Here is a 47,856-nt window from a genome sequence, read left to right on the forward strand (position 1 = left end):
CTACGCCGTCACCAACCCCGACAAGCTCGCCCGCATCACCGAAGAGGAGTGAGCGTCACGACGCCTGGACGGCGGCGGCCTCGACGGCGGGCCGCACGTGCACCTCGCTGCCCGCCTCGACCGCCAGCCTCCCGGCGGCCTCCCGGGTCAGCTGCGCCCAGGAGACGTCCTCCGCGTCCGCGCCGCGCACCCGGAACTCGACGCGGACCTCGAAGCCGAGCCGCACCACGCGGGTGACCACGGCGGGCGTCGTCCCGGGGCCGGGCTCCGCCGCGACCTCCACGTCGTGGGGCCGCAGCAGCCGGCCGCCGATCTCGGTGACCGGCCCGAGGAAGCGCATCACGAACGGGCTGACCGGGTTGTCGTAGATCTCGCCGGGCGTGCCGACCTGCTGGACGGCGCCGTCGGCCAGCACCACGATCGAGTCGGCGACCTCGATCGCCTCCTCCTGGTCGTGGGTGACGAACACGGTGGTGACGTGCACCTCGTCGTGCAGGCGGCGCAGCCAGGCGCGCAGCTCCTTGCGGACCTGCGCGTCGAGCGCGCCGAACGGCTCGTCCAGCAGCAGCACTTCGGGGTCGACGGCGAGCGCCCTGGCCAGGGCCATGCGCTGCCGCTGCCCGCCCGACAGCTGCGCGGGGTACCGCTCGGCGAACCGGTCGAGGTGGACGAGCTCCAGCAGTTCCCCGACCCGCCGCCGGATCTCCTCCTTGGACCGCTTGCGGATCTTCAGGCCGAAGGCGACGTTGTCGAACACCGTCAGGTGCTTGAACGCGGCGTAGTGCTGGAAGACGAACCCGACGCCGCGGCGCTGCGGCGGCGTCGAGGTCGCGTCCCGGCCGGAGATCAGCACCCGTCCCGAGTCGGGCGTCTCCAGGCCGGCGATGACGCGCAGCAGGGTCGACTTGCCGCCGCCGCTCGGGCCGAGCAGCGCGGTGAGCGAGCCGGACGCGATGTCCACCGAGACGTCGCGCAGCACCGGCGCCTCCCCGAACGACTTGTTCACATCGCGGATCTCGATCGCCATCAGGTGCCGTCCTTGGGTCGCAGTAGCCGGGTCGCCAGCAGGCTGGCGACCGCGATCGCCGCCAGCGCGAGCGCGGCGGAGTACGAGGCGTGCACGTCGAAGTTCTCGAAGCGCTCCTCGACGAACAGGGTGAGGGTCTGGGTCTCGTCGACGGTCCGGCCGGAGACGACGGCGACGGCGCCGTACTCGCCCAGCGCGCGGGCCAGGGAGAGGACGATGCCGTAGCCGAGGGCGGCGCGGATGCCGGGCAGGGTGATGCGGCGGAACGTCTGCCAGCCGCCGGCGCCGAGGGTCCGCGCGGCCTGCTCCTGCTCGTCCCCCAGCTCCTCCAGGACGGGCACGATAGCCCGCACCACCAGGGGGAGGCAGACGAACACCGTCGCCAGCACCATCCCCGGGGTGGAGAAGACGACCTGCACGCCGCGGCCCTCCAGCCAGCCGCCAACCGGCGCGAAGCTCCCGTACACGAGGACCAGCGCGAGCCCGACCACGACCGGCGACACCGACATCGGCAGGTCGATCAGCGCGCCGAGCAGCCGCCGGCCGGGGAACCGGTGCCGGACGAGCAGCAGCGCGGACAGGATCCCGAACAGCGTGTTGAGCACGACGGCCCAGCCCGCGACGATGACCGTGACCTTGAACGCGTGCAGCGCGGAGCGGGTGGTGAGGGCGTCCGCGAACGGGCCGATCCCGTCCTGGAACGTCCGCCAGCCGATGAGCCCCACCGGGATGATCAGCAGGAAGGCCAGGTAGGCCAGCGCCGCCAGGCGCAGCGCGTGCTTAGCCATGGCGGGCCCCCCAGCGGCGGACGAGGTCGATCGCCAGCAGGAACACCAGCGAGAGCACCAGCAGCGCGGTCGAGACGGCGGCCGCGGCGGCGGTGTTGTCGCTCTCGATCTGGCCGAAGATGTGCACGGCCGCGACCTGCGTCTTGAACGGGACGTTCCCGGAGATCAGCACCGTCGACCCGAACTCGGAGACGGCGCGGGTGAAGGCCAGCGCCGTCCCGGTCAGCATCGCCGGGACCAGGTTCGGCAGGATGATCCGCCGGAAGACCGTCCAATTGCCGGCGCCGAGCGAAGCGGCGGCCTGCTCCATCTCCCGGTCCAGCTCCAGCAGCACCGGCTGGACGGTCCGCACCACGAACGGCAGCGTCACGAACAGCAGCGCCACGACCACGCCGGCCCGGGTGTAGGCGAGCGAGACGCCGAGCGGGCTGTCGGTCCCGTACAGGGTCAGCAGGACGAGGCCCGCCACGATCGTCGGCAGCGCGAACGGCAGGTCGATCAGCAGGTCGACCAGGCTCTTGCCCGGGAAGCGGTCCCGGACGAGCACCCAGGCGATCAGCGTGCCCATGACCAGGTTGATCAGCGCCACCACCAGCGAGGCGAGGACGGTCAGCTTCAGCGCGGCCCACGCGTCCGGGGTGGTGATCGCGTCCCAGAACGCGGCGGGGCCCTGCGCGGTCCCCTTCCACAGGACCGCGCCGAGCGGGATCAGCACCACCGCGCTCAGGAAGATCGTCGCCGTCCCCACGCCGACCGCCGTGCCGCCCCACGCGGGCGGGGCGGGACGGCGGCGGGGCGCAGGGGCCGGGGCGTCCCTCGTCTTCTCGATCGTCGCCAAGGGGGCCTAGCCCTCCACCGAGACGCCGATGCTCTTCTCCACGTCGGCCATGACGCTGCCCGCCGGGTCGAAGAACTCCTTCTTGACCTTGGGCCAGCCGCCCAGGTCGGCGATGGTGAAGAGCCCGGACGGGGCAGGGAACCTCTCCGCGCCGGGGACGCCGTCCACCACCGGCCGGTACCCGTTCTCGACGAAGACCTCCTGCGCCTTCTTGCTGCGGAGGAACTTCAGGAACGCCTGGGCCTCCTTCTGGTTCCGGCTCTTCTTCGTCACCGCGACCGGGTTCTCGATCAGGATCGTCGAGTCGGGCACGGTGTAGTCGAGCGGCTGGTCGTTCTGCCGCGCGAAGATCGCCTCGTTCTCGTAGGCGACGAGGACGTCGCCCTTGCCGCCGGAGAAGGTCTGCAGCGCCTTGCGGGCGCTGGAGTCCTGCACGGGGACGTTCTTGAAGAGCGAGTGCAGGTAGGCGGTGCCGGCCGCCTTGTCGGCGCCCTTGCCCGACTTGGCGCCGTAGGCCGCCATGATGTTCCACATCGCCCCGCCGGAGGTGAACGGGTTCGGGGTGATGACCTGAACGCCCGGCTTGAGCAGGTCGTCCCAGGTCTTGACGTTCTTCGGGTTGCCCTTCCGGGTGGCGAGGACGACCACCGAGTCGGTGACCATGCCCTTCTCCGGCCCGGCGTTCCAGCCCGGGTCGACCAGGCCGGCGTCCACGAGCCGCGTCATGTCGGGCTCCAGGGAGAACGCGACGATGTCGGCCTTCAGGCCGTTCGCCACCGCCCGGCTCTGCTCGCCGGACGCGCCGAACGACTTGCTGAACGCGACGTTCTTCCCCTCCGGCGTCTTCTGGTACTCCTTGATGATCGCCTCGTACGCGGCCTGGGGCGTCGAGTAGGCCACCAGCGAGAGCCGGACCTTCCCGCCGCCGGAGCCCGACCCCCCGCAGGCCGCGGCCCCCAGGGCGACGGCGGCCAGCCCCAGCACCACCCCGGTCTTACGCACGCGCATGTTCTCTCCAGTTTTCCTACATGTTCGGTCGAAATAGAATGTTACAGACGGCCGCGGGGCGTCAAGGCCCCGGGGCCCCGTCACGAGCCGCCCGGGCCGTCCGTGCGCCACCGGGTGAACCTGCGCTCCAGCAGGACGAGGAGGTAGTTGAAAACCAGCCCGAGCGCGGAGATCGCGAGGATCCCCGCGTACATGTCGGTGATCGCGAAGTTCTGCTGCGCGGAGCCGATCAGGAAGCCGAGGCCCTCCTTGGCCCCGACCATCTCCGCCACGATCACGACCAGCACGGAGATCCCGCCGGCCAGCCGGATGCCGGTGAAGACCGACGGCACCGCGGCGGGCAGGACCACCTTCTGGAAGACGCGCACGGCGGGCAGCCCCAGCGACCGCGCGGACTTGACCAGCGTCGCGTCCACCGTGCGGACCGCGCTGATCGTGTTCAGCAGGATCGGCCACGCGCACGCGTACAGGACGATCGCGATCTTCGAGGTCTCGCCGATGCCGAGGACCAGGATGAAGACCGGCAGCAGCGCGATCGCGGCGGTGTTGCGGAACAGCTCCAGCAGCGGGTTCAGCAGCTCCGCGACCGGCCGGTACCAGCCGATCAGCAGGCCGAGCGGCACCGCGAGGGCGATCGCCAGCCCGAACCCCGACAGGGCGCGGACCAGGCTGGCCTCGGTGTCGCTCCACAGCCGGCCGCTCTTCGCCAGCTCCCACAGGGCCGGAAGGACCTCCGACACCGGCGGCAGGAAGACCGGGTCGACGAGCCGCGCGCGGGGGGCCAGCTCCCAGACGGCGAAGAGCACGGCGATCGCGATCGTCCGGCGGAACGCGGCGGCGGCGAGCGCGGCGGCGCGGCGGCGCCTCGCCGGCGGCGCCGCGGTCCCGGTGCCGCTCGCGGCGGTCCCGGCGGGCGCGGGCGCCTCCACGGTGCTAGCCACGGGCGACCGCCTCCTCCCGCGGCGCCGGGGCGGCCGGGCGCCGCGCCGCCCGCACCTCGTCCTTCAGCAGCGACCAGACCCGGTGCCGGTGGGCCGCGAACTCGGGGCTGGAGCGCAGGTCCTCCCGCTCGTCGCGGGGGCCGAGGTCGATGCCGACGACCTCCTTCACCCGGCCGGGCCGCGAGGTCAGCACGGCTACCCGCTGGCCGAGGTAGACGGCCTCGTCGATGCCGTGGGTGATGAACACCACGGTCTTGCCGGTCTTCGCCCAGATGCGCAGCAGCTCGTCCTGCAGGCCGTCCCGGGTCTGCGCGTCGAGCGCGGCGAACGGCTCGTCCATGAGCAGCACGCCGGGGTCGTAGGCGAGGCTGCGGGCGATCGCGACGCGCTGCTTCATGCCGCCGGACAGCTCGTGCGGGTACCGGTCCTCGAAACCGGACAGGCCGACCAGGTCCAGGTGGTGCCGGGCGACCTCGGTGCGCTCGCGGCGCCGCAGCCCCTTGGCCTCCAGCCCGAACTCGACGTTGCGCAGCGCCGTCCGCCACGGGAGCAGCGCGTACTGCTGGAAGACGACGGCCCGGTCGAGGGCCGGCCCGGTCACCTCCGCGCCGTCGACCGCGACGCGGCCGGCGGTGGGCCGGGCCAGCCCGCCGATCAGGTCGAGCAGGGTCGACTTGCCGCAGCCGGACGGCCCCACCACGACGAGGAACTCGCCCTCGGCGACGTCCAGATCGACGCCGCCGAGCGCGGTGAAGGCGCCGCCGCCCCGGACCGGGAACGTCTTGGCGACACCCGTGAGACTGATCTTCGCGGTCTCGCCGGTGGGCGCCGTCATCGCGGGCCGCCTCCGTTCGCGCACGGGTTGAACTCGTTCGTGTACAGGTCCCGGGGCCGGACCTTGACCTCCCGGATCTGGCCGGCGTCCTTCAGCCATCCGCTCCAGGTCGCGAACTCCCGGTCGGTCATCAGACCGCCCCGGCCGGCGACGCCCCACGACTTCCAGTACTTCAGCGCGTCTGGGCTCTCGTTCCGGCCGCGCGCCGCGAGGATCTTCATCTGCCGGGCGACGACCTCTTCGCGCGGCGCGGTCCGCGACCACTCGATGGCCTTGGCGACGCCGGCGGTGAAGGCCCGCACGGTGTCCGGGTTCCGCTCGATGAAGTCGTCGCGGAAGACGTAGGAGCCGGCGGTGAAGGCGCCGAGGAAGTCGTAGTCGCGGAACACGCGGCGGACCCCGCCGGCGGCGATCGCCTTGTCCTGGAAGATCCCGGTGAGCGCGGCGACGTCGATCTGCCCCTGCCGCAGCGACTGCTCCAGGGAGACCGGCGGGACGGCGAGGGCCTCGACCTTCGCGACGTCGCCGGCGCTGAGCCCGTTGCGCCGCAGGTAGAGGTCCAGGACGGCCTGCGAGTGGCCGCCGAGCGTGTTCATGCCGATCTTCTTGCCGACGAGGTCCCGCGGCCCCCTGATCGGGCTGCCCTCCAGGACGAAGAAGCCGGTGTAGTTCTTCGCGTCGGTGCCGTAGTAGCCGATGACGGACGTCAGCGGCGCGCCCGACTCCTGCAGCTTGACCGAGGCGCCGTTGAAGGCCCCGCCGAACGCGACCTGGCCGGTGGCGGCGCTCTGCACGTCCTGCGGGCCGCTGGCGGTGTTGCCCACCCACTCCAGCCGGACGCCGCCGAGGTAGCCGAGGTCCTCGGCGAGCTCCGGCAGCGTCACCTGGCCCGTCCAGCCCTGGTAGCGCAGCGTGCCGGTCCGCTCGGCCCCGCCGCCCGCCGCGCGGCCGCAGGCCGCGGCCAGCGGCACCGCCGCGGCCGAGACCGCGGCCGCGGCCAGGAACCGCCGTCTCGTCGGTGCGCCGGCGTCCGGCGCGCCGGCGGTTCGTCCGGTCGTTCGTCTGGTCATGCCCTTCGCGCTCAACACGATCTCCCTGGGTCGGTGGTCTGGATGCCGGGTCGGGTCACGGGCGACAGAGGGCGCTGGCCTGGCGCCGGAGGTCGACGTGCAGGCGCGCGGCGAGCGGCTGGGAGGAGGACACGCGGTGGACTATGCCGCGCTTTTCCTACTAAGTCAATCGGAATAGTTGCCTTTTGGTCGCATGCGTGGTTCGCTACGACTCGGCGCGGCTCCTCCGCGCCCGCTGAGAACCCCCGTCCCTCCCCCGAGAGAGGCAGACCCATGCCCGAGTTCGACATCCGCAAGATCGGCGGCCGCATCGGCGCCGAGGTCGTCGGCGTCGACGTGCGCAACCTGAGCGGCGCCGTCTTCCGCGAGATCCAGGACGCGCTGCTGGATCACAAGGTCCTCGGCTTCCGCGGCCAGGACCTCACCGACGACGACCAGATCGCCTTCGCCGCCCGGTTCGGCGAGCTGACCGGCGCGCACCCCACCGTCCCGGCGGCCGACGGCCACCGGGAGATCCTGCCGGTCGACGGCGAGTCCGGGCGCGCGAACCACTGGCACACCGACGTCACCTTCGTGCGGACGCCGCCGAAGATCAGCACCCTGCGCAGCCTCGTCATCCCGCCCTACGGCGGGAACACGCTGGTCGCCAACACCGGCGCCGCCTACCGGGACCTCCCCGCCGAGCTGCGCGCGCTGGCCGACCGGCTCTTCGCCGTGCACACCAACGACTACGATTACGTGCAGCCGCCGGCCAGCGGCGCCGACCCGGCGAAGGCGGCCGAGCACCGCAAGGCGTTCGTGTCGCGGACGTGGAAGACCGCGCACCCGGTCGTCCGCGTGCACCCCGAATCGGGCGAGCACAACCTGTTCATCGGCGGGTTCGCGCAGAGCATCGTGGGGCTGCCGCCGCGGGAGGGCCGCACCCTCCTGGACCTCTTCCAGCGGTACGTGACCCGGCCGGAGAACATCCTGCGCTGGACGTGGGCCCCGGGCGACCTCATCGTGTTCGACAACCGGATCACCCAGCACTACGCGTCCGACGACTACGGCGACCTGCCGCGGCTCCTGCACCGCGTCACCGTCGCCGGCGACGTCCCGGTGGGCGTGGACGGGCGGGAGAGCTACCTCGTCGAGGGCGACGACGCCTCGCACTACACCCCGTCCGCGGCCTGAGCCCGGACCGCCGCAGGCCAGGGCCCGGGGACGGGGTGACCCCGGGCCCTCCCCGGGTCAGCGCTCGGGCAGCGCGCACATGGCGTCCAGGCCCAGGACGTGGTTGAGGCGGCCGAACGCGAGCCAGGAGCCGATGCACATGCTCAGCTCGACGATCTCGCGCTGGGTGTAGTGCGCGGTCATGCGGTCCCAGAACTCGTCGTCCAGGCCGTGGTGGTCGAGGGCGTAGCGCTCGGCGTACTCGGCGGCGAGGCGGGTCCGGTCGTCGAACCGGTCGGTGGTGCGCCATTCGGCGACCGCGCCGGCGAACTCCTCCTCGACCTTCTCGCCGTCGCGGTCCGTCCGCCAGTCCAGGCAGAACAGGCACCCGTTGATCTGGGCGATGCGGAGGCGCGCGGCCTCGAACTCGCGGAGGCCGAGGGTGGTGTGCGCGTAGACGGCGAGCGACAGGTTGGACGCGGCCGGGCCGATGCCGGGGACCATCTCGCCCCACGCGTACTGGATCGGGTCCTTGCCGTCGGGGATGTCGAGGTTCACCGGGCCCTCCTCCCGAGCCTGCCCACGGCGGGGCGCAGCGGGACGTCGAGCGCGTCGTAGAGGCCGGGTTCGGCGTCCACGAGCCAGTCGATGGCGCCGACCAGGCGCCCGACCGCGGTCGCGTTGCCGCCCGCCGCGCGGTTGCCGTGCTCGTCGGTGGCCTCGACCGTGACCTCGATGCGCGGGTCGCCCTCGATGATGACGCGGTGGGCGCCGTCGCCGTCCGGCGGCATGGGCCAGTCGGGCGCGCAGGACGGGTGGATGCGCGTGACGTGCTCGACCACGATGCGCGGCTCGCCCTCGACGATGCCCTGCACCTCGAACCGCACGGCGCCCTGGGTGCCCTTCTCGAATTCGCCCATGGACGCGGTGGTGACGGTGTCGTCCAGCGGGCGGCGCGCCACGGTCTCGCGGACCTCGTCCAGCTCGACGCCGAGCGCCCGCGCCATCAGCCGGACCTGCCCGCCCCACACCATGGCCGGGACGGTCGCCGCGAGCATCGGCGGCTCGTAGTCCATGGGCTGGCCCATGCCGACCAGGTAGCGGACGGCGTCGGGCTGGTCGTAGGCGGAGTAGTCGAAGATCTCCTGGCAGCGGACGGCGTCGACGACACTGCCCAGCCCGCTGATCATCAGCGGCAGGACGTCGTTGCCCCAGCCCGGGTCGACGCCGGAGACGAACAGCGAGCCGCCGCCCTCGGCGATCGCGTCCAGCACCGCCTCCCGCATCTCCGGCGGGGCGTTGCGCGGGTCGTAGAGCGCGTAGAGCGCGGGTGTGACGACCACGGCTCCGGCGCGGACGGCCGCCAGGATGTCGGCGAGCGCCTCGTCGGGGCGGACGTCGCCGGACGCCGCGTACACCACGGCCCGCGGGCCGGCGGCGAGGGCGGCGCCGATGTCGGTGGTCGCCGCGACGCCGAGGTCGCGGCCGAGGCCGGCGAGATCGCCCGCATCCCGTCCGGCCTTGCCCTCGTCGTGGACGATCACGCCGGTCAGTTCCAGGCCCGGATGGGCGTCGACGGCACGGAGGGCGAGCCGGCCCACGTTGCCCGTGCCCCAGACGATCGCGGAGATCATGCGCGGAATGTAACAAAGCCCGCCGCGCTTGCCAAGCAAGCACTTGGTTAACAGCCCGTGACCTGGCAACACGCATGCGTGACCGACCGAAAGTTACTTTTGCGTAGATAGTGACTTCGCTCACTCGCCGATATAGAACCTGTTCCAATCTCAGCGAGAGTGAGGGAGGTCACATGACCGACTCCGCCATGCCCATGGGGAGACCCGGCGACCTGTCACGCCGCGGCTTCCTAGTTGGAACCGGTTCCATTCTGGGTCTGGGCCTGCTCGGCGGCACCGCCGCGTCCACCGCCTCGGCCGCCGGGCCGATCGGCGACGGCGCGCACGTCCCCGTCCTGATCATCGGCACCGGGTACGGCGGCTCCGTGGCCGCTCTGCGGCTCGCCCAGGCCGGCGTCGACGTCCACATGGTCGAGATGGGCCAGGCATGGGACACCCCCGGCTCGGACGGCAAGATCTTCGCCAACACCCGCACCCCCGACTACCGGTCCTACTGGCTGCGGACCAGGACCAAGCAGCCGATCAGCAACTTCCTCGGCTTCCCGCTCGACAAGGACGTCCCCCGCTACACCGGGATCCTGGACGCCGAGGACTTCGCCGGCATCACCGTCTACCAGGGACGCGGCGTCGGCGGCGGGTCGCTCGTCAACGGCGGCATGGCGGTCACCCCGAAGCGGTCGCGGTTCAGCGCCATCCTGCCGACGGTGGACGCCGACGAGATGTACGGCGTGTACTACCCGCGCGCCAACGCCGGCCTCGGCGTCAACGAGATCGACCGGGCGTGGTTCGACTCGACCGACTGCTACCAGTACGCGCGGGTCGGGCGGAAGCAGGCCCAGCGCTCCGGATTCGAGTGGGTGTACGTCCCGAACGTGTACGACTTCGACTACATGGAGCAGGAGGCGGCGAACGCGGTGCCGAGGTCGGCGCTCGCGGCCGAGATCCTCTACGGCAACAACTACGGCAAGAAGTCGCTGCAGAAGACCTACCTGGCGCAGGCCAAGGCCACCGGCAGGGTCTCCATCTCACCCCTGCACAGGGTGACGTCGGTGTCGCCCGCGTCCGGCGGCGGCTACACGGTCGCGATGGAGACGCTCGACACCTCCGGCGACGTGACCGGGACCAAGGCCGTGCGGGCCGACCGGGTGTTCTTCGCGGCGGGCAGCGTCGGCACCAGCAAGCTGCTGGTCAAGCTGAAGGCGACCGGCGCGCTGCCGAACCTGAACGGCGAGGTCGGCAAGGGCTGGGGCGACAACGGCAACGTGATGTGCGGCCGCGCCAACCACATCTGGGACCCGACGGGCAGCCTCCAGTCCGCGATCCCGACCGGCGGCATCGACAACTGGGACGCCGGCGGAGCGTTCGCCGAGGTCGCGCCGCTGCCCACCGGGATCGAGACCTGGGCCTCGTTCTACCTGTCGATCACCAACACCCCGCACCGGGCCGAGTTCTCCTGGAACGCGGCAACGGGGCAGGTCGACCTGAACTGGCAGCGGTCCTGGAAGCAGGCCGGCATCGACATGGCCAAGTCGATCTTCGACAAGATCAACAAGAAGGAGGGCACGATCTACCGGACCGACCTCTTCGGCGTCTACAAGATCTGGGGCGACCACCTCACCTACCACCCGCTCGGCGGCGCCGTCCTCGACCGGGCCACCGACAACTACGGCCGGCTGCGCGGCTACTCCGGCCTGTACGCCATCGACGGCTCGCTGATCCCCGGCAACACCAGCGTCAACCCGTTCGTCACCATCACCGCGCTCGCCGAGCGCAACATCGAGAAGATCATCGCCACCGACCTGTAGCGGCTCCGGCCCGCAGGGGCGCGCCGACGGGATCCGGCCACGGGCGCGTGTGGCCGGACTTACTCCGGGTCACCTCCGGGTGTCACCTCCGGGGGGTCGTCTCCGCGCCGTCTCCGCGCCGTCTCCGCGCCGTCTCCGCGCCGTCTCCGCGTCCGTCTTCTCCGCGTCATTTCCCGGGGCAGGGCTCGAAGAGGCGCCGCGTCCCCGTCCCGGCCGCGTAGGCGGCGGGATCGCTGAACCGGCACCCGTAGTCGGCGCCCGCCACGATCCGCGGGTTCGTCGTCACGTCACCGGCCGGGCGCCTGCCCGTGTCGATCCAGCGCACGAGGTCGTCCCAGGCCGTCCCCGCCTCGGCCGCGGAGAACTCGCAGTGCTGCGTCGTCCGGATGGCCCGCTGGACGAGCAGCCGCGACCGGTGCTGCCGCGCCACCTCGGAGGCGTAGATCTGCTCCATCGAGAACGGGACGAACATGTCCCCCAGCCCGTGCAGGCTGAGCACCGGCACGTGCGGGCGCCCGTTGATGCGCGGCACCTGCGACAGCCGGTTCGACAGCCGCGCCGGCAGGTTCGCGACCCGCACCCGCTGCACGGTCCTGTTGACGTCCACCGGCTTGTCGGGCCGGTACCGGGTGAACAGGTTCGTCGACAGCTGACCCGGATCCTCCGCGAGCGTCGCGCCGGGGACGGGCGGCGTGGCCAGCGTGAACGGGAAGTCCTTCCAGAACGCGAACGACTGCACCGCCCCGGGGCGCGCCCCGCCCGTCCGGTTGATGACGATCGACCGGAACTGCTTCCCGCGCGCGTTCACGGTGTCCGGCCCGCCGGGGCGCAGCGCGGTCAGCCCGAGCGCCGCCTCGATCTTCGGGACGGTCACGGTGGCGTACTGGTCCGTCACCGGGTACTCCCGGACGCCGGCCAGGTCCTGCGCCACCACGTTGTAGTCGAGGAAGAAGTCGAACAGCTCGTCGTCGCCGAGCACCCCGCACATCGGCAGCGCGCCGTCGTAGTAGCCGGGGAACTGCTCCAGCGAGCGCCCGATGATGTGCCCGCCCATCGACACGCCGACGATGACGCGCTGCTTGGGCCGCCCCACCTTGCGGGCGAACAGTTCGGCGAGGTCGCGCGTGCTCAGCACCCCGGCGCGGACGTCGTACCCGTTGTCGTAGTACGACGACGCCGCCCACGCGTACCCCTGGTCGAGCAGCCGCTGCCGGAGCCCGAACGGCGGCGGCCCGACCGTCAGCACGGTCCCCTGGCCGGCGTAGCCGTGCGCGTAGAGCGCGAGCTTCCCGTTCCAGTGCGGCGGCACCTCGATGTCGTACGCCGCGTGCCGGTGGACGCCCTGCAGGACGCGCGACGGCGCCCCGTGCACCTGGACGGGCGCGAGCGGCGGGTTGTCGATCGTGTAACCGGGTAGCGGCTGGTCGTCGGGGGTGCCCTTGGCCGCGGCCGGACCCGCTGGGACCAGCGCGGCGAGAACGGTCGCGGCAAGGGCGGTGAGGGCTCGGATGCGCATGGTGCCCCTCTGGCAGACGCCTGCATTAAATACCTTCGCATTACATACCGTCCAGTCGGTTTGTGTAATAGGGAGGCCGGATCCGGTCTCGTCCGGAGGCGGCGCCCGGTTGCGTCCGGCGACCCCGGGTAGGTGCGGGTCCGGACGGATCGGTCGGGGGAGATCGTGGATTCGGATGAGCATTCTCGGTATGACCGTCGCGGTGGCGGCCGCGGGCTTCATCGGGCTCGGCTTCGTCGCGCAGCAGCACGCCGCGTTCCGGGAACCGCTGGAGGAGATCCTGCATCCGCGGCTGCTGCTGGACCTGCTGCGCAGCCGGCTCTGGCTGACCGGGATCGCCTCGATGATCACCGGTCAGATCATCTTCGCGTTCGCGCTGAACACCGCCGACGTCGCCGAGGTCACCCCGGTGCTCACGGTCAACCTCATCTTCGCGCTGTTCGCCGCGCACGTGATCTACCGGGAGCGGCTCGGCCGCAACGAGTGGCTGGGGTCGCTGCTGCTGACCTGCGGCGTCGCGCTGTTCCTCGCGATCGGGGTGCCGCACGGCGGCGCCCTGCCCGGCGCGCACTCGCCGCGCTGGCTCGCGGGCGGGGCCGTGATCGCCCTGGTCGCCCTGTGCGCGTTCGGCGGCCTGCACCGGGACCTGCGCGTCCGCGCGATGCTGCTGGCGTGCGGCGCCGGGCTGCTGTACGGGCTCCAGGACACCCTGACCCGCAGCGTGCTGCTGCTCTCCGACGACGGCTTCACCCGCGCCCTGGTGACCTGGCAGCCGTACGGCCTGGTGGCCATCGGGGCGCTCGGGCTGCTGTTCGCGCAGAGCGCGTTCGACGCGGCGCCGCTGCGGATCTCGCTGCCCGCCACCACCGCGGCCGAGCCGCTCACCGGCATCGCGCTCAGCATCGTGATCTTCGGGGAGCGGGTGCGGCTGGAGGTGTCCGACCTCGCCCTGGAGGCGCTCGGGCTCGCCGCGATGGTCGCGGGCATCGTCGTCCTCGGCCGGTCCCCGTACCTCGGCAAACCCGGCGAACGCGCGGCCGTGCCGCCTGACGGGGTGGAGTGCCGGTGATCCCGATCGTCCTCGCGCTGCTCGCCGGCGCCGCGAACGCCCTGGCGTCGGTGCTGCAGCGGCGGGCGGCCAAGGCGGCGCCCGAGTCGGACGCCTTCAAGCCCGCGCTCATCCTGGACCTGCTGCGCAGCCCGATGTGGATCGGCGGCATCGGCGCGCTCATCGCCGCGTTCGTGCTGCAGGCGACGGCGCTGTCCATCGCGGGGCTGTCGCTCGTCCAGCCGCTGCTGGCGGTCGAGCTGCCCTTCACCATGATCCTCATCGCGTGGCTGCCGCCGCGCGGGCTGGCCCGGGTGCCGTGGACCGCCGTCGTCCTGCTCAGCGCCGGGCTGGCCGCCCTGCTGTTCGCGCTGTCGCCCGACGAGAGCTACCACCGGCCGACCACCGCCGCATGGGCGATCGCGACAGCCGCCACGGTCGGCTGCGTCGCCGGGCTCAGCGCGCTGGCGTGGATGATCCGCGGGCCGGTCCGCGCCGTCCTGCTGGGCGTCACCACGTCGATCGGGTTCGCGCTGACGGCCGCGTACATGAACACCGCCACGCGCGACTTCGAGCGCGGCATCGGCGCCGTCCTGGCGTCCTGGCAGCTCTACGCCATGGCGCTGGCCGGTCTCGCCAGCCTGTTCCTGCTGCAGAACGCGCTGCAGAGCGGCAGCCTCGTCGCCGTGCAGCCCGCGCTGACCATCTCCGACCCCGTCGCCAGCATCATCCTCGGCGTCTACCTGTTCGGCGAGGACGTCCGCGGCGGGCCGTGGACGGTCGTGGAGGCCGCGGGCCTGGCGCTGATACTCCTCGGCAGCATCGGCATCGCCCGGTCCCCGCTGCTGCACGAGGAGCACGACGTCAGCCGAGCGCCGACCGGATGACCCGCTCGGCGGGGACGGCGTCGAACAGCGCGCCCGCCCTGCGGGCCCCCGCCTCCCGCACCGCCTCGTCCTTCAGCCGGTCGAGGGCCTCCACCAGCTCGCCCGGCGTCCTGGCGTAGCTGCTCAGGCCGGCGCGGGCCATCTCCGCGGCGCCGTCCCGGCCGTGCCCGGGGATCGGCCGGTAGGAGATCACCGGCAGCCCGCACGCGAACGCCTCCCGGCAGGTCAGCCCCGCCGCGTTGTCGATCAGCGCGTAGGCGCCCGCCATCAGCTCGGCCATGTCGTCCCGCCAGCCCAGCGCCGGCCCGTAGACGCGCTCGCGGAGCCGCTCGTTCCGGCCGCACAGCACCACCGGCACGTACCGGCCGGACGCCGCGACGCCCTGCGCGGTCTCCACGACCCGGCCGACGCCCCAGGAGCCCGCCGAGATCAGCACGACCTTGTCGTCCGGCCGCGCGCCCGCCGCCTCGCGGAGCCGGTCGCCCGCGGCGCGCTTCCGGCGGAACTCGGGGCGCACCACGGGCGCGTGCCCGCCCGCCGGGCGCCCCGTCCGCTCCATGACCGTCCGCGCCGACCGCTCGTCCGGGCACAGGTAGCGGTCGTTGCCCGCGTGCAGCCACATCCGGTGGACGGCGAAGTCGGTCACCAGCACCAGCGACGGCACGGTGAGCCGCCCCGAGTCCCGGAGCCGCCCGGCCGCCTGCGCGGCCACGTGGAACGTCGACACGACCGCGTCAGGCGGCAGCTCCCGGATGCGGGCGTCCAGCCGCCGCGCGATCAGCGCCGTCAGCGGCGACGCCGGCAGCGGGCGGTGCGGCACGAAGAACGCCCGGTAGATCCCCTCGTACAGCCACGGCGCGGACCGGACCATCCCCGAGTACATGCGCCGCAGCCCGCGCCCCAGCTTCAGCGGAACCAGGTCGAGAACGTCCAAAACGGACGTCTCCACTTTCTGGATCTCCATCCTGCGGGCCAGCTCCGCGGCGACCGCGTCATGCCCGGCCCCCATGCCCGCCGTCAGAATTAAGAGTCGTTTGCCCATTGATTGAGCTCCCCCCGGTGAAACTGTCTTCATGTCCCGCCGCGTGCCCGCCGCCCTGACCGCCGCCGTCCTGGCGCATGCGCTGCCCGCGGCGACGTGGCTCGCCCCGGTCCGCCGCCTGACCCCCCGCCTCGCCGGCCGCGGCGGCCCCCGCCACGTGGCGCTCACCCTCGACGACGGCCCCGACCCCCGCTCCACGCCCCTCTTCCTGGACGAACTGGCCCGCCTCGGCTGCCACGCGACGTTCTTCATCCTCGGCGCGATGCTCAGCCGTGCCCCTTCGCTCGGCCGCCGCATCGTCGCCGGAGGCCACGAGATCGCCGTGCACGGCTGGCACCACGACAACACCCTCACGACCCGCCCCGGCCGGGCCGCCGCGGAGATCCGGGACACCGTGCACCTCATCGAGGACGTGTGCGGCGTGCGCCCGTCCTGGTACCGGCCCCCGTACGGCGCCCTGAGCACCGAGGCGCTGCTGGCGGCCCGGCGCAACGGCCTGCATCCCGTCCTGTGGACAGCCTGGGGCAGGGACTGGACGGCGGCGTCCACCCCGGAATCCGTCCTGCGGACCCTCGCGCCGGACCTGGAAGGCGGCGCGACGCTCCTCCTGCACGACAGCGACGTCACCGCGGCACCCGGCGCCTGGAAGTCGGCCCTCGGCGCCCTCCCCGAGGTCGTGACCCGCTGCCGTGCCGCCGCGCTGACCATCGGCCCCCTGCGCGACCACGGTGTGCACCCGTAACGACCGCTGTCACACGGCACTACTCCCCCGCCAGACGCCCTCTATGTGGAGCCACCAGCCGTTTCTGGACAGGCCCGACGTAGATCCCACCCCAAAAAGTGACCTGGCCCGGACGCGCCGCATGCCCTCAGGAAACCCGCCTCAATGAGACTGTGAAGACCGGCACACCGAGGAGAAACGCCATGGATTACAGACTGGAACTGGTCACGGTACCCGTCTCCGACATCGATCGCGCCAAGGCGTTCTACACCGAGAAGGCGGGCTTCAACGCCGACCACGACCACCGGGTGAGCGACGAGGTCCGGTTCGTCCAGCTCACCCCGCCGGGCTCGCCCTGCTCGATCGCCATCGGCTCGGGCCTCGGCGCGGAGATGGCGCCGGGCGCCGTCCAGGGCCTGCAACTGGTCGTCGCCGACGCGGAGGCGGCCCGCGCCGACCTGGCCTCCCGCGGCGTAGAGGTCAGCGACGTCCACGACTTCCCCTGGGGCCGCTTCGTCTTCTTCAAGGACCCGGACGGCAACGGCTGGAACATCCAGGAGGTCCGCCGCGAAGGCTGACCGGCGGCAGCGCGACGTCCATGGCCGGCCGTCACCGGAATGGAGTGCCGCGCGGCAGACGTTGCATGCGAGATGAGCCCGGGGGAAGAACGCCTGCTCGCCGACCGCGCCGGCACGCTGAAACTCATCGCGTCGCTGATCGGCGACTGGGACGGCGTCGTCGAGGCGTCGTCGCAGACCGGGGTGGACGACGAGCACGACCCGGAGGGCGCCACGATCGCCTTCGAGCGCGCCCGGATCGAGGCGTCCCTGAGCCGCGCCCGCGCGCGTCTCGCCGACATCGACGACGCGCTGCGCCGCCTCCGCGAAGGCGCCTACGGCACCTGCGAGCAATGCGGCGGCCCGATCGGCGCGGAACGCCTGGCCGCCCGCCCGGCGACCCGCACCTGCATAACCTGCGCCACCCCCTGACCGGGCGGTGGTCGCCGGGGCGGGCCGCCTCCCCGGGTCAGAGCCTCTGCTTGAGCAGATACTTGCCCTGCTCGGCCCCCTTGCGGCTCTCGCCCTGGGCGCGCCGGAAGAAGTCGGCCAGCTCGACGTCGCCGTCGCGCTCGGCGTCCTCGATGTAGGTGTCCAGCCTGAGCGCGTGTGAACCTCGCCCGGAGCGGCAACACTTAGCCCTTGCGCTAACTATCATCGGCGGGCAATACTTAGCCGCATGGCACAGTATTCGGCGGAGTTGGACGGGGTGTTCGTCGCGCTCGCCGATCCGACGCGGCGGGCGGTGGTGCGGCGGCTCGGGGCCGGGCCCGCGAGCGTCGGGGACCTCGCGCGCGAGTTCCCCATGACGCTGCCCTCGTTCATGAAGCATGTGCGGACGCTCGAAGCGAACGGGCTGATCCGCACGGCCAAGGCGGGGCGGGTGCGCACGTGCACGCTCAACCGGGAGCGGCTCGTCCTGCTGGACGAGTGGCTCGCGGAGCAGCGGCGCATCTGGGAGGAGCGCACCGACCGCCTCGAACGGTTCGTCACCGGTTTGGAGGAGCGATGAACCCCGACCTCGACCTCGCGCTGGAGCGGGTCATCCGCGCACCGCGCGCGGTGGTGTGGAGCGCGTGGGCCGATCCCGCCCGGCTCGAGCAGTGGTGGGTGCCGGCTCCCAGCCGGTGCAGGGTGGAGCGGTTCGAGCTGAGGCCGGGCGGGGCGTTCGTCACGCGGTTGAGCGACGGCGGCCCGTTCGCGCCCCACCTCGACGCCTGCTTCCTCGACGTCGAGGAGCAGCGGCGGATCGTGTTCACCAACGCGATCGACAGCACGTGGCGTCCCGCGCGGCCCGCCCCGGTCGCGATGACGGCGACGATCACGCTGGACGACCACCCCGACGGGACGGCGTACCGGATGCTCGTCCGGCACGGCGACCCGGACGCCCGCGCGCGGCACGACAAGCTCGGCTTCGCCGACGGGTGGGGGACGGTCACAGGGCAACTCGCCGAACTCGTGGAAGGAACGGCGCCATGAAGGTCACCATCACGCAGTTCGTCACACTCGACGGGGTCAGCCAGGGGCCCGGGTCACCGGACGAGGACACCAGCGACGGGTTCGCCCATGGCGGATGGCTCGTCCCGCACATGGACGGCACGTTCGTCCAGCGCGCCTCCGACTGGCTCGACCTCGCCGGCGGGCTGCTGCTGGGGCGGCGCACCTACGAGGCGTTCGCGCGGGACTGGCCGCGGGTCACCGACCCGGCCGACCCGTTCGCCGAGCGGATGAACACGCTGCCGAAGTACGTCGTGTCGAACACGCTCCGCGAGGGGACGTGGCAGCCGGCGACGGTGCTCAAGGGAGTCGAGGCGGTCGCCGAGCTCAAGGCGCGGCCGGGACGGGAGCTGCAGGTTCACGGCAGCGCCCGGCTGGGCGACGCCCTTCTGGGCGCGGGGCTGGTCGACGCGCTCCGGCTCGTCGTCGCGCCCACGGTGCTCAGGACCGGGCGACGCCTGCTGAACGGCCAGGGAGCCCCGTCCGGCCTCCGCCTCGTCCGGCATGAGGCGACGAAGAACGGCCTGCTGCTCCTCGAGTACGAAACCGCCGGCCCCGCACGCCGAGCCGGATACACGGGCACCGCCGCCTTCGTCTGACTTCAGGCGTCGGGGGTGAGGTGTTTGGTCATGTAGACGCTGTGGGGGTCTGGGCGGTAGTCGGCGAAGGGGGCGCAGTAGGTGAAGCCGAACTTCTTATAGAGGTTGCGGGCCGGGAGGAAGAAGTCGTCGGAGCCGGTTTCCAGGCTGAGGCGCGTGAAGTCCATGCGCCTGGCCTCGGTGATGATGTGGTCCAGGAGCCTGGAGGCGATGCCGCTGCGTTTGCGGGCCGGGGCCGTGCGCATCGACTTCAGCTCGGCGTGGGAGGGGTCGAGCCTTTTCAGGGCGCCGCAGCCCACGACGGCTCCGTCGTCCAGCACCGACCAGAACGTCACGTCGGGCTTGCGGAGGTCGTCGAGGTCGAGAGCGTGCTTGCTCTCCAGCGGCGTGATGGACCGCATCTGGCGGATGTGCTCCGCCAGGAACTCCGCGATCTGCGGTCCGGACAGGTCGTCGACGACGATTCTCATTCGTCCACCCATCGGCGTCGTGTGGGACCGGGTGAGACTTTATCGTTCCAGGGCGCGGACGGGCGCTCCGGCCGGGTCCGCGGTCTCCTCCTTGGGCGCCGCGCTGGTGCGGGCGTGGGTGGCGTACAGCGTGAGCCCGACGAACAGCGGACCGCCGACAAGGTTGCCGATCACCGTGGGGATCTCGTTCCAGAGGAAGTAGTCCGCGATCGAGAAGTCACCGCCGAGCATCAGCCCGGACGGGAACAGGAACATGTTCACCACCGAGTGCTCGAAGCCCATGTAGAAGAAGACGAGGATGGGCATCCACATCGCGATCACCTTGCCGGAGACGGACTTCGACATCATCGCCGCGACGACGCCCGTGGAGACCATCCAGTTGCAGAGCACGCCGCGGATGAAGAGCGTCAGCATCCCGGCGGCGCCGTGGTCGGCGTACCCGACCGTCCGGGACGCGCCGATCGAGCCGATCTTCTCGCCGACGTCGTTCGGGTCGACGGTGAAGGCGTAGGTGAGGATCGTCGCCATCATGAGGGCGACCGTGAGGGCGCCGGCGAAGTTGCCGGCGAAGACCAGCCCCCAGTTGCGCAGCACCGAGCGCCACCCCACGCCCGGCCGCCGGTCGAGCAGCGCCAGCGGGACGAGGGTGAAGACCCCGGTCAGGAGATCGAACCCCATCAGGTAGAGCAGGCAGAACCCGACCGGGAAGAGCAGCGCCCCGACGATCGGCTGGCCCGTCTGCACCGAGACCGTGACGGCGAACGCGGCCGCAAGCGCCAGGATCGCACCGGCCATGTAGGCGCGGATCACGGTGTCGCGGGCCGACATGAGGACCTTGGCCTGACCGGCGTCGACCATCTTGCGGACGAGTTCCGGCGGTGACACGTAGGACATGCGATGACTCCTTCGCGGAAACGCGGTGATCGGCTGTCCGGCCAAGTGTGGGCAGCGCGGATTACCCGCCCGTGACAGAGGGGGAAGCTCCCTGTCACGGACGGCTCACCCGGTGGCGCGCGGCCGCGTCATCACGACGTCACACGGGCGTAACACACCGGACGCGGCGGCCAGGCGCATGTATAGCCGCCGTGAAGAGTTGATGTCGGGCGCCCGCCGGGGCCGTCCTGCCGGTAAGGCTTGTGGCGTCCGCCTAGCTGAAGGAGCCCGACGTGAAACCCATCATGAGCAAGCCCGAGGCCGCCGCACTGGTGACCGCCGCGAAAACGAGGCGCGGCCTGTCCTGGGCGCGGATCGCCGACGAGATCGGCGCGCCGGTCGTGTGGGCGACCGCGGCGCTGCTCGGCCGGCATCCGCTGAGCGAGGAGCAGGCGCGGGCGGTCTGCCGCCTCCTCGAACTGGACGACGCGGTCGCGGAGAGCCTGATGCTCCAGCCGGTCCGCGGAACCGACCCGGCGGTGATGAGCGACCCCACGATCTACCGGTTCGTCGAAGCGCTCTCCGTTTACGGGCCGGCCCTCAAAGAGCTGATCCACGAGGAGTTCGGCGACGGCATCATGAGCGCGATCAACTTCCGCGTCGACCTCTCCCGCCGCGAGGACCCCGAAGGCGACCGAGTCGTCGTCACCTTCGACGGCAAGTTCCTCGACTACAAGTGGTGACGATCGGGGCGGGGTGAATGGCCGGGGCGCTATTCTGATGGGTCGTCCGAACGGTATGACCAGGAGGGGCACGGTGACTCTGCCGGCGGAGGAGACCTTCAGCTTTCAGGCCGAAGCGGCCCAGATCCTCGATCTCATGGCCAATTCGCTCTACAGCAACAAGGAGATATTCCTGCGCGAGCTGATCTCCAATTCGTCCGATGCGATCGACCGGTTCCGGATCGAGCGCTTCGCCGAGCCGGAGTCGACCGGGAAGGAGCCGGACGACGAGCCGCGGATCCGGGTCGATTTCGACAAGGACGCCCGCACGATCACCATCGCCGACAACGGCATCGGCATGAGCCGGGCGGAGGTGATCGAGAACATCGGCACGATCGCCCGGTCGGGCACCGCCGAGTTCCTGCGCGCGATGAGCGGCGACAAGCGCGGCGACACGGCGCTGATCGGGCAGTTCGGCGTCGGTTTCTACTCCGCGTTCATCGTCGCCGACCGGGTGACGCTGACGACGCGGCGCGCGGGGCTGCCGGCGGACCAGGGCGTGCGCTGGACGTCCGAGGGCAAGGGCGAGTACACGGTGGAGACCGTCGAGCGCGAGGAGCGCGGGACGACGATCGTCCTGCATCTGCGTGACGGCGAGGACGAGTTCCTGAACGAGTACCGGCTGCGGACGGTCATCAAGCGGTACTCCGACCACATCGGGCGGCCGATCCTGCTGGGCGGCGACGAGACCCCGGTCAACCAGGCCACGGCCCTGTGGGCGCGTCCGAAGAGCGAGCTGAAGGAGCAGGACTACAAGGACTTCTACCGGCAGCTCACCAACGACTTCTCCGACCCGCTCGCCTACGTCCACGCGAAGGTGGAGGGGCGGTACGAGTACACGCTGCTGCTGTTCGTCCCGTCGCAGGCGCCGTTCGACCTGTGGCTGCCGCAGTCGCTGCAGGGCGTGCGGCTCCACGTGCAGCGCGTCTTCGTCCTGGAGGACACCGACCGGCTGATGCCCCGCTACCTGCGGTTCGTCCGCGGGATCATCGACTCCGCCGACCTGCCGCTGAACGTCTCCCGCGAGATCCTGCAGGGCGGCCAGGCCATGGAGCACATCCGGTCGAGCGCGATCAAGCGGGTCCTCAAGCTGCTCAAGGACATGGCCGAGGGCGAGCCCGAGAAGTACGCGACCTTCTGGAAGGAGTTCGGCGCCACCCTGAAGGAGGGCATCCCGGACGACCCCGCCCACCGGGACGACATCGCGCGGCTCCTGCGGTTCACCTCCACCAAGCACGACGACGTCTCGCTCAGCGACTACGTGTCCCGCATGAAGGAGGGGCAGGACAAGATCTACTACCTGCTCGCGCCCGGCCTGTCGGACGCCGCGTCCAGCCCGCACCTGGAGGCGTTCCGCGAGAAGGACATCGAGGTCCTCCTGCTGGACGACGCCGTTGACAACTTCGTCGTGACCGCACTGCCGCGGTTCGAGGACAAGCGGCTCCAGTCGGTCGCCCAGGGCGCGCCCGACTTCGGCGACATGGAGGACGCGGCCGACAAGGAGGCCGCCGAGCAGGCCGACGCCGACTACGCCGACCTCGTCGGCAAGCTCAAGGAGCACCTGGACGGCCGGGCGTTCGACGTGCGCGTGACCAGCCGCCTCACCACGTCGCCCGCCTGCATCGTCGCGAACGAGGCGGAGACCGAGTTCTCCCTCGCGCAGCGCATGCGGGGCTCGGGGCTGCCGAACCAGCCGGTCCTGGAGATCAACCCGCGCCATCCGCTGGTCGAGCGGCTCAACGGCCGGCAGGACGACCCGCGCCTCGGCGACTGGGCGCACGTCCTGTTCGACCAGGCGGTGCTCACCAGCGGCGCCCGGATCGAGGAGCCCGGCGCGTTCGTCTCCCGGCTCAACGGCCTCCTCGTCTCGCTGGCGGAGGGGCGTTGACCGCCGCCTTATCGCGGGTCTGCGGCAATGGGACGATGCGGATACTCGTGGCCGAGGACGAGCGGTTCCTCGCCGATCTGGTGGCCGAAGGGCTGCGGAAGCGGGCGATGGCGGCGGACGTCGCCTACGACGGCGAGCAGCAGCGCGGGGCGGTTCATCAGCGCCCGCGCCACCCCGACCCGCTGCCGCTCGCCGCCGCTCAGCACCGCCGGGTAGGCGTCGCGGCGGGCGGCGACGCCGAGCCCGTCCAGCAGCTCCAGCGCCCGCGCCTTCCGCGCGGGGAGGCCGGCCAGCCGACCGGCCAGCGCCACGTTCTCCAGCGCGGGCAGATCGTCGAGCAGGTTAACTAACTGGAAGACCATGCCGATACGGCGGCGCCGGAACCGGGCCAGCGCCGCCTCGCCCATGGCGGTCACGTCCTCGCCGTCCACCTCGACCGTCCCGGACGCCGGGCGGTCCAGGCCGGCGACCATGTTGAGCAGCGTCGACTTCCCGCTGCCGGAGGGGCCCATCACCGCGACGGCCTCCCCCGCGCGGATCTCCAGGCTCACCCCGTCCAGCGCGGTGACGTCGCCGAATGTCTTGCGTACGGAGCCGAGCCGTACGACCTTGTCCTCAGGTGCGTTCACGCCGCCAACCTGGCAGCCGCCGGGTTTCCGCGAGGTGAGCGCCGGGACCTTCGTCCCGAGGACTGGGGCCGGAGGTCACGCCGCCGCCGGTGGGCGGCGGCACCAGACTTGCCGGACGGGGCACCTGGGAGGGGAAGCCATGGCGGATGTCCGGACGGCGCTGGCGGAGATCGTCGGCGGGGAGCACGTGCTGTCGGGCGACGCGGTCCCCCCGGACTACGCGGGCGACGAGTCGCTCGGCGTCGCCGGGGTGCGGCCGGACGCGGTGGTGCGGCCCGCCGACGCCGGGCAGGTCGCGGCGGTGCTGCGGGTCGCCGCCGAGCACGGGACGCCGGTGACGGCGCGCGGGTCGGGGACGGGCCTGTCCGGCGCGGCGGTGCCGCGTCCCGGCGGGCTCGTCGTGTCGTTCGAGCGGATGAACCGGATCCTGGAGATCGACGCGGACGGCCAGGTGGCGGTGGTGCAGCCGGGCGTCACGCTCGCGGAACTCGACCAGGCGACCGCCGCGAAGGGGCTCGTCTACCCGGTCTTCCCCGGCGAGGGCGGCGCGAGCATCGGCGGGACGGTCGCGACGAACGCGGGCGGCATGCACGCGGTGAAGGAGGGCGTGACCCGCCACCACGTGCTCGGGCTGGAGGCGGTGCTCCCGACCGGGGAGGTGATCCGGACGGGCGGCCGGTATGTGAAGACGTCCACCGGCTACGACCTGACGCAGCTCATCGTGGGGTCGGAGGGCACGCTCGCGCTGGTCACGGAGGTGACGCTGCGGCTGCGACCCCGGCTCCCGCACACCGCGGGGGTGCTGGCGCCGTTCCCCGGCACGGACGCGGTGACGGCGGCCGTGCCCCGGCTGACGGGCGGCGGCCTCGACCCGCTCGTGCTGGAGTACGTGGACGTCCTCGCCATGGCGGCCATCACGCAGAACGCCGGGCTCGACCTCGGCGTGCCGCAGGAGGTCCGCGACGCCGCCGGCGCCTACCTGCTCGTCGTGCTGGAGAACCGCTCGGCGGACAGGCTGGACGAGGACGTCCAGGTGCTCGGCGAGCAGCTGGCCGACCTGGGCGCCGCCGACGTGTACGTCCTGCAGGGCGACCCCCTGCGGAAGCTGATCACGGCCCGGGAGGGCGCGTTCTGGGCGGCGCGGGCCTCCGGCGCGAACGCGATCGTGGACGCCGTCGTGCCGCGCACCGCGCTGTCCCGCTTCTTCGCCGCCGTCCCGGAGATCGCCGGCCGGCACGGCGCGCTGATCGGCGGCTGCGGCCACGCCGGCGACGGCAACGTGCACCTGTCGGTGTTCCAGCCGGACGCCGGCGCGCTGGCCGAGCTGATGGACGAGCTCCTCGCCGCCGCCGTCGAGCTGGGTGGGACGATCAGCGGGGAGCACGGCATCGGGCGGGAGAAGATCCGCCACTTTCTCGCCCTGGAGGATCCGGCGAAAGTGGAGCTGATGCGGCGGATCAAGAGATCCTTCGACCCGGACGGGATACTCAATCCGGGCGTTCTGTTCGGCTGAGACGAGGAGATGCGGATGAACGGCGCGCAGGCCATGGTGCGCACGCTGGCGGACGCCGGCGTCGGGGTGTGGTTCGCGAATCCGGGCACGTCCGAGCTGCACCTGGTGGCGGCGCTGGACGACGAGCCGCGCGCGAGGGGCGTGCTGTGCCTGTTCGAGGGGGTCGCGACCGGCGCGGCCGACGGGTACGGGCGGATGGCGCCCAAGCCCGCGGCCGTCCTGCTGCACCTCGGGCCGGGGCTCGGGAACGGGCTCGCCAACCTGCACAACGCGCGGCGCGGGCGCACCCCGGTGATCACGGTGATCGGCGACCACGCCACCGGCCACCGGCGGTTCGACGCGCCGCTGCAGTCCGACATCGCGGCGGTGGCCGGGACGGTGTCGGCGTGGATGCGGCGGCCGGAGACCGCGGCGGACGCCGGCCCCGCCGCGGCGGAGGCCGTCACGGCGGCCCTCGCCGGAGGCGTCGCCACGCTGATCGTGCCGTCCGACGCCGCCTGGTCGGACGGCGGCGAAGTCGCGGCGGCGCTGCCCGCTCCCCCGCCCGAGCCGGCCGCCGACGGCGCGCTGGAGCCGGCCGCCGCCGCGCTGACCGGCGGTGAGCCGTGCGTCGTGCTGGTCGGCGGGGACGCGACCCGGCGCGAGGGGCTGGAGGCCGCCGGGCGGATCGCGGCGGCGACCGGCGCGCGGCTGCTGTGCGAGACGTTCCCGGCCCGGCTGGAGCGCGGCGCCGGAGTCCCGGCGGTCGAGCGGCTCGCGTACCTGGGCGAGATGGCGTCGGCGCAGCTGGACGGCGCCCGGCACATCATCCTGGCGGGCGCGCGCCGCCCGGTGACGTTCTTCGCCTACCCCGGCCTCCCCGGCGACCTCGTCCCGGACGGCTGCCAGGTGCACGACCTCGGCGCGGACGCGACCGGTGCGCTGGCCCGGCTCGCCGACGCGGTCGCCAAGGAGGCGGCCCCGCCGCTGCAGGTGGCGGCGCGGCCGGACGTCCCGTCCGGGGCGCTCACCGGGGAGAGCGCCGCCGCCGTCATCGGCGCGCTGCTGCCCGAGGGCGCGATCGTGTCGGACGAGGCGAACACGTCCGGGCTGTGGCTGCCCGGCGCCACCGCCGGCGCGCCGCCGCACGACTGGCTGTCGCTGACCGGCGGCGCGATCGGCCAGGGCCTGCCGGTCGCGACCGGCGCGGCGATCGCCTGCCCGGACCGCCCGGTCGTCTGCCTGGAGGCGGACGGCAGCGCCATGTACACGATCTCCGCGCTGTGGACGCAGGCCCGGGAAGGGCTCGACGTCACCACCGTCGTGTTCAACAACGGCTCCTACGCGATCCTGTCGATGGAGACGACGCGGGTCGGCGCCGTCCCGGCGCCGCCCGAGCAGGGAACGGTCGCGCGGGACATGGTCGACCTGTCGCGCCCGGCCCTCGACTTCGTCGCGCTGGCGTCCGGGATGGGCGTCCCGGCGTCGCGCGCGACCACGGCCGAGGAGTTCGCGGCCCAGTTCGGCAAGGCGCTCGCCGAGCCGGGCCCGCACCTCATCGAGGCTGTCGTGCCGCCGCTCGGCTGACGGGCGCGCGGCCGCGCGCGAGGCGGCGGAACATGCGCCGCTGCCTGCGGTACAGGCCGGGGAACTCCCGGTAGAGGCGCGCGTACTCCGCCCCGGCCGCGGCGTCGGGGCGGAAGACGCCGTCCACGCGGATCCGGACGTCCTCGGGGCGGACGGCGCCGAGCGACAGCGCGGCGAAGACGGCCTGGCCGCGCAGCGTCGCGTTGATCGGGTCGGCGACCCGCTCGACGGTGCGGCCGAGCACGTCCGCGTGGATCCGGCACCACAGGTCCGAGCGGGCGCCGCCGCCGATGAGCCTGACCGGGTCGAGGCGGCGGCCGGCGAACCGCTCGACCGCCTCGTGCAGCCACCGGTTGTTGTAGGCGACGCCCTCCATCACGGCGCGGACGAGGTCGTCCTGCGTCGTGGTGAGGGACAGGCCGTGGAAGCCGGCGCGGGCGTCGCGGTCGTCCACCGGGGACCGCTCGCCGTCGAGCCAGGGGGTGAAGATCACGCCGTTGCTGCCGGGCGGCGCGGCGGCGGCGCGGGCGGCCAGCCGCGCGTAGTCGGAGTCGCCGGTGGCGGGCGCGCCCAGCACGGCCTCGTGCAGCCATTGCAGGCACCGGCCGCCGGTCTCGTGGTTGTTCGCGACGATGTAGGAGCCGTCCCGCAGGCCCGGCACGCTGGCGATCGACCGCAGGACGTCGGTCTTCTTGAACGGCACCGACAGCCCGATCCAGGACGTGGTGCTGATCGCCAGGTGCGCGCGGAAGTCGTCCAGCGGCCCCGTGCCGCACACCGCGGCGTGCAGGTCGGGCAGGCCGGTGACCACCGGCAGCCCCGCCGGCACCCCCAGCTCGCCGGCGGCGCGGGCGGAGACGCCGCCCACCACCGACCCGGCCGGGACCAGCGGCGGCAGCTTCGCGGCGTCGATCCCGGCGCGCCGGACGAGGCCGGCGTCGTAGGCGAGGACGTCCGGGCGGCGGTTGTCGGTCAGCCACGCCGCCGTCATCGAGGCGTGCGTGGCGGCGGCGACCCCGGTCATCCGCATCGTCAGGTAGTCGACCGGTTCGAGGAACCAGCGCGCCGCCGCGTGCACGTCCGGCATCCCGTGCCGCAGGAACAGCAGGTGCCCGATCGGGTCGGCGCCGGAGGGCGACGGCGCGCCGCCCGTCCTGCGCACCCAGGCGAGCGCGTTGCGCGGCGCGAACCCGGCGACCGGCCCCGCGATCAGGGCGCGGGAGTAGGGCGCGCCGCGCGTGTCGTCGTACAGCAGGCAGTCGCCGACGGGGCGCCCGGCGGCGTCCACCGGGACGGTGCTGGCCCACTGACCGGTGCACGACGCGGCGACGAGCTGCTCGGGGCGGACCGATCCGGTGACCCGCCGGGAGGCGGCGCCGACGAGCCGCCACCACTCCTCCGCGTCCTGCGTGGACGCGCCGCCGCCCGGCCGGGACGTGGTGACGAGGGCGAACTCGCAGCGGGCGATCTCCCCGGTGAGGGAGACCAGGCCGACCTTCAGCCCGGTGGAGCCGAGGTCGACGGTGAGGACGTAGCGCTCCTGCGGCGCGGCCATGGTCGGGGGCTCCGGCCGGTCAGCGGGCGGCGGGCGGCAGGGACTGCTGGGTGTCGAGCATCCCGGCCATGACCTGGCGGATGAAGTCGTCGGCCTCGTCGGTGAGCCCGCCCGGCACGCCCCCGTACACCGCGCCCGACATCGGCGCCTCCCCCGCCGCGTGCCGTTCCGCGGCGTACGGGACGGCGTCGGCGAGGTCCGCCGCGAACGCCTCGGCGACGCCCGGCCGGGTCTGCGGCCGGGTCACCGCCATGTGGACGGCGTTCGGGTACTGCTGCCCGTTCAGCCGCCAGCCGCGTCCCGCCATGAAGTCGTACACGTGGTAGACGTCGAACTCGTCGGAGGTGAAGCTGAACAGGAACGTCGGCTCGCCCAGCACCCGCAGCTCCGGATGCGACCGCACCGCGCCGATCATCCGGTGGGCCGTCTCGAAGATCTGCGCGGCGTGGCGCCGGTATCCGGCGCGTCCGAGCCGGACCATCCCGGCCCAGGTGGCGGCGAGCAGCCCGCCCGACCGGGAGCCCTCGATGCCCGGCGACAGGTACTTGCCGCCGCTCCACCCGGTGTTGAGGAAGTACAGCGCGTTGCGCAGCGCGCTGTCGCGGAACAGCAGCGTAGAGGTGCCCTTCAGCCCGTACCCGTACTTGTGGGTGTCGGCGGAGATGCTGGTGACGCCCGGCAGCCGGAAGTCGAACACGGGGACGTCCAGGCCCAGCTCCTCGCCGAACGGGAGGATGAACCCGCCGAGGCAGGCGTCCACGTGGAGGCCGATGCCGCACGACAGGGCCAGTTCGGACAGCTCCGCGACGGGGTCGATCGTCCCGTAGCCGTAGTTGCCGGCCGAGCCGATCAGCGCGACCGTGTCCGCGTCGATGAGGTCGGCGACGGCGCCGGTGTCGACCAGCGTCGTGTTCGGGTCGACCGGCGCCTGCCGCACCTCGATGCCGAACAGGTGGCCCGCCTTGTCGAACGCGGGGTGCGCCGTCTCCGGCTTCACGATGTTGGGGCGTTCCCGGCCGGCGGCGTCCCGGTAGGCGAGCATCGCGTGCAGGATGCTGCCGGTGCCGCCGGTCGTGACGATCCCGGCCGGGGTCGTGCCGGTGACGGCGCCGGCGTGCATGAGGTCGAGGGCCATGGCGAGGATCTCGCCCTCGAACTTCGTCGCGCTGGGGAACATGTCCCGCTGCAGGACGTTCGCGTGCCCGAACAGCCCGTACGCCTCGGTCATGAAGGCGTAGTGCCGGTGGTCGCCGCAGTAGACCGTCCCGGACGCCTTGCCGGTCTCCCAGAAGGCGTCCTCCGCGGCCGCCATCTCGCGCAGCTCGGCGAGGATCTCCTCCTGGGGCCGCCCCTCCTCGGGGAGCCGCTCGTGGACCTCGAACCGGTCGGCGTAGGGGTAGTCCGTCATGTGCGCCCGTCCTCCGTGCCGCGCGCCCGCCCCGTCACGGGCGCGCCGTGCCCTTGATCGTCGACGGGGCGGCGGCGGGGAGGTAGGGGCTTTCGTCCCCCCGGCCGGTGCCGTTCGGCCCGGCCGGAGGGACCGCGGCTCAGACGCCGAGGCCGCGGCCGATGATCTCCTTCATGATCTCCGTGGTGCCGCCGAAGATCGTCTGGATGCGGACGTCCTGGTACGCCTTGGCGATCGGGTACTCGGTCATGTAGCCGTAGCCGCCGTGGAGCTGGACGCAGCGGTCGACGACCCGCTTGAGCAGCTCGGTGTTCCACCACTTGAGCATGGCGGCCTCGTCGGGGGTGAGCTCGCCCTCGCTCTCCTTGACGATGCACTCGTCGGTGAAGGAGCGCGCGACGGTCAGCTCCGTCTTCATCTCCGCGAGCGTGAAGCGGTTGTGCTGGAACTTGCCGATGGGGCGGCCGAACGCCTCGCGGGTCTTGCAGTAGTCGAGGGTCCGCTCGAACGCGTCCTCGGCGGCGGCCATCGCGGTGGCGCCGATGGACAGGCGCTCGCGGGCGAGGTTCGTCATCAGGTAGATGAAGCCCATGCCCTCCTCGCCGAGGAGGTTCGCCTTCGGGACGCGGACGTTGTCGAAGAACAGCTCGGCGGTGTCCTGGGCGTGCATGCCGACCTTGTCGAGGTTGCGGCCGCGTTCGAAGCCCTCCATGCCGCGCTCGACGACGAGGAGGCTGACGCCCTTCGCGCCGGCGGACGGGTCGGTCTTCGCGACGACGATGACGAGGTCGGCGAGGATGCCGTTGGAGATGAACGTCTTCGAGCCGTTCAGGACGTAGTCGTCGCCGTCCTTGACCGCGGTGGTCTTGATGCCCTGCAGGTCGGAGCCCGCCGCGGGCTCGGTCATCGCGATCGCGGTGATGATCTCGCCGGAGCAGTAGCCGGGGAGCCAGCGCCGCTTCTGCTCCTCGGTGCAGAGCTGGCGCAGGTAGCCGCCGTTGATGTCGTTGTGGACGGCGAAACCGGGGCCGTGGATGCCGGCCTTCGCCAGCTCCTCGTTGAGGATCACGTAGTAGCGGTAGTCGGAGTTGCCGCCGCCCCCGTACTCCTCCGGCATGTCGATCCCGAGCAGGCCCGCGCGGCCGGCCGCCAGCCACACCTCACGCGAGACGATCCCGTCCTTCTCCCACTGCTCGTGGTGGGGCGCGGCCTCCTTCTCGATGAAGGAGCGCACCATGTCGCGGAAGGCGTGGTGCTCGTCGGTGTAGATGTCCCGTCCCATCCGGCGGTCTCCCTCAAGTAAGTGAGTGCTGATACTCGGTTAATGTAACACCGACGCTGTCACATAGAGGGAGGCGGGGATGGAGCTCACCGTCGACGAGCTGGCCTCGCGCGCCGGGGTCACCGTCCGGACCGTGCGGTTCTACGCCGGGCGCGGTCTGCTGCCGCCCCCCAGGCTGCGCGGGCGCACCGGCCTGTACGGCCCCGACCACCTCGCGCGGCTCGAACTCGTCCGGGAGCTCCAGTCGCTCGGGCTCACGCTCGCCTCCATCGAGAAGCACCTGAAGAAGATCCCCCTGGACGCGCCCGCCGAAGACCTCGCGCTCCAGCGGGCGCTGCTGTCGCCGTGGGCGCCGGAGCGGCCGGAGGACCTCGACCGGCACGAGCTCGACCGCCGGGCCGGGCGGCACCTCGACGACGAGACGATCCGGAGGCTGGAGGCCCTCGGCGTCGTCGAGCGGGTGTCGGCGGACGCCGTCCGGGTCGTCAGCCCCGCGCTGCTCGGCGTCAGCGCCGAGCTGGCCGAGCTGCCGATGCCGCTGGACACGCTGGTCGCCTCGTACGAGGCCGTCGACCGGCACACGACCGCGCTGGCCGCCGAGCTCCAGCAGGTCTTCCAGGACACCGTCGTCCGCCCCTACCGGGAGGGCGGGCGGTCGCCGCGGGAGCGGGAGCGGCTCATGGAGATGGCCGGGAAGCTCAAGCCGCTGATGATCCAGTCGCTGGTGACGTCGTTCCAGCGGGCCGTCGACAAGGCCATCCGCCGGTCGGTGCCCGACTGATCAGGCGTTCTTCCACTCCTGGCCCTCGTACTCGACGAGGCGCGGGTGGACGAGCGTGTTGACCTCGACGTCCCTGCTGCGGCGGTCCTTGGGGAACACCGTCGAGGCCTGCAGCACCGCGGCGTCGAGGAACCGCAGGTCGGGCACCTCGGGCGACAGCCTCAGCGCGGGGGCCCGCTTCCCCGGGGACGCCAGGACGAACCCCCAGTCGCCGAAGCTCGGCACGTCCACGTGGTAGGGGGTCACCGCGAAACCGGCGGCGGCGATCGACTTCTCGATGCTCCAGAACGACTTCGGCGCGAAGTACGGCGACCCCGACTGGACGACCATCCGGCCTCCGGGCGCGAGGGCGCGCTTCACCATGCCGTAGAACTCGACCGAGTACAGCTTGGCCGTGGACACGTCGTCCGGGTCCGGCATGTCGACGATCACCGCGTCGAACTGCTCGTGCAGGGTGCGCAGCCACGAGAACGCGTCGGCGGCGACCGTCCGCACGCGCGGGTCCTCGAACGAGCGGTGGTTGAGCGACACGATCGGCCCGTAGGTGCGGGCCAGGCGCAGCATCTCCGGGTCGAGCTCGACCAGCGTCGCGCTGCGGACGTCCTTGTAGCGCAGCACCTCGCGCAGCGCCAGCCCGTCCCCGCCGCCGAGGATCAGCACCCGGCCGTGCGGCCCCGCCATCAGCGGGTGGACGAGCGACTCGTGGTACCGGTACTCGTCCACCGAGGAGAACTGCAGGTCGCCGTTGAGGAACAGGCGCAGGTCGGACGGCCCGAGCCCGACCTGCCGGGTGATCACGATCTCCTGGTACTTCGTGCGCTCGGAGACCGCGATCGGGTCGGTGTAGAGCGCCTGCCGCGCCGACACCTCGAAGCCGTCGGCCAGCGCGTACGTCCCGCCGAGGACGGCGAGGACGGCCACCATGCCGAGCGCCAGCGCGGCCCGCGCGATCCGCCCGACCTCGCGGCGGAACAGCCACAGCACGACCGCCATCCCGGCGACCGCGTTCAGGACGCCGACGAGCAGCGCGCCCTTGATGTGCCCGAACGCCGGCAGCAGCAGGAACGGGAACGCGAGCCCGCCGACCAGCGCGCCCACGTAGTCGGCGGCGAACAGGTCGGCGACGGCGGACCCCGCGTCCTGCTTCCTGATCCGCTGCAGCAGCGTCATCAGCAGCGGGATCTCCGCGCCGATCAGCGCGCCCACCGCGAACGACACCACCACCAGCGCCGGGACGTACAGGTCGAGCCACGCGAACGCCGCGTACAGCGCGAGGACCGACACGCCGCCGATCAGCGCGAGCGCGCCCTCCACGACCGCGAACGCCACGACCGCGCGGCCCTGCAGCGGCTTCGCGGCGAGCGACCCGACGCCCATCGCGAACACCATCACCGACAGGACGATCGACGCCTGCGTGACGGAGTTGCCCACGAGGTAGCTGCCGAGCGCGACCAGCGCCAGCTCGTACACCAGCCCGCACGCCGCGCACGTGAACACGGCGGCGAGGATGAGCGTGCGGGCGAGGCGGGCGGGGACGCGCGGCCTCCCCGGACCGTCCGTCCGCTCGGACGGCTCCGGGGAGGGCGGGCGGCCGGCCCGGTCGACGGCCCGGTCGACGGCCCGGTCGACGGCCCGGTCCAGGTCGCGGGACGTCAGGAGACCGCCCCGGCCACGATCGCGGCGACGCCGAGGTCGGCCGCGGCGACGACCCAGCCGGCGGGGTGGATGGCCTTGCCGCCGCCGTCCGCGTCGACGAGCGTCGCGCCGAGCTTGCCCGGCGTGACCACGTCCAGCAGCAGGAACGCGATGATCATCAGCACGATGCCGCACCCGCCGAACACCGCGGTGTCGATCAGCCCGTCGCTGAGGTCGTTGTCGCTGGTGACGATCGCCGTGAAGACGATGCCGCCGATGCCGAACAGCTTGGCCGCGAGCAGCAGCGCGGCGCCGCGGTTGCCCTCGGTCCAGATCTGCTTGCCGAGCCGGCCGGGCGTCGTCACCTCCACCACCAGGTATCCGAGTGCCATCAGCGCGATGCCGACCGCGCCGTAGGCGAACGTCGCGCCGACCTCGTTAAGGATGTCGTTCATCTATCGCTCCTCATTTGCCCGACCCTGGGCCGCCGCCCCGGAATGACGCGGCGCCGCTGCTCGTCCATCCATTGCTGCCGGGACTGGCCCAGCGCCCGCCGACGTGGGAGTAGTAGCGGTTGTAGCCGCGGCGGGGCTTGTCGACGGTGATCCGGCTGCCCGCGCCGTCCGGCAGGACGCCGACGACGAGCTTCGGGTAGCGCAGGAAGATGCCGCCCGCGGCGCCCTTGGTCGCCATGTCGTCCACCCGGTCGATCGGCCGGAACTTGCGGCTGATCTCCGAGGCGACGGTCGTCGGGGCCTTCGAGGACCGGTAGGTGTCCGCGCCCGCCCTGGTGTACTTGTCGCCGATCCACGACGACGGCGACTGCCCGCAGCCGCCGAGCGCCACGGTGGTCAGGGCGGCGGCGGCCACCGCGCCCGCCACCCGCTTTCTGCTGTTCATGAGGGTCTCACCAACCGGCTCCGCGTCATCACGATCTCTCGGGTCTGGGGGTAGGCGTGCCAGGTCCGCCAGCCGAACCCGGGTTCCTGCGTCTCTTCCAGGGCCAGGGCGGTGACGGCGTGCGGCGATCCGGGGAACGCCCCGGTCAGCGCGTCACCGCGGTCCGCGAGCCGCGCGCACACGGCCTCGACGGCGCGGGCGAACGCCGTCCCGTCGCTGTGCGCGGCGGTCGTCGCGGCGAACTCGTACGCCCAGCCGGGCACGCTGGTCGCGGCGCGGCCGGGCAGCGGCTCGGCGCGGTCCGGCAGGCACGCCACCGTCTCGCTCAGCGGCCCCGCGATGACCTGGTGGGACGCGCCGAGCAGGCGCATCTCCACGCTCAGGCCCGCGCGTTCCACCGGCAGGACGGCGAGCGCCTCCAGCGGCGGCAGCCCGAGCGCGAAGGAGAGCCCGTCCGCGCGCGCGTCCGCGTAGGGGGTGTCGAGCGTGGCGCGCAACTCAGCTACCGCCACCCGGGTAGATCGTCATCGATCCGGCGGGGACGCGCTCGCCGAGGCCCGCCTCCCACTGGCCGCCGCCGTACTGCTCGAACGACAGGTACCTGCCGCGCGGGCCCTCGTAGTCGACGTACTCGACCCGGCCCTGCACGCCGACGCCGGTCGTGCCCTCGCTGGTGTAGTCGGCGGTGCCGTGCTCGTCGCGGCGGTACTCGACGCCGTCCACGACGATCGTCTTCTCACCGGGGGTGAGGTCGCCGATGTCGTGCTCGGTCCACCAGACGACCTCCAGGTCGGGGTCCTCCTCGACGGAGATCCACACCTTCTGGCCCTCGATGGTGTCGGCGTCGAGGAGGTGCTCGCTCCAGGTGAAGCCGCCCTCCCTGAGGCGCAGCGAACCCCGCACGAAGTAGCGGGTGCCGAGGTACTCGACCATGTCGCCCGCCTTCAGCGTCCGCGGGTCGCCGGCCACCGAGTCCCCGGGGGCGAACGGGTCGTGCGGGACCGCGGGGGCGGGTGCCGGGGCGCTCGAACGGCGTCGCAGCAGGACGATGATGAGCACGACCAATGCGACCAGGATCAGCGCGAGAAGGATCACAATCGCCGCTCCGCCCACGGGCACCTCCATCTTTTCGTCAAAAACTCCGGGCACAGACCAGCGGATCCTACCGACTGTGGCGTCTCAGGCCCATACCGCGATGAGACGTATCAAATGATCCGCAGGTTTCATATGGAGAACCGAGATCCGATGCAAGCCCGGTACCTGGCGCGACGCCCGCGGGATCGGGGCGCGGGATCGAGGTGCGGGAGCAGCGGCGGGGGCGAGTGGGGGGTCGAGGTCGGGGGGCGGAGGCGGGGGTCGGAGGCGGGGTCGGAGGCGGGGGTCAGAGGCGGTCGACGGCGGCGGCGACGCGGTCGTCGGTCGCGGTGAAGGCGATCCTGACGTGCCGGGCGCCGGCCGGGCCGTAGAACTCGCCGGGGCCGACGAGGATGCCGAGGGACGCCAGGTGGGCGACGGTGTCCCAGCACGGCTCGTCCCGTGTGGCCCACAGGTACAGGGACGCCTCGGAGTGGTCGATGCGGAAGCCGTGGCCCTCGAACGCCGCCCGCAGCGCGGCGCGGCGGCGCGCGTACCGGGCGCGCTGCTCGTCCACGTGCGCGTCGTCGGCGAACGCCGCCGTCATCGCGGCCTGCACCGGCGCCGGGACGATCATGCCGGCGTGCTTGCGGACCTCCAGCAGCCGCCGCACGAGCGCGGGGTCGCCGGTGACGAACCCGGCGCGGTAGCCGGCCATGTTGGAGCGCTTGGACAGGGAGTTGACCGCGAGGAGGCCCTCGTGGGAGCCGTCGCACACGTCCGGGTGCAGGATCGAGATCGGCGGGTTCTCCTCGTCCCAGCCGAACTCCAGGTAGCACTCGTCGCTCACGACGATCGCGCCGCGGCCGCGCGCCCACGCGACGACCTTGCGCAGGTGCTCGGCGGGCAGCACCTTGCCGGTCGGGTTGGACGGCGAGTTCACCCACACGATCTTGGGGTTCACCGGGCCGAGGCGCAGCAGCCCGTCGGTCGCGACGGGCGAGGCGCCGGCCAGCCGGGTGCCCACGTCGTAGGTCGGGTAGGCCAGCTCGGGGAAGACGACCTTGTCGCCGGGGCCGGCGCCGAGCAGCGTCGGCAGCCAGGCGACCAGCTCCTTGGTGCCGATGACGGGGAGCACCGCGTCCGGGTCGGCGCCGGACACGCCGGCGCGGCGGCGCAGCCAGCCCGCGACGGACTCGCGCAGTTCGGGCGTCCCGTAGGTCTGCGGGTAGCCGGGCGCGTCGGCGGCGGCGGCGAGGGCCTCCCGGACCGGCTCGGGCGTCGGGTCGACGGGCGTCCCGACGGACAGGTCGACGATGCCGTCCGCGTGCGCCAGCGCCCGCTCCTTGTAGGGCGCGAGGCGATCCCACGGAAAGTCCGGCAGCGTGAACACGTGCCCTGCTCCTCACTCTGGAGAAATCGCGGGCCGCGGCCGTCCCGAACTCGGGAGACCGCGGCCCGGAGTGCGTCGTCCCTGATCAGTCGTCGTGGCTCTGCGGGGGCAGCGCGGCGACGATCGGGTGGTCCTTGTCGATCTTCCCGACCTTGGACGCGCCGCCCGGCGAGCCGAGGTCGTCGAAGAACTCCACGTTGACCTTGTAGAAGTCCTTCCACTGCTCGGGCGTGTCGTCCTCGTAGTAGATCGCCTCGACAGGGCACACCGGCTCGCACGCACCGCAGTCCACGCACTCGTCCGGGTGGATGTACAGCATGCGCTTGCCCTCGTAGATGCAGTCGACCGGGCACTCCTCGATGCATGCCTTGTCGAGCAGGTCCACGCAGGGCTGCGCAATGACGTAGGTCACGTCAGTGACTCCTCTCGGATATCCGGCCCCGCCGCACGTCACGGGTCGCCGCAAGCTCGCTGTGAATAGTATGGCCACGACGGCTCGGTCGGTTCGACATGGGGGTCCTCAAATGTCCGCTCGCTTCGCCGCGCGGCTGGTGGTGTCCATCAGTGGCGCGGACGTGGGTCAGCGGATCTCACTGCGCCGCCGTCTGCCAACGGGAGAGTACAGCGACGTCGTCGGCGTGCTCGAATCGTGGTCCGGCGGAACGCTCGCGGTGCGCCGCCGCACCGGTGAGCTGGTCGAAGTGCCCGAGGAGACCATGGTCGCGGCGAAGGTCGTCCCGCCGCAGCCGCCGCCGCGCCGCCGTCCCCGCCGAGAGGAGCCGGAGGACGGCTGACGCGGGCGTCCGGTTCAGCCCGTGCCCGCCGGCTCGGGGCCGGTGGCAGCGGGGCCGGTGGGAGCGGCGCTGGACGGGGCCGGGCCGGACGGGGCGGGGCTCGGCGGGGCGGGACTCGGCGGCGCCGGGCTCGGCGACGTCGCGGACGGCGGGCCGTCCGGCGCGCTCGGGGCTCCCGGGCCCGCGGGCGACCCGTACGGCGGCGGAGCGGCCGTCACCTCCACGGTCCGCTCGCTGTAGGTCACGCCCGGCTCGAGCTCGCGGCCCTGAAACAGCTCCGACACGGTGACGAGCGTGAAACCGCGCTTCTTCAGGCCGTCCACCACCTTCGGGATGGACTCGACGCTCGCCTTGTGGATGTCGTGGAACAGGATGATGCCGCCGCTCTTCGCCTCCTTGATGCCGACCCTGACGTCGCGGGCCACGTCGCGGTACCGCCAGTCGAGCGTGTCGACGCTCCACAGGATCAGCGGCATCCCGATGACGCGCCCGACGCGCTTGTTCGTCGCCCCGTAGGGCGGGCGCATCAGCATCGGCTCCACGCCGCCGGACGCCTCCATGACGGCCTTCTGCGTCCGCTCGATCTGCGACCGCACCTCGGCGGACGGCAGCCCGGTCAGGCTGGGGTGCGACCAGCTGTGATTCGCCAGTTCATGACCCTCCAGCGCCATCCGCCGCACCACGTCGCGATGCGCGCCGACGTTCTCGCCGAGCATGAAGAACGTCGCGCGCACGCCGCGCCTCTTCAGCGTGTCCAGCAGGCCCGCGGTGTAGGGGCCGGGGCCGTCGTCGAACGTCAGCGCGACGCACTTCACCCGGTCGCAGTCGATCTTCCGCGGCGGTGGCGGCGCAGGCGATTCGCTCGCCTGCGCCCCGCGCCCGAGGGCGGCCTGCTCCCCCGCCGTCCGCGCCTGCCGCTTGCCCGAGTGGCTGCATCCCGCGGCGAGCAGGAGCCCGGCCCCGATGATGGCGATTTTCCTGATCCGCACCACGCACCCCCGAACGTGTCGCTTCGGGGCCGCTCATACCCTCCGTCACGGATGCGACACACAGCGCGATGATGCGGGAACAGCGGTCAGCGGACGGGCCAGTCCGGCACCTCGGGCGGGAGGTCCTTGCTGACGCGCATCGGGAACGCGGCGTCGCGCTTCTCCAGGAAGGACGACACGCCCTCGATCGCGTCGGCGGCGCCGCCGAGCGCCGCCATCAGGCGGGAGTCGGCGATGTGCGCGTCCCAGGGGGACGGGGCGGACAGGCCCGACCACATGAGGCGGCGGATCGCGGCGACCGACACCGCGGAGGTGCCGCCGGCGATCTCGCGGGCGAGGGCGTAGGCGGCGGGCAGCAGCTCGTCCGGCGCGTAGACGCGGGACACGAGGCGGCCCGCGAGGGCCTCCTGCGCGTCGAACACGCGCCCGGTCGCCGCCCACTCCATGGCCTGCGCGATTCCGACGAGGCGCGGCAGGAACCAGCTGGACGCGGCCTCGGTGACGATGCCGCGGCGCGCGAACACGAACCCGAACCGGGCCTTCTCGCTGGCGAGCCGGACGTCCATCGGGAGGGTCATGGTGACGCCGACGCCGACCGCGGCGCCGTTGAACGCGCCGATGACGGGCTTGAGGCAGCGGGCGATGCGCAGCGCGACCGTGCCGCCGCCGTCGCGCGGGGTGCCGTCCTCCAGGACGTCGTCCTCGCCGGCGTACATGTCCTTCGACTTCTCCTTGTCGAAGGCGTCGCCGCCGCGGCTGAGGTCGGCGCCCGCGCAGAACGCCCGGCCCGCGCCGGTCACCACGACCGCGCGCACGTCGTCGTCGGCGTCGATCCGGTCGAAGGCGTCGAGCATCTCGTTGCGCATGGTGAACGTGTAGGCGTTCATCTTGTGCGGCCGGTTCAGCGTGACGGTGGCGATCCCGTCGCGAACCTCGTACTCGATCTCCTGGTACGTCACCCGCGGGCCCCTCTCACGCTCGATAGAGCCCGATTCTAGAACGGACCTTAGCTGCGGCCTCGCGGAGTCAGACGCGGGCCTCGGGGAAGAGGCGGAGCACGACGTCCCGGCGCCACTCGGCGAGGTCGCGGCCCGGCGGCGGCACGGGGACGAGCGCACCGTCCGCCGCGGCGGCGTAGCCGATCTCGACGCCGGGGGCGAGCTCGGCGGGCGGCTCGCCGGTGGCGGCGAGGCGCCGCGCCACGGCGCCGAGGACGCGCGCCCAGCCGTCCCCCAGATACGGCGGCAGCCCCTCGGCGCGTAGTTCGGGCAGGTCGCGCGCGGCGAGGCCGATGGTGCGCAGGATCAGGCCGTCCGGGCCCCCGGCGCCGACGATCCGGACCTCGGACGTGACGTCCGCCATTCCCAACGCCGCCTCCCTGCTGGACTTTCTCCGATAAATTATGACAGTGAACTGGGCCGTGACGACGTACGACTCCGCCTTCGGGTATGTGTCCGCGCACGGTGCCCCCCTGGTCGACCTGCTCGATCCGCAGCCGGGCGAACGGATCATCGACCTCGGGTGCGGCACCGGGTCGTTCAGCGCGGAGATCGCCGAGCGGGGCGCCGAGGTGCTGGGAATCGACGGCAACCCCGACATGGTCGCGCAGGCGACCGCGACGCACCCCGGCCTGTCCTTCATCGTCGGCGACGCCCACGACTTCACCGTCGGCGAGTCCTTCGACGCGGTCGCCTCCAACGCGGCCCTGCACTGGATGACCCGCGACCCCGACGCCGTCATCGGCCGGGTGCACGCGGCGCTGCGCCCCGGCGGCCGGTTCGTCGGCGAGCTGGGCGGCGCCGGGAACTGCGCCGAGCTGATCGTCGCGATGCAGACGGCGTGGCGCGTGTTCGGCCTCGGCGAGCCCGAGCTGCCCTGGTACTTCCCGTCGCCGGCCGAGTACGCGACGAAGCTGGAGGACGCCGGGTTCACGCTGCGGCTGCTGGAGCACGCCGACCGCCCGACCCGGATGACCGAGGGCCCGAACGGCGCCGCCGACTGGGTCCGCGCGTACGCGGCGAGCGCGCTGGCGGACGTCCCGCCGGAGCTGGTCGACCCGCTGCTCGACCGGGTGAACGACCTGGCCGCCCCCGCGCTGCGCCGCGAGTCCGGCTGGGTGGCCGACTACGTGCGGCTGCGGTTCGCCGCCGTCCGCCGCTCGGACGGCGCCGCCCCGACGCCGTTCGGCCCGCTGGCCTCCGATCGCCCGCTCTGATCGCCCCGCGCCCCGCCGCCTAGGGTGGGAGGCATGCTGCGGTTGTACGACCATCGGGTGGGACGCGCCGAACCCCTGCCGCCCGGGCCCGGCCTGCGCCTGCAGATCCTGGACGGCACCGGTCACCGCACGCTCGTGGTCGCCGACCTGCTCCGCCGGATCGCCGGGCGGGCCGGGCGCCGGGTCCGCTTCGCGAGCGTCCCGGTCGCCGTGGAGGGCTGGGCCGACTACAACGTCGCGCCGTTCGAGGTGCTCGGCGAACCGCTCGCGGAGGCCGACGTGTGCGTCTCCGCCGGGCAGGCCGACGTGGACGCGCTGTGCCTGGCGGTGCCGCAGGAGACCGGGGTGAAGCCGGCGGACCCGCTGGCCGCGCGGCTGGTGATGCTCGAAACCCCGTACCGCGAGCCCGTGGAGCTGACGGACGCGCGGCTCGCGGGGGCGGGCGGGCGGCTGGACGCGTGGCGCGGCAAGGTCGCCGAGTGGGCGACGTCCCCGGGGCATCCGATGAGCAAGGACTACGCCACCCGGGCCGAGGCGGCGCTCGCGGACGACCTGGACTGCGCGGGCGCGCTCGCCGTCCTGGACCGGCTCGCCGGCGACCCGGAGGTGCCGCCGGGCGCGAAGCTGGAGACGTTCATCCACCTCGACATGCTGCTCGCGCTCGGGCTGGTGTCGGCGATCGGGAGCGCCTGATCAGACCTCGACCACCGTGCCGTCGGCGAGCAGGTCGGCGAACGGGCGGCGGAACACGTGCGCCGTCCCGCCGCCGGGCTGCCCGAACCACGGCACGGCCGTCCCCGTCAGCGCCTCCACCGGCCGTTGCAGCCGGTAGACGTGGTACGGGCGGTCCCGCCAGTCGGGCGGTAGGGACCTGTGCGGGTAAGGGGTGCGCGCCGCGTAGGCGACGTTGCCGTCCGAGCCGCCGTAGCGGTCGACCTCTGTACCCGGTGCCAGCTCCGTGATGCGGCGGTCGCGCAGAAGGGAGAGCGGGGGCTCTCCCTTGAGCGGCTCGAACGGCCCGTCCTGGACGGTGTGGCGCGGGTCCAGCAGGAGCTGCCCGAGAAGTTGCGCGGAGGCTTGCTCCGTGTCGCCGAACGCCGCCTCATTGCGGCGCTCTCCGTCCCGCATCAGGAAGACCGTCCAGCCGGCCCCTTGCGGCATGAGGCACCAGGCGCCCTCCGCGGTGTCCTTGATGCGGTAGGCGGCACGGTCGACGCGGAGCTGGTCCAGGCGGTGCTGGAGCCTGGCCTCCCAGTCCGGGGCGGATTCCGTCCGGACGTTTTCGGGGACGGCGCGGCCGGTGACGGCGGCGTTCGCGGCGTCCATGGTGTCGTCGTCCACGGGAGGGACCTCGTACCCGTTCGCCCTGATATGCGCGACCAGGTCGGACTCGGGCGGCACCCCGTGCTCGTCCAGGTAGTAGGCCACCGCACCCGACCAGACCCACGCGCCGTCGGTGTGGAAGGCCAGCGGCACGACCTCCCCGCGCGACGGGTCGAGGCGGTCGGGGGCGTTCGAGCGGGCCGCCGTGACGACCGGGGCGCGCCGGAGGTAGGCGGCGACGCGGTCCTTCTCGTCCGGCCGGACGGGCGGGCGGGACACGGCGGGGCGGCCGTCGCCGGTGCTCGCGTGATCGAAGATGCGGGCTCTGCGGAGGCCGCCGGGCGCCGGAGGCGGCGGCTGGGCGGGCGGCTCGTCGTCGTAGGTGAAGTCCGCCCGGCAGCGCACCGCGCCGTCCTCGTAGGCGACCTCGACGTCGATCCTGGACCAGGTCGAGCCCTGGAAGGCGTGCGTGCCGGCGCGGAGCCGCTCCAGGAGCGCGGCTGCGGCGTCAGGGGGCGTCCATGACATGCCGGCCCCGTCGGCGCGGAGGCACGTCATCGCCGGGAACGTTCCGGCGGCCGCGTCGTAGGACCCGGTGACCGTCCGCCAGAGCGGCGGCGCCTGATCGGCGATCAGCGGCGCGAACCGGTCGTTCAGCAGCTCCATCTGCTCGACCGGGTTCATCGGGCCCGCCGGCCCGGGGGCCTCGGACGGGTCGCGGCCGTCCAGCCGGTCGCGCAGCCAGCCGGGCACGTTGGCGCCGTCGCGCGGCAGCACGATCTGGTCGCGCCGCCAGTGGTCCGCGGGGAGCGGCGGATCCCACATCGGGTCGAAGTCGTAGTTGTAGAGGGCGCACGCGGCGCCGGGCTCGACGATGGCCGCCATCGAGAACCAGGTGCCCTGCTCCGACAGGTAGTGCGCGCGGCGCAGATCCACCAGCAGGCCGGTCAGCTCGTCCGGGACGGCCACGGGCTTGATCGCGCCGTCCCCGGTCAGGGCGGTCAGCGCCGCGTCGGTCACCGCGACGGTCGCCGCGCAGCGCAGGTCGATCCGCCGCCACCCGGGCGGCGCCGCGCGCCGGACGAGATCGACCACCCGGCCCTCGACTTCCGCGCTGCGGCCGCTCCGACCCGTCACCCGCGCCCTCCGTGCGTCCCGATGGCTGCCTCGATGGCACCTGTGCGGCAGATTAACCGCACCGCGGGGTGACCCGGGCTTTCGCGGTCCCCGAGAGAAGCTAACTTCGTATGTCGTGTCGACCGAAGCCCCAGAATCACCGGCACCCGCGGCGCCCGAGCCGCCGGTCCGACCGCGGCGCCGCCGCGCCCGCGCACTGATGGCGACGTTCGTCGCCCTGGCCGTGCTGCTGTTCGCGGCCGTCGGCGGCGTCGGCTGGTACTTCGCGGGAGTCGCGATCGAGGTCGACCACGCGGCCGAGTACCCGCTGACGATCGTCGACGCGGCGGACGGCACCGTCACGCTGCCCCGCGAGCCGGTGACGGAACGCCCCGGAACGTGGGCCTTGGTATGGAAGGACGGCCGGGCTCTGCTCGGCCCCGTCGTCGGGGGCGACACCCGCAACGTCGTGCGGAAGGTGTCGAAGGTCGTCTCGGGTTCCCTGGAGAAGGGCGCGCCCGCGGCCATCGACCACTGGATGTACGACGGCGACCCCAAGACCGCCTTGGGGCTGCCCTTCGAGGACGTGACGTATCCGTCGAAGGTGGGGCCGATGCCGGCGTGGGTGGTCCCGGGGTCGTCCAGGACATGGGTCATCGCCGTCCACGGCCGGAACGCGGACAAGGCGGAGACGTTCCGCGTCATGCGCGCCGTGCACGAGATGGGTCTGCCGATGATGGCCATCGCGTACCGGAACGACGTGGGCGCGCCTTCGTCCGACGACCGCAAGAACCACCTCGGCGACACCGAATGGCACGACGTCATCTCCGCGATGGGCTACGCGCGCGCACACGGCGCGACCGGAGTCGTCCTGTACGGGTGGTCGATGGGCGGGGCGATGGTCATGACCGCCTTGCGGAAGGACCCGTCGTTCGTCCGGGGCATCGTCCTCGACTCGCCCGTCCTGGACTGGAGCGCCACCCTGGACAAGCAGGGCGACGCCCGCAACCTGCCCGGCTTCATGACGGACGTGGCGAAGCAGGTCCTGGAATGGCGCATCGGCATCGACCTGACCGACTACGACCAGCGCCGGTACGCGTCCCGGCTGCGCACGCCCGTCCTCCTCTTCACGACACAGGATGACGCCACCGTCGACAACGGCCCCGCCTACACGTTCGCCAGGAAGGCCCCGGCGGGCATGGTCACGCACATCTCCACACCGGGCGACCACACCGAATCGTGGAACGTCGACCCCACCGCCTACGAACGCAATCTGGAATCGTTCTTGAAGAGGGTGAGCTAGACCTCCAGCAGGGTCTTGCCGACGGTGGAGCGCGACTCGATCGCCCGGTGCGCGTCCGCGGCGCCCTCCAAGGGGAAGCGCTGCCCGATCACCGGCCGGAGCCGTCCCTCGGCGGCCTCTCTCAGCGCGCTCTCGGTGAACGCCCGGAGCTGCTCCGGCGTCGCCGCCGGCCGGACCAGCGTCACACCGCGCGCGGCCGCCTCGTCGTCCGGGATGCTCGCCCACTCCCCGGACGCGAGCCCGAAACTGACCATGCGCCCGCCGCCGCGGAGCAGCGTGAACGCCTCGCGCGCCACGTCGCCGCCGACCCCGTCGAACACGACGTCCACGCTCCCGGCCTTCCCGGCCCAGCCGGGCTCGCGGTAGTCGACCGCCTCGTCCGCGCCGAGCCGCAGCGGGATCTCCGCCTTGCGCGCACCCCCCACCGCCGCGACGACCGTCGCGTCCCTGGCCTTCGCCAGTTGCACCAGGAGCGTCCCGACCCCGCCGGCGGCGGCCTCCACGAGCACCCGCTCGCCCGGACGCGGATCCGCCGCGCTCAGCATCATCGCGGCCGTCCGCCCGTCGGCGAGGAGCGCCACCGCGTCGTCAAGCGCCAGACCGTCCGGCACCCGGAAGAGCCCCGCCGCGTCGACGACCGCCTTTTCCGCGTAGGCGCCGGTGCCCCCGGTGCTGCTGACGACCCGCCGCCCGACAAGGTCGTCGCCCACCCCCGCGCCGACCTCGGTCACCACGCCGCCGACACCGTTGCCGGGGATGACGGGCGGCTCCAGCCTCACCGGCGCCGGCCCGTCGCCCGACCGCATCTGCGTCTCGACGAACGTGATGTTGACGAACTCGACCTGAACCAGCGCCTGCCCCTCGCCCGGCACCGGATCTGGCGCCTCCCCCGGGACGAGCACCTCCGGCCCGCCGAACCGCGTCAAACGCACCGCACGCATCCGAACCCCTCCCATCAGCGGCAGCGGGACCAGCGTGCAACCTCAAGCAAAGTCGAGGTCAACCCGTTCGCAACGAATCTCTTTTCTGGCCACACGCGCCTCTGTAAGCTTTCGGGCGAGTTCCGCCCCCGTTGTCGGCTGCCGCTCAAGGAAGACGATGCGCGCCCGGTTGGTACGTTTCTCCCCACTCGGGGCAAGCCGCGCCGCCGCCGCGGCCGCCGTGCTGGCCCTGTGCACGACTGCGGGCTGCGGTTCATCCGGGTCGTCCACCAACGGGAAACTCGCCCCGAACGGCTCCCTCGACAACGGCGCCGCCGCCCCTTCCCCGGCCGCCGACGCCCCCTCGGCCATCCCCACGGCGGAGCTTTACAAGACCGTCCTCAAGCGCTACCGCGCCTACCAGGACGCCTACAAGAAGGCGTACGACACCAACGACCCGTCCGGCCTCGCCGCCGTCGCCATGGACCCCCTCCTCACCGAGGTCACCGAGGACGTGGAGGCGACCAAGGCCAAGGGCGTGGTCTGGCGCTTCACGAACACGTTCAACCCCCGCGTCTACGCCCGCTCCAAGGACAGCACGAAGGTCTACGTCATCGACTGCGTCAGCACGCTCGCCGCCTACCGCTACTCCGCGAAGACCGGCAAGCGGATCGAGCAGCTCCCCGGCGGATCCTTCGTATACCGAGCCACCGTCGCGTACGACTCCGGCACCTGGAAGGTCGCCGCCAATGTCCGGGACCGGCAATGCTGACGGTCCGCAGGGAAGGACACTCGATGTCTGCCCACACCCCCACCAGACGCCGGACGGCCGCCGCGGTCGTCGCGACCGCCATGACCGCGCCTCTGCTGGTCGCCGTCCCGGCCCACGCCGCCCCCTGCAAGGTCACCAAGAACAAGCACGCGAACTGCAACAAGGTCGTGCACACACCCGGGACCGGAGGAGGCGGGACGGGAACAGGCGGCGGCGACGCCGGCCCCTGGGAGCCTCCCGCACCAGAGGGGTTGACTCCTGACGAGGCACCGGGGGTCGTAGAGGTCCCAGGCGGGAACGCGCCTGCGCCCGCGCCGCCCGCCACGGCCGACCTGGTCGCCATGGCGCAGGCCGCCGCCGAGTTCCCCACGCCCACGGTGCACACGGCACCCGAAGGCAAGACGTTCGTGAGGCTGCGGACGGCCCTGTGGGTGGACGGCTTCGAAGACGTGCAGACGCCGCCGATCACCGTCGGCGCGCAGACGATCCAGTTGGTCGCCGAGCCCAAGTCCGTGACCTGGAACATGGGCGAGAAGACGTTCCAATGCGCCGACGCCGGCACCAAGGACGGCAAGACCTGCAGCTACACCTACCGGAAGTCCTCCGCGTCCAGACCCGGCGGCAAGTACACGATCACGGCGACCATCAACTGGGACGTCCGGTGGACATGTGAGGGCGACGACTGCGACTCCGGCGGCGGTGTCCTCCCTCCGAACCCCGTGTCATCGCCGGACACACCTCTCGTAGTCGGTGAGATCCAGACCAACACGGGCCAATGACGCTGCATGAACATCGGTTGCCCGGGTTCGTCGAACTCGCGGAGCTGGGGACGGGCGCCCAAGGCGAGGTCGTGCTCGCGCGGCACGAGTCCGGCGGCCCACCGGTGGCGATCAAGTACCTGGCCGCCGACCTGCTCGGCGACACGGCCGCCCGGAGCCTCTTCCGCGACGAGGCCCAGATGCTCAAGCGGGTCGACAACCCGCATGTGGCGCGCTTACTCGATTACCTGGAATCACCTTGGGGCGCCGCGATCATTCTGGAGGCCGTACCGGGCCGTCCACTCCGCAAGGTGCTGGACGAGCACGAGGGCGCGCTGACACCCGAGGCGGCCTTGGCGACACTGAAAGGGTCGCTGCTCGGGCTGGCGGCGGCACACGCGGTCGGCGTCGTCCACCGCGACTACAAGCCCGGAAACGTACTCGTCCAGGACGACGGGCAGAGCAAACTCATCGACTTCGGGGTCGCGGTTCTCACCGGGCAGGGCGGCCAGGCCGGGACGCCCGCCTACATGGCGCCGGAGCAGTGGGAAGGCGGACCCGCCACCCCGGCGACCGACCTCTACGCGGCCACGGGCGTCTTCGTTGAATGCGTCACAGGCGAGAAGCCGTTCGCGGGGACGACTCTCGCGGAATTGAAGGCCGCGCACTCGGAAGGCTTCACCTCATTCGAGCGCGTGCCGGAGCCGGTGCGCCCGCTCGTCCGGCATGGCCTGGCGAAGAGCCCGAGCGATCGAGCCTGGGACGCGTACGAGTTCGTGAGCGAGCTGGAATCAGTCGCCGTCCAGGCTTACGGCCCCGACTGGGAACGGCGCGGCCTCCTCGCACTCGGCGCGGTCGCCGCGGCCGTGGTGACCGCCGTTCCGCTGGCGATGCTCGGCGGCGCCCTTCTGGCTCCCGGCGCATCCGCGGCCGGCACGGCAGCCGGCACGGC

General features: G+C 72.6%; 52 protein-coding genes and 2 pseudogenes. 23 read left to right on the forward strand and 31 right to left on the reverse strand.

Going from position 1 to position 47,856, the window contains the following annotated elements; all coding sequences use genetic code 11:
- Positions 1–55: 55 nt before the first annotated feature.
- The 8 genes from ACIWVC_RS12975 to ACIWVC_RS13010 form a co-directional block, all read right to left on the reverse strand.
- The gene (locus ACIWVC_RS12975) at positions 56–1,027 is read right to left on the reverse strand and encodes a sulfate/molybdate ABC transporter ATP-binding protein (RefSeq protein WP_396447514.1); all 972 of its coding nucleotides are present in this window, start codon (positions 1,025–1,027) and stop codon (positions 56–58) included.
- On the reverse strand, positions 1,027–1,815 hold the full coding sequence (locus ACIWVC_RS12980; RefSeq protein WP_396447513.1) for a sulfate ABC transporter permease subunit: 789 nt from the start codon (positions 1,813–1,815) through the stop codon (positions 1,027–1,029). The genes ACIWVC_RS12975 and ACIWVC_RS12980 overlap by 1 nt, the downstream gene beginning before the upstream one ends.
- Positions 1,808–2,653, reverse strand: a complete 846-nt coding sequence (gene cysT / locus ACIWVC_RS12985; RefSeq protein ID WP_396447512.1) for a sulfate ABC transporter permease subunit CysT — start codon at positions 2,651–2,653, stop codon at positions 1,808–1,810. Before cysT ends, ACIWVC_RS12980 begins: the two co-directional genes overlap by 8 nt.
- 6 nt (positions 2,654–2,659) lie before the next feature.
- Positions 2,660–3,661 (reverse strand): sulfate ABC transporter substrate-binding protein, encoded by a 1,002-nt coding sequence (locus ACIWVC_RS12990; RefSeq protein WP_396447511.1) that lies wholly within the window; start codon positions 3,659–3,661, stop codon positions 2,660–2,662.
- Between the two features lie 80 nt (positions 3,662–3,741).
- Entirely contained in the window at positions 3,742–4,602 is an 861-nt protein-coding gene (locus tag ACIWVC_RS12995; RefSeq protein WP_396447510.1) for an ABC transporter permease, read from the reverse strand.
- Positions 4,595–5,437: an ABC transporter ATP-binding protein gene (locus ACIWVC_RS13000; protein ID WP_396447509.1), complete on the reverse strand. Its 843-nt coding sequence runs from the start codon at positions 5,435–5,437 to the stop codon at positions 4,595–4,597. Before ACIWVC_RS13000 ends, ACIWVC_RS12995 begins: the two co-directional genes overlap by 8 nt.
- The gene (locus ACIWVC_RS13005; RefSeq protein ID WP_396454168.1) at positions 5,434–6,522 is read right to left on the reverse strand and encodes an ABC transporter substrate-binding protein; all 1,089 of its coding nucleotides are present in this window, start codon (positions 6,520–6,522) and stop codon (positions 5,434–5,436) included. The genes ACIWVC_RS13000 and ACIWVC_RS13005 overlap by 4 nt, the downstream gene beginning before the upstream one ends.
- Before the next feature lie 40 nt (positions 6,523–6,562).
- Positions 6,563–6,640, reverse strand: a complete 78-nt coding sequence (locus ACIWVC_RS13010) for a putative leader peptide (protein WP_396447522.1) — start codon at positions 6,638–6,640, stop codon at positions 6,563–6,565.
- A gap of 140 nt (positions 6,641–6,780) precedes the next feature.
- On the opposite strand from ACIWVC_RS13010, the gene ACIWVC_RS13015 reads away from it, so the two are divergent.
- On the forward strand, positions 6,781–7,680 hold the full coding sequence (locus ACIWVC_RS13015) for a TauD/TfdA dioxygenase family protein (protein ID WP_396447507.1): 900 nt from the start codon (positions 6,781–6,783) through the stop codon (positions 7,678–7,680).
- A gap of 57 nt (positions 7,681–7,737) precedes the next feature.
- Here the strand turns inward: ACIWVC_RS13015 and ACIWVC_RS13020 are convergent, their stop codons facing one another.
- Together ACIWVC_RS13020 and ACIWVC_RS13025 are read right to left on the reverse strand one after the other, a co-directional pair.
- The gene (locus ACIWVC_RS13020) at positions 7,738–8,217 is read right to left on the reverse strand and encodes a carboxymuconolactone decarboxylase family protein (RefSeq protein WP_396447506.1); all 480 of its coding nucleotides are present in this window, start codon (positions 8,215–8,217) and stop codon (positions 7,738–7,740) included.
- A complete protein-coding gene (locus ACIWVC_RS13025; protein WP_396447505.1) occupies positions 8,214–9,293 on the reverse strand; it encodes a dihydrodipicolinate reductase in 1,080 nt (359 codons plus the stop codon). Before ACIWVC_RS13025 ends, ACIWVC_RS13020 begins: the two co-directional genes overlap by 4 nt.
- A gap of 173 nt (positions 9,294–9,466) precedes the next feature.
- On the opposite strand from ACIWVC_RS13025, the gene ACIWVC_RS13030 reads away from it, so the two are divergent.
- A complete protein-coding gene (locus ACIWVC_RS13030; RefSeq protein ID WP_396447504.1) occupies positions 9,467–11,098 on the forward strand; it encodes a GMC oxidoreductase in 1,632 nt (543 codons plus the stop codon).
- A gap of 166 nt (positions 11,099–11,264) precedes the next feature.
- Here ACIWVC_RS13030 and ACIWVC_RS13035 read toward each other — a convergent pair whose 3' ends face one another.
- A complete protein-coding gene (locus ACIWVC_RS13035; RefSeq protein ID WP_396447502.1) occupies positions 11,265–12,614 on the reverse strand; it encodes a hypothetical protein in 1,350 nt (449 codons plus the stop codon).
- 175 nt (positions 12,615–12,789) lie between these two features.
- Between ACIWVC_RS13035 and ACIWVC_RS13040 the strand changes: the two genes are divergently transcribed.
- Positions 12,790–13,683: a DMT family transporter gene (locus ACIWVC_RS13040; protein WP_396447501.1), complete on the forward strand. Its 894-nt coding sequence runs from the start codon at positions 12,790–12,792 to the stop codon at positions 13,681–13,683.
- Positions 13,680–14,549 carry a DMT family transporter gene (locus tag ACIWVC_RS13045; protein WP_396454169.1) on the forward strand — a complete coding sequence of 290 codons (870 nt, stop codon included), beginning with the start codon at positions 13,680–13,682 and terminating at the stop codon, positions 14,547–14,549. Before ACIWVC_RS13040 ends, ACIWVC_RS13045 begins: the two co-directional genes overlap by 4 nt.
- Here ACIWVC_RS13045 and ACIWVC_RS13050 read toward each other — a convergent pair.
- Positions 14,527–15,591, reverse strand: coding sequence for a hypothetical protein (locus ACIWVC_RS13050; protein ID WP_396454170.1), 1,065 nt, complete (start codon positions 15,589–15,591; stop codon positions 14,527–14,529). The genes ACIWVC_RS13045 and ACIWVC_RS13050 overlap by 23 nt on opposite strands.
- Before the next feature lie 31 nt (positions 15,592–15,622).
- Here ACIWVC_RS13050 and ACIWVC_RS13055 point away from each other — a divergent pair, with 31 nt between their 5' ends.
- The 3 genes from ACIWVC_RS13055 (at position 15,623) to ACIWVC_RS13065 (ending at position 17,301) form a co-directional block, all read left to right on the forward strand.
- Positions 15,623–16,333: a polysaccharide deacetylase family protein gene (locus ACIWVC_RS13055; protein ID WP_396447498.1), complete on the forward strand. Its 711-nt coding sequence runs from the start codon at positions 15,623–15,625 to the stop codon at positions 16,331–16,333.
- 182 nt (positions 16,334–16,515) lie between these two features.
- Complete coding sequence (locus tag ACIWVC_RS13060) at positions 16,516–16,890, forward strand: VOC family protein (protein WP_396447497.1); 375 nt, start codon at positions 16,516–16,518, stop codon at positions 16,888–16,890.
- A gap of 72 nt (positions 16,891–16,962) precedes the next feature.
- Positions 16,963–17,301: a TraR/DksA family transcriptional regulator gene (locus ACIWVC_RS13065; RefSeq protein ID WP_396447496.1), complete on the forward strand. Its 339-nt coding sequence runs from the start codon at positions 16,963–16,965 to the stop codon at positions 17,299–17,301.
- 37 nt (positions 17,302–17,338) lie between these two features.
- Here the strand turns inward: ACIWVC_RS13065 and ACIWVC_RS13070 are convergent, their stop codons facing one another.
- Positions 17,339–17,527, reverse strand: a complete 189-nt coding sequence (locus tag ACIWVC_RS13070; protein ID WP_396454171.1) for a hypothetical protein — start codon at positions 17,525–17,527, stop codon at positions 17,339–17,341.
- Positions 17,528–17,548: 21 nt separating this feature from the next.
- Between ACIWVC_RS13070 and ACIWVC_RS13075 the strand changes: the two genes are divergently transcribed.
- Genes ACIWVC_RS13075 through ACIWVC_RS13085 form a run of 3 tightly spaced genes read left to right on the forward strand, consistent with a single transcriptional unit; the run spans position 17,549 to position 18,965 of the window.
- Positions 17,549–17,881 (forward strand): ArsR/SmtB family transcription factor, encoded by a 333-nt coding sequence (locus tag ACIWVC_RS13075; RefSeq protein WP_396447495.1) that lies wholly within the window; start codon positions 17,549–17,551, stop codon positions 17,879–17,881.
- Positions 17,878–18,348 carry an SRPBCC domain-containing protein gene (locus tag ACIWVC_RS13080; protein ID WP_396447494.1) on the forward strand — a complete coding sequence of 157 codons (471 nt, stop codon included), beginning with the start codon at positions 17,878–17,880 and terminating at the stop codon, positions 18,346–18,348. Before ACIWVC_RS13075 ends, ACIWVC_RS13080 begins: the two co-directional genes overlap by 4 nt.
- Positions 18,345–18,965: a dihydrofolate reductase family protein gene (locus ACIWVC_RS13085; protein WP_396447493.1), complete on the forward strand. Its 621-nt coding sequence runs from the start codon at positions 18,345–18,347 to the stop codon at positions 18,963–18,965. Before ACIWVC_RS13080 ends, ACIWVC_RS13085 begins: the two co-directional genes overlap by 4 nt.
- A gap of 2 nt (positions 18,966–18,967) precedes the next feature.
- Here the strand turns inward: ACIWVC_RS13085 and ACIWVC_RS13090 are convergent, their stop codons facing one another.
- Together ACIWVC_RS13090 and ACIWVC_RS13095 are read right to left on the reverse strand one after the other, a co-directional pair.
- Positions 18,968–19,435, reverse strand: coding sequence for a GNAT family N-acetyltransferase (locus ACIWVC_RS13090; protein WP_396447492.1), 468 nt, complete (start codon positions 19,433–19,435; stop codon positions 18,968–18,970).
- 39 nt (positions 19,436–19,474) lie between these two features.
- Positions 19,475–20,329 carry a formate/nitrite transporter family protein gene (locus tag ACIWVC_RS13095; RefSeq protein ID WP_396447490.1) on the reverse strand — a complete coding sequence of 285 codons (855 nt, stop codon included), beginning with the start codon at positions 20,327–20,329 and terminating at the stop codon, positions 19,475–19,477.
- A 272-nt stretch (positions 20,330–20,601) separates the two neighbouring features.
- Between ACIWVC_RS13095 and cynS the strand changes: the two genes are divergently transcribed.
- From cynS to ACIWVC_RS13110, 3 genes and pseudogenes are all read left to right on the forward strand, one after another.
- Positions 20,602–21,051: a cyanase gene (cynS, locus tag ACIWVC_RS13100; RefSeq protein WP_396447489.1), complete on the forward strand. Its 450-nt coding sequence runs from the start codon at positions 20,602–20,604 to the stop codon at positions 21,049–21,051.
- Between the two features lie 73 nt (positions 21,052–21,124).
- Positions 21,125–22,978, forward strand: a complete 1,854-nt coding sequence (htpG, locus tag ACIWVC_RS13105; protein ID WP_396447488.1) for a molecular chaperone HtpG — start codon at positions 21,125–21,127, stop codon at positions 22,976–22,978.
- Between the two features lie 35 nt (positions 22,979–23,013).
- Positions 23,014–23,136, forward strand: a pseudogene (locus ACIWVC_RS13110) (response regulator transcription factor); the annotation flags it as partial.
- Positions 23,137–23,172: 36 nt separating this feature from the next.
- Here ACIWVC_RS13110 and ACIWVC_RS13115 read toward each other — a convergent pair.
- Positions 23,173–23,490, reverse strand: a pseudogene (locus tag ACIWVC_RS13115) (ATP-binding cassette domain-containing protein); the annotation flags it as partial.
- A 256-nt stretch (positions 23,491–23,746) separates the two neighbouring features.
- On the opposite strand from ACIWVC_RS13115, the gene ACIWVC_RS13120 reads away from it, so the two are divergent.
- Together ACIWVC_RS13120 and ACIWVC_RS13125 are read left to right on the forward strand one after the other, a co-directional pair.
- Positions 23,747–25,120 carry an FAD-binding oxidoreductase gene (locus ACIWVC_RS13120; protein WP_396447487.1) on the forward strand — a complete coding sequence of 458 codons (1,374 nt, stop codon included), beginning with the start codon at positions 23,747–23,749 and terminating at the stop codon, positions 25,118–25,120.
- Positions 25,121–25,135: 15 nt separating this feature from the next.
- On the forward strand, positions 25,136–26,686 hold the full coding sequence (locus tag ACIWVC_RS13125) for an acetolactate synthase large subunit (RefSeq protein WP_396454172.1): 1,551 nt from the start codon (positions 25,136–25,138) through the stop codon (positions 26,684–26,686).
- Here the strand turns inward: ACIWVC_RS13125 and ACIWVC_RS13130 are convergent.
- From ACIWVC_RS13130 to ACIWVC_RS13140, 3 genes are all read right to left on the reverse strand, one after another.
- Positions 26,655–28,241 (reverse strand): FGGY-family carbohydrate kinase, encoded by a 1,587-nt coding sequence (locus ACIWVC_RS13130; protein WP_396447485.1) that lies wholly within the window; start codon positions 28,239–28,241, stop codon positions 26,655–26,657. The genes ACIWVC_RS13125 and ACIWVC_RS13130 overlap by 32 nt on opposite strands.
- 19 nt (positions 28,242–28,260) lie before the next feature.
- Positions 28,261–29,649 carry a pyridoxal phosphate-dependent decarboxylase family protein gene (locus ACIWVC_RS13135; RefSeq protein WP_396447484.1) on the reverse strand — a complete coding sequence of 463 codons (1,389 nt, stop codon included), beginning with the start codon at positions 29,647–29,649 and terminating at the stop codon, positions 28,261–28,263.
- Positions 29,650–29,788: 139 nt separating this feature from the next.
- Positions 29,789–30,931: an acyl-CoA dehydrogenase family protein gene (locus ACIWVC_RS13140; protein ID WP_396447483.1), complete on the reverse strand. Its 1,143-nt coding sequence runs from the start codon at positions 30,929–30,931 to the stop codon at positions 29,789–29,791.
- Positions 30,932–31,010: 79 nt separating this feature from the next.
- Here ACIWVC_RS13140 and ACIWVC_RS13145 point away from each other — a divergent pair, with 79 nt between their 5' ends.
- Positions 31,011–31,712, forward strand: a complete 702-nt coding sequence (locus ACIWVC_RS13145; RefSeq protein ID WP_396447482.1) for a MerR family transcriptional regulator — start codon at positions 31,011–31,013, stop codon at positions 31,710–31,712.
- Here ACIWVC_RS13145 and ACIWVC_RS13150 read toward each other — a convergent pair whose 3' ends face one another.
- The 7 genes from ACIWVC_RS13150 to fdxA all read right to left on the reverse strand — a co-directional run bounded on the left by ACIWVC_RS13150 (position 31,713) and on the right by fdxA (position 37,126).
- Complete coding sequence (locus tag ACIWVC_RS13150) at positions 31,713–33,209, reverse strand: polyamine aminopropyltransferase (protein WP_396447481.1); 1,497 nt, start codon at positions 33,207–33,209, stop codon at positions 31,713–31,715. It abuts the gene before it with no gap.
- Between the two features lie 155 nt (positions 33,210–33,364).
- Positions 33,365–33,802 (reverse strand): DUF350 domain-containing protein, encoded by a 438-nt coding sequence (locus tag ACIWVC_RS13155; protein ID WP_396447480.1) that lies wholly within the window; start codon positions 33,800–33,802, stop codon positions 33,365–33,367.
- Between the two features lie 10 nt (positions 33,803–33,812).
- Entirely contained in the window at positions 33,813–34,247 is a 435-nt protein-coding gene (locus ACIWVC_RS13160; protein WP_396447479.1) for a DUF4247 domain-containing protein, read from the reverse strand.
- Complete coding sequence (locus tag ACIWVC_RS13165) at positions 34,244–34,759, reverse strand: DUF2617 family protein (protein ID WP_396447478.1); 516 nt, start codon at positions 34,757–34,759, stop codon at positions 34,244–34,246. The genes ACIWVC_RS13160 and ACIWVC_RS13165 overlap by 4 nt, the downstream gene beginning before the upstream one ends.
- The gene (locus ACIWVC_RS13170) at positions 34,746–35,360 is read right to left on the reverse strand and encodes a DUF4178 domain-containing protein (RefSeq protein ID WP_396447477.1); all 615 of its coding nucleotides are present in this window, start codon (positions 35,358–35,360) and stop codon (positions 34,746–34,748) included. Before ACIWVC_RS13170 ends, ACIWVC_RS13165 begins: the two co-directional genes overlap by 14 nt.
- 268 nt (positions 35,361–35,628) lie before the next feature.
- Complete coding sequence (gene dapC, locus ACIWVC_RS13175) at positions 35,629–36,714, reverse strand: succinyldiaminopimelate transaminase (protein ID WP_396447476.1); 1,086 nt, start codon at positions 36,712–36,714, stop codon at positions 35,629–35,631.
- A gap of 85 nt (positions 36,715–36,799) precedes the next feature.
- The gene (gene fdxA / locus ACIWVC_RS13180; protein ID WP_396447475.1) at positions 36,800–37,126 is read right to left on the reverse strand and encodes a ferredoxin; all 327 of its coding nucleotides are present in this window, start codon (positions 37,124–37,126) and stop codon (positions 36,800–36,802) included.
- A 112-nt stretch (positions 37,127–37,238) separates the two neighbouring features.
- Between fdxA and ACIWVC_RS13185 the strand changes: the two genes are divergently transcribed.
- Entirely contained in the window at positions 37,239–37,508 is a 270-nt protein-coding gene (locus ACIWVC_RS13185) for a hypothetical protein (protein ID WP_396447474.1), read from the forward strand.
- Between the two features lie 14 nt (positions 37,509–37,522).
- On the opposite strand, the gene ACIWVC_RS13190 is transcribed toward ACIWVC_RS13185, so the two are convergent.
- The 3 genes from ACIWVC_RS13190 to ACIWVC_RS13200 form a co-directional block, all read right to left on the reverse strand.
- A complete protein-coding gene (locus tag ACIWVC_RS13190; protein WP_396447473.1) occupies positions 37,523–38,497 on the reverse strand; it encodes a polysaccharide deacetylase family protein in 975 nt (324 codons plus the stop codon).
- An 86-nt stretch (positions 38,498–38,583) separates the two neighbouring features.
- Complete coding sequence (locus ACIWVC_RS13195; protein ID WP_396447472.1) at positions 38,584–39,456, reverse strand: crotonase/enoyl-CoA hydratase family protein; 873 nt, start codon at positions 39,454–39,456, stop codon at positions 38,584–38,586.
- 67 nt (positions 39,457–39,523) lie between these two features.
- Positions 39,524–39,859 carry a hypothetical protein gene (locus ACIWVC_RS13200; protein WP_396447471.1) on the reverse strand — a complete coding sequence of 112 codons (336 nt, stop codon included), beginning with the start codon at positions 39,857–39,859 and terminating at the stop codon, positions 39,524–39,526.
- Between the two features lie 40 nt (positions 39,860–39,899).
- Between ACIWVC_RS13200 and ACIWVC_RS13205 the strand changes: the two genes are divergently transcribed.
- Both ACIWVC_RS13205 and ACIWVC_RS13210 read left to right on the forward strand, forming a co-directional pair.
- Positions 39,900–40,712 (forward strand): class I SAM-dependent methyltransferase, encoded by an 813-nt coding sequence (locus tag ACIWVC_RS13205; protein WP_396454173.1) that lies wholly within the window; start codon positions 39,900–39,902, stop codon positions 40,710–40,712.
- Positions 40,713–40,745: 33 nt separating this feature from the next.
- Positions 40,746–41,405, forward strand: a complete 660-nt coding sequence (locus ACIWVC_RS13210) for a hypothetical protein (RefSeq protein ID WP_396447469.1) — start codon at positions 40,746–40,748, stop codon at positions 41,403–41,405.
- Here ACIWVC_RS13210 and ACIWVC_RS13215 read toward each other — a convergent pair whose 3' ends face one another.
- Positions 41,406–43,172, reverse strand: a complete 1,767-nt coding sequence (locus ACIWVC_RS13215; RefSeq protein WP_396454174.1) for a TNT domain-containing protein — start codon at positions 43,170–43,172, stop codon at positions 41,406–41,408.
- Between the two features lie 199 nt (positions 43,173–43,371).
- Here ACIWVC_RS13215 and ACIWVC_RS13220 point away from each other — a divergent pair, with 199 nt between their 5' ends.
- Positions 43,372–44,454, forward strand: a complete 1,083-nt coding sequence (locus tag ACIWVC_RS13220; protein ID WP_396447467.1) for an alpha/beta hydrolase family protein — start codon at positions 43,372–43,374, stop codon at positions 44,452–44,454.
- On the opposite strand, the gene ACIWVC_RS13225 is transcribed toward ACIWVC_RS13220, so the two are convergent.
- Entirely contained in the window at positions 44,451–45,395 is a 945-nt protein-coding gene (locus tag ACIWVC_RS13225; protein ID WP_396447466.1) for a zinc-binding dehydrogenase, read from the reverse strand. The genes ACIWVC_RS13220 and ACIWVC_RS13225 overlap by 4 nt on opposite strands.
- A gap of 157 nt (positions 45,396–45,552) precedes the next feature.
- Between ACIWVC_RS13225 and ACIWVC_RS13230 the strand changes: the two genes are divergently transcribed.
- From ACIWVC_RS13230 to ACIWVC_RS13240, 3 genes are all read left to right on the forward strand, one after another.
- Positions 45,553–46,146 (forward strand): hypothetical protein, encoded by a 594-nt coding sequence (locus ACIWVC_RS13230; protein WP_396447465.1) that lies wholly within the window; start codon positions 45,553–45,555, stop codon positions 46,144–46,146.
- 23 nt (positions 46,147–46,169) lie between these two features.
- Positions 46,170–46,925: a hypothetical protein gene (locus tag ACIWVC_RS13235; RefSeq protein WP_396454175.1), complete on the forward strand. Its 756-nt coding sequence runs from the start codon at positions 46,170–46,172 to the stop codon at positions 46,923–46,925.
- Positions 46,922–47,856: serine/threonine-protein kinase (locus tag ACIWVC_RS13240; RefSeq protein ID WP_396447463.1), on the forward strand; the 935-nt coding region annotated here is incomplete at its 3' end. The genes ACIWVC_RS13235 and ACIWVC_RS13240, both read left to right, overlap by 4 nt.

This window comes from Actinomadura sp. (genome assembly GCF_044508335.1).
Classification (GTDB): Bacteria; Actinomycetota; Actinomycetes; order Streptosporangiales; family Streptosporangiaceae; genus Spirillospora.

Coding starts and splice junctions, on each gene's coding strand:
- ACIWVC_RS13235 (WP_396454175.1), top strand. CDS start 46,170: ATGTCTGCCCACACCCCCACCAGACGCCGGACGGCCGCCGCGGTCGTC.
- ACIWVC_RS13060 (WP_396447497.1), top strand. CDS start 16,516: ATGGATTACAGACTGGAACTGGTCACGGTACCCGTCTCCGACATCGAT.
- ACIWVC_RS13120 (WP_396447487.1), top strand. CDS start 23,747: ATGGCGGATGTCCGGACGGCGCTGGCGGAGATCGTCGGCGGGGAGCAC.
- ACIWVC_RS13065 (WP_396447496.1), top strand. CDS start 16,963: ATGAGCCCGGGGGAAGAACGCCTGCTCGCCGACCGCGCCGGCACGCTG.
- ACIWVC_RS13070 (WP_396454171.1), bottom strand. CDS start 17,527: ATGATAGTTAGCGCAAGGGCTAAGTGTTGCCGCTCCGGGCGAGGTTCA.
- ACIWVC_RS13025 (WP_396447505.1), bottom strand. CDS start 9,293: ATGATCTCCGCGATCGTCTGGGGCACGGGCAACGTGGGCCGGCTCGCC.
- ACIWVC_RS13035 (WP_396447502.1), bottom strand. CDS start 12,614: ATGCGCATCCGAGCCCTCACCGCCCTTGCCGCGACCGTTCTCGCCGCG.
- ACIWVC_RS13015 (WP_396447507.1), top strand. CDS start 6,781: ATGCCCGAGTTCGACATCCGCAAGATCGGCGGCCGCATCGGCGCCGAG.
- ACIWVC_RS12975 (WP_396447514.1), bottom strand. CDS start 1,027: ATGGCGATCGAGATCCGCGATGTGAACAAGTCGTTCGGGGAGGCGCCG.
- ACIWVC_RS13130 (WP_396447485.1), bottom strand. CDS start 28,241: ATGGCCGCGCCGCAGGAGCGCTACGTCCTCACCGTCGACCTCGGCTCC.
- ACIWVC_RS13145 (WP_396447482.1), top strand. CDS start 31,011: ATGGAGCTCACCGTCGACGAGCTGGCCTCGCGCGCCGGGGTCACCGTC.
- ACIWVC_RS13040 (WP_396447501.1), top strand. CDS start 12,790: ATGAGCATTCTCGGTATGACCGTCGCGGTGGCGGCCGCGGGCTTCATC.
- ACIWVC_RS13225 (WP_396447466.1), bottom strand. CDS start 45,395: ATGCGTGCGGTGCGTTTGACGCGGTTCGGCGGGCCGGAGGTGCTCGTC.
- ACIWVC_RS13050 (WP_396454170.1), bottom strand. CDS start 15,591: ATGGGCAAACGACTCTTAATTCTGACGGCGGGCATGGGGGCCGGGCAT.
- ACIWVC_RS12990 (WP_396447511.1), bottom strand. CDS start 3,661: ATGCGCGTGCGTAAGACCGGGGTGGTGCTGGGGCTGGCCGCCGTCGCC.
- ACIWVC_RS13220 (WP_396447467.1), top strand. CDS start 43,372: ATGGCGACGTTCGTCGCCCTGGCCGTGCTGCTGTTCGCGGCCGTCGGC.
- ACIWVC_RS13125 (WP_396454172.1), top strand. CDS start 25,136: ATGAACGGCGCGCAGGCCATGGTGCGCACGCTGGCGGACGCCGGCGTC.
- ACIWVC_RS13155 (WP_396447480.1), bottom strand. CDS start 33,802: ATGAACGACATCCTTAACGAGGTCGGCGCGACGTTCGCCTACGGCGCG.
- ACIWVC_RS13210 (WP_396447469.1), top strand. CDS start 40,746: ATGCTGCGGTTGTACGACCATCGGGTGGGACGCGCCGAACCCCTGCCG.
- ACIWVC_RS13080 (WP_396447494.1), top strand. CDS start 17,878: ATGAACCCCGACCTCGACCTCGCGCTGGAGCGGGTCATCCGCGCACCG.
- ACIWVC_RS13055 (WP_396447498.1), top strand. CDS start 15,623: ATGTCCCGCCGCGTGCCCGCCGCCCTGACCGCCGCCGTCCTGGCGCAT.
- ACIWVC_RS13090 (WP_396447492.1), bottom strand. CDS start 19,435: ATGAGAATCGTCGTCGACGACCTGTCCGGACCGCAGATCGCGGAGTTC.
- ACIWVC_RS12980 (WP_396447513.1), bottom strand. CDS start 1,815: ATGGCTAAGCACGCGCTGCGCCTGGCGGCGCTGGCCTACCTGGCCTTC.
- ACIWVC_RS13095 (WP_396447490.1), bottom strand. CDS start 20,329: ATGTCCTACGTGTCACCGCCGGAACTCGTCCGCAAGATGGTCGACGCC.
- ACIWVC_RS13140 (WP_396447483.1), bottom strand. CDS start 30,931: ATGGGACGGGACATCTACACCGACGAGCACCACGCCTTCCGCGACATG.
- ACIWVC_RS13085 (WP_396447493.1), top strand. CDS start 18,345: ATGAAGGTCACCATCACGCAGTTCGTCACACTCGACGGGGTCAGCCAG.
- ACIWVC_RS13200 (WP_396447471.1), bottom strand. CDS start 39,859: ATGGCGGACGTCACGTCCGAGGTCCGGATCGTCGGCGCCGGGGGCCCG.
- ACIWVC_RS13135 (WP_396447484.1), bottom strand. CDS start 29,649: ATGACGGACTACCCCTACGCCGACCGGTTCGAGGTCCACGAGCGGCTC.
- ACIWVC_RS13185 (WP_396447474.1), top strand. CDS start 37,239: ATGTCCGCTCGCTTCGCCGCGCGGCTGGTGGTGTCCATCAGTGGCGCG.
- ACIWVC_RS13000 (WP_396447509.1), bottom strand. CDS start 5,437: ATGACGGCGCCCACCGGCGAGACCGCGAAGATCAGTCTCACGGGTGTC.
- ACIWVC_RS13075 (WP_396447495.1), top strand. CDS start 17,549: ATGGCACAGTATTCGGCGGAGTTGGACGGGGTGTTCGTCGCGCTCGCC.
- ACIWVC_RS13230 (WP_396447465.1), top strand. CDS start 45,553: ATGCGCGCCCGGTTGGTACGTTTCTCCCCACTCGGGGCAAGCCGCGCC.
- ACIWVC_RS13030 (WP_396447504.1), top strand. CDS start 9,467: ATGACCGACTCCGCCATGCCCATGGGGAGACCCGGCGACCTGTCACGC.
- ACIWVC_RS13160 (WP_396447479.1), bottom strand. CDS start 34,247: ATGAACAGCAGAAAGCGGGTGGCGGGCGCGGTGGCCGCCGCCGCCCTG.
- ACIWVC_RS13205 (WP_396454173.1), top strand. CDS start 39,900: ATGACAGTGAACTGGGCCGTGACGACGTACGACTCCGCCTTCGGGTAT.